Origin of the sequence: Paenibacillus canaveralius (assembly GCF_047238265.1) — a bacterium.
Lineage (GTDB): Bacteria > Bacillota > Bacilli > Paenibacillales > NBRC-103111 > Paenibacillus_F.
In genome coordinates this window covers 1,869,985-1,926,362 of the sequence record NZ_JBDFMM010000001.1, presented here as the reverse complement: position 1 = coordinate 1,926,362, position 56,378 = coordinate 1,869,985, and the positions used below count along the sequence as shown (strand labels likewise).

Genomic DNA, 56,378 nt, shown 5'->3' with positions numbered 1-56,378 from the left:
AACGATCGTCCGGATCGTAATGGCCGAATCCATATTCCCCGAGAAGCCAAGATAGCCGATCGCTCCGGCGTATGTGCCTCTTCTCTCGTTCTCCAGCTCGGCAATGATCTCCATCGCTCTCAGCTTCGGTGCTCCCGATACCGTCCCGGCCGGGAGGCAGGATATGAAGGCATCGAAGAAGTCCTTCTCTTTGTTCATCGTCCCCGATACGTTCGAGACGATATGCATCACGTGCGAGTAGCGCTCGATCTGCATAAAGCTGTCGCAGGCGACCGTGCCGTACTCGGCAACCCGGCCCACATCGTTGCGTACAAGATCCACCAGCATCAGATGCTCCGCGCGTTCTTTCTGATCCGCAAGCAGGTCCTGCTCAAGCTCAAGGTCTTGTTCGGGGGATTTGCCTCTCGGGCGCGTGCCCGCAATCGCCCGGGTATCCACTCTCTCGTCTTCCACGCGCACCAGCATTTCGGGAGAGGTTCCTACTATGACTTCGTCGTCCATTTTCAAATAGTACATGTAAGGAGAAGGATTCAATGTCCGGAGTACCCGGTACACCTGCAGCGGAGAGACATCCGTATCCGTCTCGAAACGCTGGGAAAGCACAACCTGAAAAATATCTCCGGCTTTTATATATTCCTGGGCCGCCTTCACGTTGGAAATGTATTTCTCTTTGCTCAAATTGGAACGGAAGCCGTCCAGATCCGTCGGCGTTTCCACTTCGCTGTGCGTCATCATGCCGGTCGGAAGCGGCTTCTTGAGCTTTTGTATCGTCGCGTCCAGCTTTAGACAGGTTTGCCGGTAAGCTTCCGCTATCGTTTCCTCGCTGGCCCCATCGGGAATGTGGACATTCGCGATCACGTTCATCTGCTGTTTAAAGTGATCGAAAGCGATGACCTGATCGCAAAACATAAACTGGATATCGTCCATCTGAATATCATCGACGCGGTGTTTGGGAAGATTCTCATAGTATTGGAGAAGGTCATATCCGAAAAATCCGACCGCTCCGCCCGTGAATCTGGGCAGTCCCTCAATCGACGGGCTCCGGAATAACGCAAGCTGGCTTTTCAAAGCCCCAAGCGGTTTTTCTTCCGTCGTGATTGTTCTTCCCTGCGTCTCCAGATGAGTCTTGCCGTCGCGTGCCCGGATAATGAGAAACGGGTCTGTGCCGATGAACGAATACCGGGCCCATTTAATGCCGCCCTCTACGCTTTCAAGCAGGAATGCGCGTTTCTCGTCGGCAACATGCTGAAATACTCGGATCGGTGTCTCCGTATCCGCCAGCAGGCAGCGTACAATCGGTATCAGATTGTATTCTTTTCCCAGGCGGATCACTTCTTGAAGCTCGGTATTCATTCTTGTTTTCCCCTTTCTACGGGCAGCATTTGTAAAAATAAAAAAACCTCTACGCATCCGTAGAGGTTTGGTTGAGTTCATTTGATTGGTAAGAGTGCAGAACATTCAAGGCGCATCGTCACTATAGCCAATGGGTTCGGTAAAAAAACCGGCTATAAGCCTAAAGTTCCGCTCCGTAGAATAAAACTACAGAACCCCTCTGATTTACGTAAGGGATGGAACGGCTGTTATCGTCCTTTCGCAACTCATGCGAAATGCTAACGATCGATATGCGCTGTCTTCGCTCAACTCTACTCTTCTCAACTGATCTCGTCTAAGCTCTACTCATCTATAATGACTATACTACCCCGGTTAGGGATTTGTCAATTTCACAATGTCCGGACGCAGCACCTGCGCGCCTTTTAAATAAATGTGCTTCATTTCATCCTGGCGTTTAGGCGTATTAGCCAGCACCATAAGCCGGATACATTTCGGAAGACTGTTGTCCACATCGATTTCGATGGAGCACATAAGCGGTACGAGATCCCAGCCCGGCATCTGGCGAATGGCTCTTGCGGGGAACGTTGCGGTAAGTTCCTTGGTAACCGTAATAAACACCGAGGAAATTTCATCGGGCTTAACGTCGTTCTCCTGGACAATCTTCTCCAAAAGCTCCAGCGTAGCCGCCAGAATCTGTCCTTCTTCGTTGTTTTCCACGGTTGTTGCGCCGCGGATTCCTCTAACGAACATGATTATGCCTCCCGCTTTAGTTGTTCCACGACTTCTTCCACCCATTCCCGGCGGACATCGCTGCGGATTTCCACCTGCCCGACAGCCGTAGGAATAATGAACGTCATGGTGCCTTCCTTGAACTTCTTGTCGTGCATCAGTGCGCTCATAATACGGGCCGTGTCATACTGTTCCGGCAGACGGACAGGCAAGCCGAAGCTTTCCAGGATGCGTTTGGTCACCGTGTAGATGTCTTCGGAGTAACCGAGCTTCATGGCAAGCCGTGCCGAACCGACCATCCCGATAGAGATGGCTTCGCCGTGCAGGAGTTCGTTATAGCCCGCGACCGCCTCCAGAGCGTGGCCGATCGTGTGGCCGAGGTTCAAGATCGCCCGGAGGCCGTTCTCGCGCTCGTCCTGCGACACGACCAGAGCTTTAACTTTGCAGCCCTGATAGAGGCCGTACTGCAGAGCTTCCGGGTCCAGGGACAGCAGTTTCTCCCGGTTGTTTTCCAGCCACGTCACAAAGCCCGCGTCCCAGATCAGGCCGTGCTTGATCATTTCCGAGAATCCCGCGGAAATATCCCGCCGCGGAAGGGTTTGTAAAGTCGTGACGTCGTACAACACCATCTCCGGCTGATGAAAAGCCCCTATGATGTTCTTCGCCAAAGGATGATTGACCGCAACTTTGCCCCCGACACTGCTGTCATGAGCCAGAATAGTGGTTGGCATTTGGACAAAGGCGATGCCCCTCATAAAGCTTGCCGCGGCGAAACCGGCGAGGTCTCCGACGACACCTCCGCCCAGAGCGACAATAGTGGACTTGCGGTCCAGCCCGGCTTCAAGAGCGGCAGTAACGATTTTCTCCAGCATCTGCAGAGATTTCGAGCCCTCACCCGGAGGTACGATAAAAGAAGAAGCCTTATATCCGCCGGCTGTCAGGCTGTCCATGACGGGCTGAAGATGATAGCGCGCGACCGACTCATCCGTCACGACCAGCAGCGGAGCGCGCTTGCTGATGGCATGTTTATCGAAATACGCGGCGCAGTCCTTAAGCAGCCCTTCTCCCAAGTAGATCGGATACGAGCGCTCGCCGAGATCAACTTTCAGCTCCATCATCTTAGTAGGTCTCCACTTGCTTCAAATAATTCTCGTAGTTGCGGCGGATCTCTTCAAGAGAATCACCGCCGAATTTCTCCATGAACGCCTGCGCGACTTCCCAGGCCACCACGTTCTCCATGATGACACCGGCGGCCGGCACGGCACAGGTATCGGAGCGTTCCACTTGAGCCGTGAAAGCTTCTTTCGTATCGATATCAACGCTTTGCAGCGGTTTGTATAGAGTGGAGATCGGCTTCATGACGCCTCTTACGACAATCGGTTCGCCCGTCGTCATTCCGCCTTCGAAACCGCCAGCACGGTTGCTCGCCCGGCGGAAGCCCTTCTCGGGATCATACTGAATCTCGTCATGTACGCTGGAGCCGCGCAGCTTGGCCGCTTCGAATCCGATTCCGATTTCGCAGCCTTTGAACGCCTGGATAGACAGAACCGCCTGAGCGATCCGGCCGTCCAGCTTGCGGTCCCACTGCACGTGGCTGCCCAGTCCGACCGGAGCGCCTTCCACGATGACTTCCACGATGCCGCCAAGCGTATCTCCGTCGGCCTTCGCCGCGTCGATAGCCGCGATCATCGCCGCTTCCGCTTCGGGATCCGTCACCCGCACGGGAGACTGCTCCGTAATCGCGATGAGCTCGTCGATCGGCAGCTTGCGGAGATTTCGCCTCCACTTCGCCGATGCGAACCACGTGGCTCGCCAGCTTGATGCCGAACGCTTCCAGCAGCTGTCTCGCGACGGCGCCGCAAGCGACGCGCATCGTCGTCTCTCTGGCGCTGGAGCGCTCCAGGATGTTGCGGAGGTCGCGCTGGTTGTATTTCAAACCGCCGTTGAGATCCGCATGCCCCGGACGCGGCCGGTTAACCCGGCGCTTTCCTTCGTCCGTATCCGGCTGCTCTTCTATATTCATAATGGAAGTCCAGTGCTTCCAGTCGTTATTCTCGACCACCAGGGCTATCGGCGCACCCGTCGTTCTGCCGTGGCGCACACCGCCGACAATGCTTGCGGTATCTTTCTCGATCTGCATCCGGCGTCCGCGTCCGTGGCCTTTCTGCCTTCTATGTAATTGGAAATTCATCGCTTCAAAATCAATCGTCACATTACTCGGAAATCCTTCAATGATCGCAGTCAGCTGCGGACCATGCGTTTCCCCCGCCGTTAAGTATCTCACTACTCTTGCTCCCTTCTAATCCGTACAACTACGGTACCGACAAACACTTTAGCGCTTTCAAGTGCCTAAGTTTTTCTATCATTATAGTATACCCCTATGCGTTTGACAACCGCGCGCACAAAAAACACGCCCTGCGTACCCGTGGCACCAAAGCGTGTTTTATCCGGTTTCCGCCGCACCCCGATTTCCGATCGTCAGCCTCCGGCGGATTGCTTCTGCCAGGGGCCGGACGGATCGGCCATCTTTGGGTCGTTCATCATCCCGAGAATCTGCACGGAATCTATGCCTAGAATCTGCGCGCACTCCTGCATGGTGATAAAGCCCCGGCGATAAGCGGAAATAACTTTACGTTTATCCATTTGAGTCCTCCTTGAAAGACAGTACTCCAAGTATCGGTTTCAAAAGGAAAAGTTATACATCCTACCCCTTTTTCCGGTAAAAAAAGGTATCCGCTGGTTCGAGGTCGTACTGGGCCGGAGAAAAGATCTGCTCGGTGGAGCCGACGAACAAAATGCCGCCCGGTTTTAACGCTTTTGAAAACTTCTGATACAGCCGGTGCTTCGCTTCTTCCGTAAAATAAATGATCACGTTGCGGCACACAATTAGGTCGAAGCCGCTGTCGAATCGGTCCTCCAGCAAATTCTGCTTCTGGAATTTCACCGCTTTTTTGAGTTCGTCAGAAACGTGAAAACCGAGCTGTTCCTGTTTGAAATACGTTTTCACATAGTGGGGCGGAACGTCTTTAAGCGATCTTTCCACATAAATGCCGCGCCGCGCCTTTTCCAGCGCTCCTTCGTCAATGTCGGTCGCAAGAATGGAGGCGTCGCGCAAAGCGCCCATATGGGACAAAATCATCGCCAGCGTATACGGCTCCTCGCCTGTCGAGCAGGCCGCGCTCCAGACCTTGAGATTCCGGCTTGCGGTTCTGAGCTCCGGCAAAAATTTCTGCTCCATCACTTCCCAGCGGTTCGGGTTGCGCCAAAATTCGGAGACGTTGATGGTCATCCGGTCCAGAAATTCGTAAAACAATTCTTTATCCTTCGACATGGCCTCGAAATAGGCCGAGAAGGTGTTGTAGCCTTTTTTGATCCGCAGCGTAGTAAGGCGCCTTTTCATCTGGGCCTCTTTGTATAATGCGAGATCTATCGATGTGAACTCTTTGATTTTGCGGATAAATAACGGAAAATCGTCGTTTTCCAAGTTGTATCCCACCTCTGATGTATTTGTCCAGGTGTTGATATTCCCTGTCACGGGCAAATTCTCCTGCAAAAAAGAAAAAGATATAGGCAAAAATGCCCATATCTTTTTCCCTAGGTTGTGTCCGATTTACAGCCAGCGGGATACGTCGCGCTTGTAATCCAAAATTTCTTCCGGTTTGAAGAAATGGTTGATCTCACGCTCCGCGCTCTCCGGTGAATCCGAGCCGTGAATCAGGTTTAATCTCGTATGTAAGGCGAAGTCGCCGCGGATCGTTCCGGGAGCCGCTTCCAGCACGTTCGTTTTACCGTTCAAAATGCGGGAAAGCGCAATTACCTGCTCGCCCTGCCATACCATGGCAAATACGGGACCGGAAGTAATAAACTCAACGAGCGGTTCGAAGAAGTCTTTGCCTTTATGTTCGGCATAATGTTCTTCCGCCTGCTCTCTTGTCATCAGCATCAGTTTAGCGGCTACCAGCTGGAAGCCTTTCTGCTCCAGTCTCTTGACGATCTCTCCGATCAGTCCGCGCTGGACGCCGTCCGGTTTTACCATTAGAAAAGTTTTTTCCATGTAATCTGCCTCCAATTGGTAGAAAAGTAATCTCTCTTACTGTACCACCGTTTCAGCAGCACGTACAATGAACAATTGCACACATTCGTGAAACCGGAAAACCGCCGGGCCGATATAAGGTAAATTAGTGCGTCCGATTGCCGATAAAATGGGCGACCTGAATGAGATCCTGCTTGGCCCGGATATTCGGAAGCGTATCCAGAGCCGCAATGGCTTTTGCGATATAGCGGTCGGCAAGAGCGCTGGATTTCTCGATCCCTCCGCTGCCGCGGATCATGTCCAGGACGCGGCTGACGTCCGTCTGCCCGTCCGCTTTCTGGATGCGGTCGATCTCGCTCAGAATCGGAACCCGCAGCTTCTCCTCCTGCAGGGCGAAAATGACGGGCAGTGTAATATTGCCCTGTTTGATATCGCTTCCCGGAGGTTTGCCGATCTCCTTCTCGGTGCCGCACAGATCCAGGATATCGTCCCGGATCTGGAAAGCGAGCCCGACGTTGTAGCCGAATGCATACAGCCGGTTGGATACGTATTCGTCGGCTCCCGCCACCATAGCTCCGAGCTGGCAGGAAATCGCGATAAGCAGAGCCGTCTTCCGTTTGATGCGGAGAAGATAATCGCGAAGCGTCTGCTCCGTGTGGAAGAAGAAACGAATCTGCTCCATTTCGCCGATGGACATTTCAACCAGCGCTTTCGACAGGATCATATGGACACGCGGATCTTCCAGCCTGGCCGCAATCTCAAGCCCCTTGGCAAAAATAAAATCCCCGGTATACATCGCAATCCGGTTGTCCCATCTGGACTTTACGGTATCCTGGCCGCGCCGGGTGTCCGCATCGTCGATCACATCGTCGTGGACGAGCGAAGCCGAGTGGAAAAGCTCCAGCGGCACCGCTATCATTTTCAGCCGTTCAATATCATAGGTTCCGAATTCACCGCCCAGCAGGACAAGAACAGGCCGGATTCTTTTGCCCCCGGCCTTTAGCAGATGCATGGACGTTTCCGTCAATAATGCGTGGTCGGTCTGCAGGTTAGCTTCCAGTTCCCGCTCGATGGCGCCCACGTCTTTTTTCTTGCGCACGTATATGTTAAGAATTTTCATTCCGTCACCCGCACCCTCGTATTATCGGACCAGATCTGGATGGAGACCTCTTCCGGTAAAAAACCAAGCTCCCAAGCATAGCGGTAATACAGTTCCAGACCGCTCCACTGCTCGGGACCGAATTCGTAGCAAAGATTTCTGAAATAATGTTCCCAGTAAGATTCCGAACCGCCGATTTTGAGGACGGCTTCATTAATAACGCCCGTAAGGTCCTCCAGCGACTTGCGTTTGCTTTCCACAAAACCGTCAAAGATGTTTTTAACCAGCTCCGGAGATCGTTCGATGGTATCTTTACGGACGGCCCATACGGCAAATGACATCCAATGGCCGGTCCATTCCTTCCATTCTTGCCCCAGGTCGGTTACCATATACCCGCTGTCCTGCCAGCCGGCTTTGATGGCATGATCGCCGATCAGAAGCGCCGCGTCGTTGTCTTTCATCATGTCTTCCAGCACGGGAGGAGCATAACTGTAAGTCGGATTGCCGCCGTATTTTTTGTTCATGATGATTTTCAGCAGGTTCGTCGTCGTAGCGGACGTGGTCGGAAGCGCAAATTTTCCGTTTTTCAGCTGCTCCAGCGGTTTTTTATGAAATAGCAGCAGTGAATTCACATAGCCGTAAGCGCTGACCGACAAATCGGGAAACAGAACGTAATCCCGGAAGTTTTCTCCGTAAGAAAACGAAGAAATCGCGCTCATATCGATCTCTCCGGCAGCCAGAGCCCGGTTCAAACCGGTTGGAACCTGACTTACGAATTCAACTGAATTTGCCAGCTTCTGCACCGGAAAATGGTAAAACACAGGCCAAGCGTTCGTAAATTCAATTCTCCCGATGCGCAGTTTCTTCTCTGTTGTCGTCATTGCCTTCTCCCCATCTTCTGAACAATTCATGATCCAGATCCATGTTGTCTAGTACCTTCCCCACGAGAAAGGCCACGATGTCTTCCAATGTCTCCGGCTTCTGATAGAAGGCCGGCATGGCCGGAATCAGTTTCACGCCCATTTTGGCAAGGACGAGCATGTTCTCCAAGTGAATGGCATGCAGAGGCGTCTCCCTGGGAACCAGAATGAGCCTGCGTCCCTCTTTCAGCATTACGTCTGCGGCACGCTCCAGAAGATTGTCCGAGGCTCCGCGGGAAATTCCCGCCAAGGTCCCCATCGAACACGGCATAACGACCATGCCCTCTGTCCGGAACGAACCGCTAGCTATGCCGGCTCCGATATCTTGAAGCGGATAATACTCATACGTACCCGGCAAACCGCCGAAGTGAGTTTCCAGTGTTTCTTTTCGCTTGGTAACCACCCAATCCAGTTCCTCATGAAGCACCCGCCAGCCGGCATCCGTAATGACCAGATGGACGGGAACGCCTCTTTTCAGAAGTTCCTTAATGAGCGTCACCCCGTAAATCGCGCCGCTTGCCCCCGTAATTCCGACGACCCAGCCGCGCTTCTTCATCGGAACGTCTCCACCAGTACATCCACCAGCGTGAAGACGAATACAACCGTACTGAGTATCCCGTTCATGGTGAAAAATGCCGTATTCAGCTTAGACAAATCCGTCGGTGAAACAAGACGGTGTTCGTAAAACAAAATGATGTACGCGATAATGATGCCGACAAGGTACCACCAACTGAGGTTCGTCATAAAGAAGAGCGAGATAAGACCTACGGCGGTCAGCGTATGAAGAACGCGCGCCGTAATCAGTGCCGTCGGAATACCGAAGCGGCTCGGATAGGAATGCAAACCTTCTTCCCGGTCAAACTCCACGTCCTGACAGGCGTAAAGCAGATCGAAGCCGGCACTCCACATCGCTACGGTGATGAACAGGATAAGCGCGGCCGGCGTGATTCCTCCGGTAATCGCCACCCATCCGCCGAGCGGGGCGAGGCCAAGGGTAATGCCGAGAACAAAATGACACGCCCACGTAAACCGTTTGGTGTACGAATAAAAGACAAGAAAAAAGACCGCAACCGGTAGCAGGTAAACGGACAGCATGTTCAAGTGGTAAGCTGACCAGAAAAGCAGCAGGAATGAAAGAATAATAAATACCGTCACTTCAGCGACTGAAATCAGGCCCGCCGGGATCGCCCGGTTTGCCGTCCGCGGGTTTTTCTTGTCGTACTTCTTGTCGATGACCCGGTTCAGGGACATCGCGGCCGTGCGGGCGCCGATCATCGCAAGCGTGATCCACATAATCTGCGTCCACGTCGGCAGGTCCCCCGTTTCCACAACGGCTCCAAGAATAGAGCCCATATAAGCGAAAGGAAGAGCGAAAAGGGAATGCTCGAATTTGATCATTTCCAGGAAAATTTTTGTTTTATGAATGAGTTGTCGCATCTGTCTTACTCTCCTGACTCGAATTCCCTTTGACGCCTATGTGAAGCGCCGCAATTCCTCCGGTCAGCGGGTAAGCTTCGACTTCGTGAAGCCCCGTTCCGCGAAAAATTTCGGCAAGCTGTTTATAGTCAGGGAAACTGATTAGCGATTCCGGAAGCCATCTGTACTGCTCGTAAGACTTGGCAATCAATTTGCCGAGCACCGGAAGCACTTTCTGAAAATAAAAATAATACAAAGCTTTAAAAGGCCGCCAAGTCGGCTTGGACAGCTCAAGAGAAACGACGAGTCCGCCCGGTTTTACGACGCGCTGCATTTCACGCAGCACCTGCTCCACGTCCGGCACGTTCCGGAGCGCGAACCCGATGGTGGCATAATCGAAAGTGTTATCGTCGAAAGGGAGGCTCATGGCATTGCCGTGCACGAGGCGGATCCGGTTGTCCAGCCCTTCTTCACGGATCTTGCCCGCACCGTAATCGAGCATGTTCTGGCTGAAATCCAGCCCGACCATTTGTCCGGTGCCGCTTGCCTTCGCCATGGAGATCGTCCAGTCACAGGTGCCGCAGCAAATATCGATCGCGGTCGAGCCCGGCTTTACGTTCATTTTGGCCATCGTAAATTTCCGCCAGGCCTTGTGCCTGCGGAAGCTTAGGATGCTGTTCATTTTATCGTATTTGGGCGCAATACTTTCAAACACGGAATGAACGAATTGTTCTTTCGTTTTGCCTTGCACGGCTTTCCCCACCTTTATCTCTCTTCCAGTAACCTGGTTTTGGAAATGAAACGAAAAAATGGCTCGCCAATGTGAAACAGTTCACTTGCGAGCTTGTCCGAGTCAAGCTGCTTTACTTTCGCTTCCAGCTGCTGAAGCTGGGCCGCAAGCAGGTTGTACAATTGGGACGGCACGTTGTATTTGTGGATCAAAGCTTTAAGTTTAGCCGGATCCTGCTCCTGAGCTTCGAGCAGCTTGCGCTCTTCCTTGGAGCCGTTCTGGATAATGTGCCAGTAGCCCCAGCTCCCGTGGAAATCCTGAAGAGACTCCGAACGGAAAATTTCCTTGAAAATCACTTCGCAGCGTGTAAACGCTTCGAGAATTTCAGGCCAGGCACGGCGGTTTACTTCTTCCATCAGTCCGCCGAACGACTTGAACAGATGAGACTTGATATCTACGGACTGCCTCACGTAGTCCTCCGCCGTGACTTTAAGATGCTTCATCGTCACGTACAGGTTCGTTTTGAGCCGGTTGAGCTCGCAGATGGCCGTGGACAGCCGTTTGATCAGGTCGATTTGACCCGCCTGCGAAAGCAGGTGGTAAAAACGCGAGCTGAAATAATCGCCGGCCAGCACTTTCAGACTGACGGGATCTGGCGGCTTTCTTCTCTTTCACCTCATTAGAAACCGTTACCTCGTCATGCGTATCGAGTCCCATCTGGACAAGCGAAGTGACGAGCGCAAACAATTCGGACGAAGGGTTAAGCCGGGAATCCCTGCTCAAAAAAGCATACAGAAGCTGCGCCCGGAAGTTCGGGAAATCAGGCAGATCCGTATGCTGGCGGATCATGTCATAATCCGTATATTGTTTAGCGATCTCAGGGATCCGATATGGGTTCATACAAAAGCCTCCGTACGTGTGCCAGTTTCATAGATCGTATCTAAGTAATTATAGCATAACCTTTTGAGCGGCGCACAAGCAATTATTCTGGAAAGTGCTGCTGCCATTTCTTTGTAAAGGTGAGAAGAAATCTGCGCTGAAGCTCGGCAGCTACCTTGTCTTCTCCGTCGGTCCCCTTCAGGGAGGACAGCGCCTTCGCCTCCGTGCGGGCGGCTTCCATCGCCATAACGAGCTGCGGGCCTTTATCGGCCGGCTTCGAGCCGTATTCCACAACCCTGACGAGTACCCGGCTAATGTTGGAAGTGCGGAGCAGGGACGACTGCGCGATCCGCAGCAGATCCCCGTAAACCACTCTCTTCTCCGCCGTTCCCGGCATGAGCAAATCCAGCGAAAGAATGGAATGGGTAAGCTCCACCTTGCGCACGCGAAGCTGAAGCGGCAGACCGTTTACGTAATCGGGCAGGTTGGCCTCCGTCAATTCCGGACCGGAGATGGTTCTCCAAGCGTCGGAGCCTCGACCGCCGTTCTTTCTGTCGAGAAACGGGACGAACGCCAAAGCGAGCACAACGGCCGCCGACAGACCGGCTATCGTCAACAGACGGGCAATTTTGTTCATCGTACAAGGGCACCTCCTGTCTATATCCCATTGTACAATGAAAAAAAGCAGGCTATGCCTGCCGACGCAAATTATTGTTCGGTTTCGATGTTGCCGAACTTCGTCATGATCAGCGCCTTGCCGCGGACTTTCACCGCCGAAGTGTGTTCCGTGAACTGGGCGATCATAACCTCGCCTTTGTCCAGCTTTTCGGTATGATGAAAGCGCGTGTCGTGCCCTCTTGTCAGGCCGATCACATGTACGCCGTTTTCCTTCGCCTTAATGATAAAATAATCTCCCTGTGTCTGATCCATAAATCGGTACCCCCTTCTATCCGTACTGCTTGTCCGTCGTATATGGCTTACAATTTATCATGCTTTAAAAAGAAGCCGCCTGTCAACCCTTATTCCGTGCCGGACCGCTTCGGTTTAAGGCGGATGATTTTGTCGTCGTCTCCCGCCGGTTTCCCCCGTCCGTCCCGGTTGCTCGTCAGCAGGTACAGAGAGCCGTCGGGGCCTTCCGTAACCGAGCGGAGCCGTCCGAAGCTGCCGTCGAAAGCGGCCTCCGCCTTGGTCAGCTTGTAGCCGGGCACGGAAGACGCCGCTCCGGAAGCCGTTGCGCGTTCCGGCTCGAGCGTGAACAGCAGCAGCTTCGTTCCTCTCAGCCCCGCGACGGCGAGCCGCCCCTGCCAGGGCCCCTGGCGGATGAACGTCATTCCCGAAGGAGCCCACGTGTCTCTGCCGCTGTGAAGAAGCGGCGGGATCAGCGGGCCGGCCGCCCCGGGCAAGCCCGTTTCGTCCCCTTCGATCAGAGGCCAGCCGTAATTGCCTCCGGGAACGATGACGTTCAGCTCGTCATGAGCCGATTGTCCGTGTTCGGAGCTCAGCAGCGCACCGTTTCGCGGGTCCCATGCCAGGCCCTGTGCGTTGCGGTGGCCCCAGGAGTATACGGGCGAGCCTTGGAACGGATTGTCTTCCGGAACCGAACCGTCCGGCTTTATCCGCAAAATTTTACCGCCGAGGCTGTTTTTGTCCTGGGCAAGAGGCGGATCATATTTCTCGCCCGTCGTGATGTAAAGCATGTTGTCCGGGCCGAACTTGATCCGGCCGCCGTTGTGATTCTCCGCGCCCGGTATCCCGTCGATCAGCACACGGTCTATTTGCGCCTCGTCACCCTGCAGCTTCAGCCGAAGCACCCGGTTCTTCGTTTCGCCTCCGCCGGAATACGTGTGGTACACGTACAGGTAGGAATTGACGGCGAAGCCGGGATCAAGCGCCAGACCGAGAAGGCCCCCTTCCCCGCTGCTGATAAAAGGGTCCCGCAGCTTTAAAAGCGGCTTTTCCTGCAGCTTGCCGTTCCGGATCACCCGAAGCTGGCCGGGCCGCTCCGTGAAGAATTGGCGACCGTCCGGCGCGATAACCATCTCCCATGGCACATTAAGGCCGGAAGCCACGATTTCCTGCGTGTAGTCCGCCGCTTTCTGTTCCGTGAGCTTCGGCACGACGGGAGCATTCCGGGAGCCGCTTTCCTGCGCGCTTCCGGCCTTTGCCGGTCCGGGCGTTTCCGTGCCGGCAGAGCCGACTCCCGCGCCTCCCGTGGAAGCCGGCTTTCCTTCACACCCTGCCGTCATGACGGCTATCGCCGCCCCCGCCGTAAACAGAACGCTATTAACACCTGTTAAACCGATCTGCCGCATGTTCGTTTCCCTCCTGCGGATTTGTTGGATCTATCGTAACACAATTGGGCGCCCCTTCCAAAAAAAGCGCCCGCCGTCATGTAATGCCGTGTACCGCTTGCCGGGAGCTTCTCGCCCCGCCGGAAGGAAAGCATTAAAAAATGCTTCCGTCCGGAATTCATCCCGATCGAAAGCATTTGAGTTATGTATAGGTTTCATGGTCGGAGTAGCGGGATTTGAACCCACGGCCTCACCCACCCCAAGGGTGCGCGCTACCAGACTGCGCCATACCCCGACGCCGTATCCCTATTATACCGAATAATCGCAAGTTGTCAATGCGGAAAAAAGGAGGCAATAAAAACTAAACCGCGCGCCCGAAGGCACACGGTCTACACAAAATCCATATGTAAGAGAAGCGATTATTGAATGCCGTCTCTCAGCGCTTTGCCAGGTTTGAAAGCAGGAATTTTGCTTGCAGGGATTTCGATTTCATCGCCTGTTTGCGGGTTGCGTCCTTTACGTGCGGAGCGCTCGCGAACTTCGAAGTTGCCGAAACCAACAAGCTGAACTTTGTCGCCCTGCTGAAGAGCTTCGGAAATTGCATCGAACACCGCGTCAACCGCTTTCGTCGCATCCTTCTTGGAAAGCTCGGAGGTCTCAGATACTTTAGCAATCAGTTCGGATTTATTCATGCCTTTCACCTCCCTCCCAAAATATCTACTGTTTTACTTTCTGTTTTCACCGTTTCGTTAAAAAATATACATGAACCGGGCAAAAGCCCAAGCCCATCAACGAAAAACGAGTACCGAAGAAAACGAAACAAACTTATAGTAATATACGCTAGAGCTTATTTCAAGTCAAAGTCGCTGATTTTGTGGAAAATGCACAAAAAAACAGGGAAATTCTTGGAGAACGTGAAGTTCTCTGAAGAATTCCCCCATTGATCATGGAAGAAAAGCGAAATGTCAAGCTCGTTATAAAATGATGGCGATGAGTCCGCCCGAGCCTTCGTTGATAATACGTCCGAGCGTTTCCTGCAGCTTATAGCGGGCGTTATCCGGCATCATGGCGAGCTTTCCTTGAATGCCTTCCCGTACGATGGAGTGCAGGGAGCGGCCGAAAATATCGGACTCCCAGATTTTGAGCGGATTGTCCTCGAAGTCCTGCATCAGGTAGCGTACAAGCTCCTCGCTCTGCTTCTCCGTTCCGATAATCGGGGAAAACTCCGACTCCACATCGACACGGATCATATGTATCGAAGGAGCCGTCGCCTTCAGCCTCACACCGAAGCGGGAACCCTGACGGATAAGCTCCGGCTCATCCAGCGCCATTTCCGCCAGCGTAGGCGGCGCGATGCCGTAACCGGTCGTTTTGACCATTTCCAGCGCTTCGGCGAACTGGTCGTATTCCCTCTTCGCGTGAGTGAACTCCTGCATCAGCTGAAGCAGGTGATCTTTACCGCGAATCTCCACGCCGACCACTTCGACCAAAATTTTATCGTACAGTTCATCCGGTGCGTACAGGTCGATTTCGGCCACACCCTGCCCCATGTTCATTCCCGCAAGGGCCGCCCTGTCAATGAACTCGTATTCGGAGAATTGTCCGACAACCCGCTCTACGTCGCGCAGTCGCCGGATGTCCTGGACGGTATCGCGGACGGAATTTTCGAAATGCGTGCGCAGCCAGTGCTTCTCCGGAAGCACCATCACCCAGCTCGGCAGGTTTACGTTCACTTCATGCACCGGAAATTCGTACAGAACTTCACGGAGCACGCCGATCATCTCGTCTTCGCCTGCCGTCGCTACGCTCATCGTCACGACGGGGATGTCGTATTTGCTCTGCAGCTCGCTGCGGAGTTCCTGGGCCGGCTCGCTGTTCGGTTTTTGCGAGTTGATCACAACGATGAACGGCTTGCCGACTTCTTTCAGCTCCGCGATGACTCTTTCTTCCGCCAGCACATAAGACGAACGCGGAATATCTGAAATCGTTCCGTCGGTCGTCACGACGACCCCCAGCGTCGAATGTTCCTGAATGACTTTGCGCGTGCCGATTTCAGCCGCTTCCTGGAAGGGGATCGGCTCGTCAAACCAAGGCGTCGAAATCATCCGGGGACCGTTTTCATCCTCGTAGCCTTTCGCGCCTTCCACCGCATAGCCGACGCAATCGACCAGTCTGACGTTGACGTTAAGCCCTTCCGCTACGGAAATCTGCACGGCGTTATTCGGCACGAACTTCGGTTCGGTCGTCATAATCGTGCGCCCTGCCGCACTCTGCGGGAGCTCATCCGTGGCTCTGATGCGATCGGTTTCACTCTGGATGTTAGGCAGTACAACTGATTCCACGAAGCGTTTGATGAAGGTCGATTTTCCCGTACGGACCGCTCCAACGACCCCCAGGTAAATATCTCCTCCCGTTCGCTCAGCAATGTCTTTAAAGATATCCACTTTCTCCAAGAGAATCCCTCCTACAGGTTGTTAAATGAAGCGAGAGCCACGATACGTTCTTCAGCCGGCCTTCCCTTTGCCATCCGTATGCGACATAACTCGTACATCATTTGGACTTGTAACAAATATATGTGCCGGTCGTCGAAATATGCCTGGCAATAATCTCTGAAAAAATATATGAGCACCGGTACCCGAATATGCGCCGGACGCGAAAAACCCCTTTTCTCCATCGCGGAAAAAAGGGGTTCGGAAATCCGTATACGGTATGTAAAGCCGCCTTGCGGTATCTGCCCGCCGGACTATTTCAAGAAGGGGACAGGTTTGCTTGTCGCGCTGTCCCATTTGTACTCAAAGGACATAACAGGAACGAAATGGGAGTCTTCCACCAGAAGAGGCAGGAGGTCCTGACCGTCCTTCAGCGCGGCTTGAAGCTGCTTGTCCCTGATTTTTTGAGCCAGATCGGGTGCATAATCAATCGCAACTTTGCCGGAGTCATGAACAAGGAAATTAATCAGGCTCTGACGGTTATAGACGCTTTTGATTTCGGGCGTTTTCATGCCGATTTTGCCGAAGTCCACATACTTGAAGCCCGGGGAATAGGTCTCCCCGCCCGGAACGGCGCCGTTGTTTTTGCTGATATAGTCGTTTACTTTCTTCTGAACGTCGTCCGTGGTCCGGTAAGCCACCAGATCGAAAAGCTTTACTTTGGCCTTCGTATCGGGATCTGTGAGCACATAAATAAAATCGCCGCCGCTCTCGTAAGCATTGCCCGGGAGGTTGGACAAATAGCCGCTGTTTTTCAGCTTCTGAAAATCAATCACGTACTTTTCATAAAGCGGTGTGTCCATTTCGCTGTTCTTAATGGGGTAAACGCTTTTTTTGGCATGATACTCGTCGATGCTCTGCTGGACTACGGCAATAAACTCGCCCGGATTCGTCTGATTTTCTTTGCGCATTTCTTTGGGATACATGCAGCCGCCGAGCAATGCCAGCGAAAACAAAGCGGCCATCAGTACCGTAAGACGCCCGGCAAGAGCGCCCTTTACGATCGTCATCATCGGTTCTCCTTTGGTTTTGTTTCTCACGAATTGCTGTGGAATCGGTTCTAAGGCCAGTCATCCTCTTCCCGCTGCTTGGCCAGTTGGGCGCGTACGGCGGCTTTCAGCGGGTCTTCGGGGACGGTCACCGTCACATCGCCCGTGATCCTCGCCTGACAGGACAGACGCAGCCCTTCCTGCAGCTGGCCGCCGAGCTTGAGCCGCTCGTTCTTGTTCGGCTCGGCCAGGCCGCTCTGATCCCCGGCGTGCACTTTGCACATCAGGCAGGCCGCCTGCCCGCTGCACCGGGTGCGGATGTGCACACCGGCCCGCCTCGCGGCATCCAGCAGGGTGGTATTCAAGCGGACGGAGGCGCTGCGGTTGTCCGGCATAAACGTCACCTTCGGGTTGGTCCGGTTCATTTTCGCCCCTCCCTCTGTCTACGAGATTTGCTTACTTCTAAACCGGTTCCTGTTACTGGGCCCAGCCGGGCCTCAGGTCATGAGAAGAAGGCCGAAGCCGCGGAAACCGGTGCATACTTCTATAAGCCCGGAATTAGGCGCCTGACGGTTGACAAAGCGGGCTCTCCCCAGCTGTTTCGGGACAACAGGTCTGTCAGGACGGCTTCATACCGGCCCGGACAGCCGTTGATCGTCTTTGCGATAGCCTCGTACCGGTCGGGACGATCACGCAGGATGTTGAAGAGCAGTTCGTGCGCAAGCGGCATTAGTGCCACCCTCTCATCTGCCAACTGCCGCACCTCCGCGTACTTCTCCCTTAAGTAGGCTGCTTCGACCGTGTACTGCGATCCCGCCGCGCACACTTTAAACCCGCCCACGAGCTCCACCTGAATGCCGCCGATCGCGTAATGACTGAGCAGCGATTCGTAGATGCCCGTGCGGTCCAGCTTCTGCTCATCGACGGCATACGGCTTCAGAATGCGGGCAGCCGCTGCCGCCTGATCCGTATCGACATACAGGTCCAGATCCCGCGGCTGTGCTCCGATTTCCACGCCCTGCAGGGCCAGAGCACAGCTTCCGCCGATCAGCCAGCCGGTACCGGTGCCGTTAAGCAGACGGGCCGCCTGCCGCATGCCCAGAACTAGCGATTCTTCCAAACGGAGATCCCGGGATGTTTCGTGCTCCGTCTGCCGCTCCGTTGATCGTTCGCTTTTCATGGCGACCTCCTAGAAGTAAGGCTTGTGAGTAACGGAAACGTCGCCGGTCTCCTGAATCACAGCCTGACACCCAAGACGATAGCCCAGCTCGATTTCTTCGGGCTCCAAACGGTCAAGTTCCGCTTCCGTCGGCGGCGCGAGCCGTTCCCGGCCTTCTTTGACGAAGCATCTGCAGCGGGCACAGGTTCCCCGTTTACAGGAATGTCCCCACTCGAGTTTATGTTTGAGGGCCAGCTCAAGTACGGTAAGCCCCGTCTCGCTTTCGACGGTCTTGTCCCCTTTTCTCGTACGCAGTGTAATCATGTATGTTTCCCCCTTTGTGTAAGCGATGCTGCTTCATTCCTAGGTTGATTATAGCATTTCGGCGGAAACTTTGTGAATCACGGGCAAAAGGACCGCGGGCTGCCTTCCGGCTTCCCACGGTCCCCTGCGCTGGCGTTACCGCTATTGTTTCATGATGAGATTCATCATCTGCTGCATGTTGTTGCCGTCCAGCTTGCTGCTTTTAACCGCCTGGACGATTTCCCTTACCGTTTCTTCGGGGACGTTGATCCCGACTAGCTGGGAAACCTGCTTAATCAGCTGCCTCAGCTGCGCTTCATCCTGAACGGTTGACGGTTTGACACCGCTGGCCAGTTTCTGGATATCTTTCTCGGTTACGCTCTTACCCGTTTTTTTCTTAACGGCATTAAGAATGTCTTTCGGATTTTTAGGCACACTGCCGCCTCCCAACCATATTGTCCGCTATAAGGAACTGGACTTGAATCTATGGTAGTGTATGAAGGCTCGGCAGGAATGGTGTAGGCTACAGAATCCATTTATCCGTCTGATTGGCGACCTCTTCGATCTCATGCGTACGGCCGCGGCCCATCAGATCTTCAACCGCCGCACGAGGGGTTTTGCCTTCGAACAGAACATGGTGAAGTTCATTCGTAATAGGCATGGTGACGCCGTATTCCTGGGCAAGCGCGTAGGCGGACTTCGTCGTTTTAACGCCCTCGACGACCATGCCCATCTTATCGAGGACCTGGTCCAGCGGTTCCCCCTGCCCCAGTAGATAGCCCGCTTTCCAGTTGCGGCTGTGCGTACTGGTACAGGTGACAACCAGGTCGCCGATTCCCGCAAGGCCCGCAAAGGTCATCGGGTTGGCCCCCATCTCCGCGCCGAGGCGCGCGATTTCGGCGAGTCCCCGGGTTAAGAGGGCCGCCTTCGCGTTGTCGCCGAACTGGAGACCGTCGGAAAGCCCCGCCCCGAGGGCGATGATATTTTTGAGTGCCCCGCCCACTTCGACTCCCGTTACGTCAGGGTTCGTGTAGACGCGGAAATACGAATTGATGAACAGGTCCTGCGCCGCTTCGGCCGCTTCGATCGTCGGGGACGCGACAACGACGGTCGTCGGGCATTCCCGGATCACTTCTTCCGCGTGACTCGGACCCGACAGAACGACGATTCGTCCCGGATCACACTGCGGGAGCTCCTCGGCCAGCACGGTGGTCATCCTTTTGAGCGTGAGCGATTCGAATCCTTTGGTCGCGTGAATCACGAGCGTGTCCGGGCTTAAGAATTCTCTCACTTGAGACGCCACCTCGCGCATTCCGGCTGACGGCACCACGAATACGACGGCGTCCTTGTTCTCAACCGCTTCGCGAATCGATGTAGTCGCACGGATGCGGGGGGACAGCGCGATGTCCTTCAAATAACGGCTGTTGGTATGTAAAGTGTTGATCTCTTCCGCCTGTCCGGCGTTTCTCGTCCAAATCGTTACGTCCAGATCGTTGGCGGCCAGTACGGAGGCAAGAGCCGTTCCCCAGCTTCCCGCTACCAGTACGGATACGTGTTTAGTCATGGCTGTCTCCCTTCTAAGCCGATTCATCGAGCAGGCTACGCCTTTTTGGAGCCGATCTTATTTTCTCGGCCTTGAACCAGTTTACTGATATTTGTACGGTGCCGCCAAAAAGTAAACAGCCCGATTACGATAACGCCCCACAAAATCTCGACCGGTCTTCCCATGCCCCACACGAAAAAAGGTAAGAGTGCCGTAAACAGCAGGGAGCCGAGCGAAACGTAACGGGTAAGAACAATGGAAGCGATCGCGATGAGGCCCGCAAAAAGCGCGGGGAGAAAGCACAGGGTAGCCGTTACACCAATGGCGGTAGCTACGCCTTTACCGCCCCGGAAACCGAAAAATACCGGCCAGTTATGACCGATAATTACGGCAAGCCCGCAAGCGACATGGACCCAGATCAAGTCCGGAGCCATCCACTTGCCGATCCACACAGCCAGGATCGCTTTAACGACATCCAGCGCAAGTACCAGAATGGCCGGTCCTTTGCCCAGCACGCGGAGCGTGTTGGTGGCTCCGGCATTTCCGCTTCCGTGCGCCCGGATGTCAATCCCCTTGACCAATTTCCCAATTATAAAGCTGAAGCTGAGCGAACCCAGCAAATAAGCTGCCACTACGGGAATGATGTAGATCAAACGAACTCTCCCCTATTCGTCGTCGGATTTTCTTCGCGTGAACAAACGGATCGGGGTTCCCTCAAAACCGAAAGCTCCGCGAATTTTGTTTTCGAGATAGCGCTCATATGAGAAGTGCATCATATCCGGCTCGTTTACAAAGAAAACAAAGGTCGGCGGCTTAACGGAAACTTGCGTGGCATAGTTAATACGCAGACGCTTGCCTTTGTCGGTCGGAGGAGGGTTAAACATGACCGCATCGGAGACCACGTCGTTGAGCACGTGAGTCTGAACGCGCATCGTATGCTGCTCCGCCACCTGGTTGACCATGGGCAGAAGCTTCTGGACACGCTGCGTGGTACGGGCGGATACATACAGAACCGGCGCGTACGTCATAAACAGGAAGTGATCGCGGATCTTCTGCGTGAACTGGTGCATGGTCTTGTCGTCCTTCTCCACCACGTCCCACTTGTTGACGACGAAAATAGCCGCTTTGCCCGCTTCGTGCGCGTAGCCGGCGATATGCTTGTCCTGCTCGATGATCCCTTCTTCGCCGTTGATGACCACAAGCACGACGTCGGCGCGCTCAATGGCTTTCATGGCGCGCATTACGCTGTATTTCTCCGTATTCTCATACACTTTACCGCGTTTGCGCATGCCGGCCGTATCGATAATGACATATTTCTGATCGTCAAGCTCGAAAGGCGTATCGATCGCATCCCGGGTCGTACCGGCCTGGTCGCTGACAATGACCCGGTCTTCGCCGAGGATGGCGTTTACAAGCGATGACTTCCCGACGTTCGGTCGTCCGATCAGCGCGACCTTGATGACTTCCTCGCCGTATTCTTCGTCCGCATGATCCGGGAAATGAGCGGATGCGGCTTCCAGCATATCACCGATTCCGATGCCGTGCGCGCCTGAAATCCCGATCGGGTCCCCGAAACCGAGGCTGTAGAATTCGTAAATCTCATCCTGCCGCTGAATGTTGTCCACCTTGTTGACAGCCAGGACAACCGGCTTGCGGGACCGGAAAAGAAGCTGGGCCACTTCCTGGTCCGCCGAGGTAACGCCGGCTTTGGCGTCTACCATGAAAATAATAACGTCCGCTTCTTCAATCGCGAGCTCGGCCTGAACACGGACGGACTTCATAATCTGATCTTCGCCTTCGACTTCGATACCGCCGGTGTCGATGACGCTGAACTCCCGGTCCAGCCATTCGCCGATGCCGTACAATCTGTCTCGGGTCACGCCCGGTTTATCTTCAACGATGGCCAGCCGATCGCCGATTATCCGGTTAAATATCGTCGATTTACCGACGTTCGGACGCCCCACAATCGCTAGAATGGGTCTTGCCATTCGGTTCACTCCTTACTGATGGTCACTCAAATTCTCATTATTGGAAATTTCACATTCTTCATCATAGCAAAAAAGCGCTGGATTGGCTAATGTTTTAGTGAACGTTATCCCTTATGGTCGACTAGAATGAACGTTCCCGGTTTTAAAACGTGAGCGTTGACATCCAGAATTTTCTCCAGATTGAAAGCGAGACTGCTGAAGTTCGGTTTCATCTTTTGCATAAAAAATGGGAGCCCCTCCGTCGACTTTAACGCCTTCCACTACCGCCACGGCTTTAATCGTTGCCATTTGTTACGCCTCCTTGTTGGGTCCGGCCGCAGACTCCGTTGGCATGCGGATGGCGCTTTCCAGAACCGGCACCCGTTTAAGCGCGGCCGCCGCTTTCTGTGCGTCCTTCACTTGAGGAAGGACGAAAATTCCGAGCGTCCCCGAATCCAGATGCAGCTTGGCCATCGGCATCAAGGCTGGTTCTCCGCTATCCCTGTAAACTCCGAGGACGGTGGAAATATCGTGCAGGATAGCCTGGCGCTGGCCCAGATTAGCGAGTGTCACGCGGGCGTCGGGATTTTTCGGAACGGCCAGCAGGCCTACCCCCTGCCTTCCGATGAGCTCCCGGTCGCTCTCCAGGCCGACGTTCATGATATAAATATCGCCGACATACAGATTAGGGCCGTCCAGCCGGACTTCGCTGATCCGGATATCCGCGATATGGGTCATATTTTTTCCCGTCTTGAAATAAATCGATACTCCGACGGCAGCCAGTCCGGCAGCCGCCCCCCAATACCAGGCAAAAACGAGGGTAAACAGAGACGCCATCATAGACGTGAAAATGACGAGGTAATTTCGTCCTTCGAAAACCATGGCGATGCCTTCAATGTAGGAGACGCCGCGAGGCACCAGCTCCATTTGATCCACCTGCATCAAGCTTTGGCGCTCCATATTCCGCACATCGCGGAACTGTTGAGCCGCAACGGTCAAGAACGTGACGGCCGTGTAATTTTTGTCGAGCAGCGCCGGTACCGCAACCGCACCGAGACCGGCCGCAATCACCCCCAGCGAAACATGAATGATTTTGCCGTGGGGATAAGTCGGATATTGACGATAATCCGTTCGTAACAAATACAGACGGGACGCGATGCCGAAAAACAATCCGACAAAGACAGCGACCGTTTCTTTTTGCGACAACATATGCGCTATCATTTCCTCCAACCTCGCTTTCGCCGGATCCAATGACGGGCGGTCGTCCTGCATCCCGAATATATCCATTCAAGGAAGACGGTCAGTATCCGCGCCGTAAAAAAGGAGAGCCACCATTTATCCAGAAACGAGGGTGTACCGAGATGAACCGGCATCAAGCCGTGGTGCATATAGGCAAAAGAAAGGTCTCCCGCAATCATGGATACCGTCAAAGACACGTATTGTTCGGCTGCTCCCCGGTGCATTCCCATTACCAATACCGCAAGGACAAGGGCAATATCCCATTCGGGTTTCAGCACAATCATGACCGGATCCACGCTGTACAGCTCCAGCATCAGCAGATGAACGGCACCGAGCAGCAGACCGGTCGCAAAAAGATGCCCGCCTTCCCAAAGGCTCTTCTTGCGGACCGCGATCAGAAGCGCCGTACAGACGGCCACGGGGACCGTTCCGTTGATGAGTGCCCCTCCCGCTGAAACGGTCATTAGGGCGGCAGGCAGCGCGAACACAAAAAAAAGAAGTATGTCGCGTCCGGATATACTTCTCATAAAAATTTCCCGCCATCCGCTGAGCAGAAATATGACAGAGATGGCGAGGAGTACGGAAGCAAGATAACCTGGATTCATAGTTTGTCACCCTAGTTCGTTTCGTTACTCCTAGTATGACAAAACATCCCGTTTTTACTCCGCTTCCGTTCTGCAGGCATATTCAGTTAAATCGATCCGGCGGGCCCGGCACCATTCCGCGGTCGATCCCGTGATTATCACGGGACGTGCCCACAGCTGTTCGATGCGCGTCGTTCCCAGAGCGGTCATCATCAGAACGATCCCCTGGTGCAGCTCGTCGATGTGATCGATTAAAGCTTGCGTGCCTTCGCTTTGCAGTACTTTAAGCAGGGCTCCGGCCATTCCGGCCGCCGAAGCGCCAAGGGCCAGCACCTTGACGATATCCTCGCTGGTGCGGATGCCTCCCGTGGCCATGACTCTGCCTCGCTCATAGACTTGCAGCGCCTCGATCAGGGTCACGCTCGTTTTCATGCCCCAGTCGTTTAGCCAATCGAGGGGAACTTTTCTCCGCGCATTCTCGATTGCGGCGAAATTGGTGCCTCCGGAGCCGCCGACATCCAGAATTTGTACGCCCGCCGATTTGAGCAGTCTCGCGTTCTCAAGCGGAATGCCGAACCCGACTTCTTTGACGATCACAGGCACTCCTGTGCCTGACGCAATGCGGCTTACGCGCTCCAGCATGCCGTGGAAGCTGCGGTCGCCTTCGGGCATGATAAGCTCCTGCATAACGTTCAAATGGATCTGAAGCGCGTCCGCACGAAGCATGTCCACGGCGCGGGACGCCTGCTCCAGCGTCGCTTCGCTGCCCAAATTCGCAAAGACGAGCCCGTCTGGATTCATTTGACGGACAATCCGGTAGCTCGATTCCTGCAAAGGATCCCGCAAGGCGGACATTTGGGAGCCGACCGCCATGGCGAGTCCCCGTTCCCGGGCCGCTACCGCAAGCTCACGGTTTATTTCTTCGGTTTCACGTGCTCCTCCGGTCATCGCATTTACGACAATCGGCGAACTCAATTTGAGTTCGCCGATTGTCGTAAAGAGAGCGACAGACTCGGTGGAAGCGTCTGGCAGGCAGTTAGGCACCAGCTTGACATCCGTCAACCCCTGGTTGCCGGACTGTCCAGTCTGGAGCGCAAACTGCACGTGATCCATTTTGCGCGATGAGCGCATTCCGCTTCCTCCTGTTCAAGTCGTCCATTATTTTTTAAATTTGGAAAGCTTGTCGCCGAAACGCTCGCCGAGCGTCATGGACAGGCCTTGATTGCTCAGGGAAACATTCTCGTTGCCAGCCAGTTCTTTCTGGTGGTTGGAGGATCTTTCCGGTCTGGAAGAATAGTTGGAAGGTGCGGAAGATGCGGTTTGAGCCGGAGCTTCTTCCGTTTCCTTGATGCTGAGGCTCACGCGCTTCTCAGCCGCGTTTACGTCAAGGACTTTCACTTTAACTTCCTGGCCTTCTTTCAGAACTTCCTGAGGAGTCGCGATGTGACGGTGAGCGATCTGGGAAATATGAACCAGACCTTCAACGCCCGGAGCGATTTCAACAAACGCGCCGAATCCGGCAAGACGTTTTACCGTACCGGTAATGATTTCGCCGGTCGTGAAAGTTTTCTCCGCTTTTTCCCAAGGACCTTCTTGAGTCGCTTTCAGGCTCAGGCTCACTTTGTCTTTCTCCGGATCTACTTTCAGAACCTGTACGCTTACTTTGTCGCCTTCTTTAACGATCTCGGAAGGGTGCTCGACATGGTGCCAAGCCATTTCGGAAATGTGAACCAGGCCGTCGATGCCACCGATATCCACGAATGCGCCGAATTGAGTCAAGCGCTGTACGGTACCTTCGTATACTTTGCCCACTTCGATTTTGCTGATGATGTCTTTCTTCTGCGCTTCATATTCTTCATCCAGAACGTCTTTCTGGGAAAGGATCACTTTGTTCTTCTCGCGGTCGATTTCTTTCACTCTCAGGCGCAGTGTGCGGCCCTTGTAGTCGGAGAAATCTTCAACAAAGCTGCGTTCTACCATGGATGCCGGTACGAAGCCGCGCACGCCTACGTCAACAACGAGGCCGCCTTTAACCACTTCGGCCACGACAGCTTCGATGATAACTTTCTCGTCCAGTTTTTGCTGCAGGGTTTCCCATGCTTTTTCACTGTCAACAGAGCGCTTGGAAAGAACCAGCTTTTCTTTGTTGTCGTCAATCGTTACGATTTTAAGCTCAATTTCCTGGCCCTCTTGAACCGCTTGATCCGCGTTCTCGATTTGGACGGAGGAAAGCTCGCGAAGCGGAATCGTGCCGTCGTACTTGTAACCGATATCTACGATGGCTTGATCCTGCTCGACTTTAATGATTTTGCCTTTAACGATGTCGCCTTTCTTAACGGCTGCGACTTGGCTCATCGCTTCTTGAGCTTCTTGGCTTTCGTTCGTTTGATTTTCGTTTTTGATTTCTTCTGACATGGGATACCCTCCTCGAAAATAAACACACCGACGGTTAATTTTGTATAGGCATCTGCACGGCGCGGATTGCGCGGCAGGATTTCCTTACAACCGGGTTCGTTTTTTAGTTAAGCGACTTCTTTCCGGTGTTCCCGGATCAAAGTCTGAATTTCTTGCATGATGTACTCGGTCACCTGCTCGAGATCGGCCGATCCGGCTTCGCTGAACGGGGTCAAATCAAGCGGTCGCCCGTAAATGACCGTCATTCTGCCGAACACCTTGTAATCTCCGATGATTGCGGTCGGCACAACGGCCGCCCCGGATTTCAGGGCAAACATCGCTGCGCCCTTCTTTCCGACACCGGGATTTTTACGGCTTCCCTCCGGAAAGATGCCAAGTACGTTTCCATCCCGAAGCAAGTTCAGCGTTCCCTTGATCGTTTCTTTGCTGACGCCTCCCCGTTTAACCGGAAAAGCGCCAATTTTACTAATAATTAGACCTAAAACCGGAATTTGAAACAGCTCCGCCTTCGCCATAAAATGAACTTTGCGTTTGAGGCGGATGCCGACAAGCGGAGGATCAAAGTTGCTGATATGATTGGAACAGAGCAGTACGCCGCCGTGCTCGGGGATGTTCTCCTTACCGATCACGCGAATCCGGAACAGCAGGGAGTACACCACATTGCAAACTCCCCGCGCGAAATGGTAAAAGCTCATGCTCTTTCACCGCCTGTTCTCAACCGGCACATCTCCAGGATGCTCTCCACCACTTCGGGAATGGTCAGATCTGTACTGTCCAGCATTACAGCGTCGGCCGCTTGTACAAGGGGAGATACTTCCCTGCCTTCATCCAGCATATCGCGGCGGGCAATGTCCTTTTCCATCTCTTCGAGAGTGGTTGCCATTGCCGTGCCCTGTACTTCTTGAAACCTTCGTTCGGCGCGCTTGCGCACGCTCGCGGTAAGGAAGATTTTCACTTCCGCATCGGGGAGCACGTGAGTGCCGATATCCCGGCCGTCCATCACGATGCCCTTGGAAGCGGCCATCCGCTTCTGCTTGTCTACCAGAAGCTTCCTCACTTCCGCGATGGCGGCGATTTGTGAAACCTGGTCCGTAACGAGCTTGGTACGGATATCGGAAGATACATCCCGGCCGTCTACAAATACAAGCTGTCCTTCCGGCCCCGGCACGAGCTCGATCTCCATACCGGCAGCCGTATCTGAGACGGCCTCCGTGTCCAGAGGGTTAATCCCGTCCTGCAGCACCTTCCAGGTGACCGCCCGATACATCGCTCCCGTGTCCACATAGACAAAACCAAGCTCGCCGGCGACCTTGCGGGCTATGGTGCTCTTGCCTGCACCGGCTGGCCCATCTATCGCGATATTAAATTTAGTCAAAACAAAGGCTCCTCCTAACAAAACCTTACGAACAAAAAAGCAGGCGCAGCCTGCTAACGCTGTAAATTATACCATAGCCGGAAGACAGATGCAAAAGTGTGCGGCCTACCTGAATTTGCCGGAAAACCGTTATTCCTCCGGCTGCCTGACGTACGGCACTCCTTCCAGAGGATCGACCCGCGTGATTTCTTTACGCACGGCCGGAAATTGAAGAAGCAGCTGGCTGATCAGCAAGCCGGCCAACAGTACGCATAAACATCGTACGAGCATCTTCTCGACCCGCTCGGAAAATTCAATGAACAGACGTTCGTAACGTTCATAAGTTAATGGGCGTTGCTGCCCGGACCTCCGGATATTCACTGGCATCCTCCCGCAAACGAGCCTTGTTTGGAATGCAGTGTTTCCCGGACGGGCCGAATTTATGTAAGCTACTTCTTGCGGAAATCGAATTGTTTCTCAAAGCAGTACTGAATCAGCTTCTGACGGTCGCGGTCCGTAATTTCGCTGAACTGCAGCATGACGATTTTGCGTCCCGTCTCCAGCGTTTTCACCCGCACGACCTCCGCTTTGAAAGGCAGATGTTCCAGCGTTCCGTTCTTGTAAGTCACAAGAAGCCAGCAGTTTACCTGGGTGACATGGTCCTGAAATTCACTGCCTTGGCAGGTGAAGGAAACTCCGCCTCCTCCGACGTCCTCCGTCAAGGCTACGATAGGAACCGTATCGCCAGCCTGTACGGAAATTTCCAGCTCGGCCGGAATCCGCAGAAAGCTTCTGCGCTGGACTTTCGTAATCGAGGCCGGATCTGGCATGGCCAGGGCGACCAGACGGATCCCGTCTTCCTTGAAGCCGATGACCGAGGTCTGGAAATAATTTTTAACGCCACCGTCCGTCACGAAAAAGGCGCTTACCTCGTCCCCCGTATAAAGGCGTTTCAACCGGCCCGTCCGCTCGTTGATGGGGGTTTCGATCCACAAACGGTCCGGCAGCACGTCCGAAATTCTCGCTTTGTATTCTTGTTTCGCTTCTTCTTCGTCAATCGTATTGACGTGAAGATGCAGCACCTGGTTAATTTTCATAAGCTGAGCCACGGTAACCTCATCCTTTTTTTCGGCTAAATCCTGCATGTTTCTACTTGATTATAGCACGCCTCCACCATTTAGGAAGACACAAAAAAGCGGCACGGGGTTTCCCCTGAAGCCGCTTTTTCGAAAGGATTCCGTCAAGTGCCCTGCTTAACAGGCTGCTGCTTCGCCTGCTCGGCGTCTTCCCTGCGGATCGTTTCCACTTTTTCTTCCGTGCCGTCTTCTCCATTAACATAAATCCGGTACGTCTGACCGTTCAGACTGCCGATAAATTCGTGGCAGAGCACTTCCTCATTGAGATCGTTGACGATAAGCGCTTTGGTGTGGCGGGCCACTTTCAGACTGAGGGCTCAGGTGGCTTCTCGCCTCTTCTTTCGAAAGCTTCGGCTCCTGGTCGATATTTTTGTGATTGCGGTTGGCAAAGACAAAATCGGTGGCCTGCAGCCCAAGAATCTGCCCGTCATCCAGTGCGACGTTTACGACAAGCTTCTCCGGATAAATGACGGTGTCCTTCTCTTGTCTGGCGAACGTCATATTGCAGATATTCTGATGACGGTCGAAGCTGACCGCAGTCATATTTTTATACCCGTGCCGCTCCAGAAACTGTGCCGCCGCTTCACGCGATTGCTCGACCTGAAGGTTGGATGCCTTCACTTCACGGGGATTCATGAAGTAAATGAGCTGACCGCCTTTTTTCGTGAAGTCCATCGAGATATCGCTGCCGTTATTACCCGGCAGTGAGCATGTGTACGACTCATACTCGACCCCGCCGCTGCCGTTTTTGACCACATTAAAAATAGCCGGGTTGTTGACCCCAAGGAAAGCGGCTGCCCTCTTACGGACTTCCTGTTCGTCAATCTCTGGACCATCCAGCATTTGAGCCGTGTATTTCGACTGGGTAGACAGAGTGAACGGACCTTCTTTCAGGTCATTGTATGCCCCGACTTTTTTGTCCACCGTCTTGAAGCCGTCGATAATGGTATTGTCACTCGGCTCCTTATTGGCACTGAGGGCCAGATCCACATCCATCCAGCGCAGGTTATTCGCGATAACCTTCTCCTGGACTCCGCGCAAGTCCCCCGTAATTTCCTTGGAATGCTGGTACAGGGTGCTCAGCGTTTTTAATTCGCCGTCCGTCAGGGGTTTTTTGGTCAAATCCCGCGTCGATGTCTGGTAGCTGAACTTTGCCACGTTGGACAGAAATTCTTCCGTTTTGTTAAAAGGAAGAAGACCCAGCGGCAGTTGGTTCACTTCGTTTTGCGCCTGGCTCGTCAGCCTCCAGACGTTCACCAGACCCTTGCGGTAGGTGTCATTGGACGTTGAATTAATCGCCAGCGTGTTGCCCAGCTCCGTATGCAGCTTTTCGACATGATAGGACAAATCGTGAAAAGCACGCTGATACTGATTTTCCGCCTTGATGGACACTTCATTTTTCTGCTTTTGCTGGGAATATCCCCAAACCCCCGTACCGACCAATGCCGCAGCGCACACCGGAAATAAAACCATACTCATTTTTCTGTACATGCTTGTAAACTCCTTTCTTAGGCGATATTGCCGTTATTCTCTGCCTTCGAAAGGAAGTTTATACAGCAAAAAAAGCCTGCACGTCACGCGCAGACTTTCTTGCTTTTCTTCCTGTCACCGGAGTTCGGTCAGTCTTCCGTTTCAACCTCTAAATCGTGCTCGTTATCACAAATACAGCGTTTAAAGCCGGTCTCGATTTTGCCTTTGTCCCGGCGCCCTTTCAGGATAAATCGTTCTCCGCACTGTTTGCAGCGGATCGTAACTTTCACCCGGTTCACGGTCATGTGTTCACCTTCCGCGCCATCGCTTGCGCAACAAATAAGTGTTCTCATAACCAGTATGGTCACCTTTAGCCGATTTTAAACTCCTCTTCCCCGCGGATGATTCGCAGCGGAGACCTGTCATTGGCCCGGTCCACCTTCCAGAGTGTACGGATCCAGAGGAGCGTCATAAACGGCAGCATAAACCAGATCCAGTTATTCGCCGCTACCAGCAAAATGTAGTCGAACGCACCGTGCCACAAGATAGGCAGGAACAAAGAAGCGAGCAAATATTTGCGCTCATGGGTGCGCATAAATTTGGCTTTCCCGAGATAGTACCCCATCATAACGCCGAAAAGCGCGTGTCCCGAAACGGGAAGCAGAGCGCGCATAAGCAGCGAGGACATGCTGATGCCGTTCGCGAACGCGTAGAGAATGTTCTCCAGCGTAGCGAATCCCAGGCTGACGGCCACGGCATAAACGATCCCGTCGTACGGCTCGTCGAACGAATCGTGACGGTAAATCAAATGGTACACCACGAACCATTTCAGAAATTCTTCCAGGCCGCCGGAGATGAAGAAAGCGAAAGTAAAACGGTTATCCCCGCCAATTTCCTGCATAAACGAATTCTGAAGCACCATGGCCGGAATAACGAGTAAAACCCCGCATAAAAACAGCTTGCCGACCAGATGAATCGGCTCCGTTTCGTAACGGTCCTTCAAATAAAAATAAGCTAGAAGGGAGATTCCGGGAGCGACCGCCGCCATTAGAACGGAAAACATGTTCATCCCATTTCCCCCTTTCCGATCCGGTGAACGATTCCGTTCTTCTTATACCCAACCACGGAAACGGGCGGCTTCCGCCATTTTGCGAACGCCGGTCATATAGGCCGCCAGACGCATATCGATTCCGCGTGTTTTATGAATAGTATAGACATTTTCGAATCCTTTTTCCATCACTTCTTGAAGTTTGGAATGAACTTCTTCCTCCGTCCAGTAATAACCTTGGTTATTTTGTACCCACTCGAAGTAGGAAACAACCACGCCGCCGGCGCTTGCCAGTACGTCCGGTACGAGCAGCACGCCGCGCTCCGTCAAAATTTTGGTCGCTTCGAGCGTAGTCGGTCCGTTCGCCGCTTCGACTACGATGCCCGCCTTGATGCGATGGGCGTTCTCTTGGGTGATCTGGTTCTCGATCGCGGCCGGTACGAGAATGTCGCAGTCCTGCTCCAAAATTTCCGTGCTCGGCATGACGTTCGGGAACAAGTTCGTCACCGTTCCGAAAGAATCGCGGCGGTCGAGCAAATATTCGATATCAAGGCCGTCCGGATTGTACAAAGCCCCGTTCACATCGGCAATTCCGACCACTTTGGCCCCGGCTTCATGCATAAACTTGGACAAGTAACTTCCCGCGTTGCCGAATCCCTGTACGATTACCCGTGCGCCTTGAAGCGGAATACCGCGTTTCTCCAGCGCTTTGTTGATCATGATCGTGACACCTTTGGCCGTAGCCGTCTCGCGTCCGTGGGAACCTCCCAGCACAATCGGTTTGCCTGTGATGAATCCCGGAGAATCGAACTCGCGGATGCGGCTGTACTCATCCAGCATCCAGGCCATGATCTGGGAGTTCGTCATGACGTCAGGCGCCGGAATGTCCTTGTTCGGACCTACGAGCTGGCTGATCGCCCTTACGTACCCGCGGTCTGAGCACTTCCAGTTCGCGGAACGACATGCTGCGCGGATCACAGATGATGCCGCCCTTGCCGCCGCCGTAAGGCAGATCCACGATGCCGCATTTAAGGCTCATCCAGATGGAGAGAGCCTTCACTTCGTCTTCCGTTACGCCGGGATGAAAGCGGACTCCGCCTTTCGTAGGTCCCACGGCATCGTTATGCTGGGCGCGGTAGCCCGTGAACACCTTGACTTTGCCGTCGTCCATCCGGATCGGAATACGAACCGTCAGCACGCGGAGCGGCTCCTTAAGGAGCTCGTACATCTCGTCGGAATATCCCAGTTTCTTCAAAGCTTCTTCAATAATCGTTTGAGTAGATTCCAGCACGTTTAAGTTTTCGATGTTAGCCATGTTGACCACCTCGTGTATGTATTATAACGCAATGAAAATAAAGCATCCTGCAAAAACAGTTGTTTTTGGAGAATGCTTTATGAAGCAGGTGCCGCCTATATCTTGTCCGGCATGCAGCCACCCGGAGCCGTGCACATTCGGGCAAGGTCGGGAATGGTCCGCGCCGGTAGTTGGAGTGTAAGGCATCATGCGAAATGCCGGCATAATTCCTGGACCGCGTTAGCTTCAATAACAGCTTTTCCATACTCTTCGAGCACGGCCTTCGTCACGTTGGTCGCATCCCCGTACTCGGATAGAACGGCGATGAGCGTCTGAAGCTTGCCTTCCGGCAGATCAGTCGGTTCGAGCTGAAGGATCCACTTGTTTTTATACGTATAAAGCGCTCCACCATCCGTTAGCATCGGATTGACGACTTTTGAAGCACGCAGCAAATCTTCGAAATCGCGGAAGGCGTAAGAAATGATGTCGCTGTGTTCCAGCGTTACTTCCATTTCGTACACTTCTTCGTCATCATGGTCATCCAGCAAATCCGCTTGCAAGGACAAGTCCATGCTGCCCCTGGTCACAATGACGACCATTCCCTGGGCAGGGAGCGCAAAAACTTCTACAGCTAAAGGTCCTGCAGGTTCGAAACCCAATTCGGAATAGGCCTGATCCATCATGTCGCTGAAAAGATCGTGAACTTTGGGGATTTCCCTCCACATGTCATCTTTCTGGATGCCCCGTTCCGTCAAATCATCGAATGTAAGGAAAATCCGTATTTTATCCGGGCTTAAACGTTCGATTTTCATGACAGGATCCTCCTTTCCATGACACCTCTGTTTGAATGGTTATAAACAAAATATGCCGGTTTGAAAACCATGGTGTGTGTGCTTGCGGAAACAAGCACGCTTATGGGTGCCACCTAGTATTAGTATACCATGTTAGAGCCAAAATGTTAGCTATGCGGCAAAAATTTAAAGGCACCTTCTCTGCGGAATGCAGAAGAGGTGCCTTTCGGTCGCTTGTGCTCCCGGCGGTGCGGCCGGCGCGGCTTTACACTCAGTGAGTCGCCGAGGAAGAAGTCGCGTTTTTCACCAGAATCTCATCTACGGCCGCTTTGACCTGTGAATCTTTGGCGATCAGGTTTTCCAGCGATTCCTTACCGTCCGAAGAATGAGACGCGCCGGATGCGTGAGATGCGTGGGAAGAGCCCGAATTGTGATCCGCTTGCTGCTTGGACCCTTCCTTGCCGCCTTTTCCGGACACAAAATTTTTCGTCTGTCCGATCACATCGTTTAAGGAGCTGCCGATTCCGCCGCTTTCCGAGCTGAACATGGCGGATCTCATGTTTCTTATCCGCTTGCCGGCATACAAAGCCAGCGCGGCGCCCGCGACGCTTCCGATTAGGAAAGTGCCTATTCTCATCCCGTATCCCTCCAAGTTGTTAAAATGTATGAGTCTTGATTAGAGTGTGTCCGATCGGCAGGGGCCATGCGTCCCTAAAGTGGGAATAGGAGGGATTGGGTCCCTGTCATTTCGGGTCGTTAAGGGACAAAAAACCTGACGTCCCCCGTGACGAACGGCTTATATGCACCGCGTGTCTTCGGGTTTGTCAGGAATAACCGGGTTGCGGCCGGACTCCGCCTGTCAAGTTCCGGATGTATAACGGATCCCCCACCATCCTAGGCCCATGACGAGCAGAATGAACAAAAAGAGAAGCAGACGGTAAAACCAGCGTGTAACTTTGGCCCGTTCGGACGGATGTACCGAGACTTCTTGGAGGCAGGTAGTGGCTCTCTTCTTCGTTTTCATTCAATAAATCGGTTTCCGCGAGTATCGGCTGTTCGTACTCAATCCCCTGTGTCTTGTTGCCTTCCATGCCGGATTACTCCTCCTTGCCGTAACGTAAGATGCAGCCCGAAATAAAATCAATCATAAAATGGGCGAAAATAGCGGTCCACAGAGACCCGGTATGGATAAAAATCCAGCCGATCCCGTAGGAAATGCAAAAAACAAGCCCCGTCATCAGCCAATGCTGGAGATAACGGATATGGATGGCCGCAAAAACAATGCTCGTCCAGTAGGGGCCCATATAATGCTGAAGGCCCGCGCGGAACAGCAGTTCTTCGCAGATCGAAACCAGCAGGCAGATAACCGCGATATGCCAAAGCGGACGCCTGCCGAAGATGCGTTTGTTCACTCCCCCGTCATCCATGACTTCCTCGGGGACAAATTTGGTAACGATCAGATCCGCCCCCAGCACCGCCAGTGCGATACCGCCTCCCCAGAGGACGATCGACCAGCCGGGCGCCAAGCTGAAAAGGCTCCGCCAGTCCGCCCCTTGAACGAAAAGCATAATAATGCCGATCACCAGCAGAATCGCCTGAGTTCCATATAAGTTAATAAGCAGCATCCGGTCATTGAGGTCATCGATCCGGACGTCCGTCTTAATGCGGATATTTTTCAGCTCTTTCCATTTCCAGTTCCATTTTCTCATGATGGTCCTCTCCAGGGAATTTCCCCTATTCAAGCCGTTTATTTGACCGTGATTCCGCTTCTCCAAACCATCATCTTCATACTATTAACATACCATGAATCTCACATAGAGGAAATCTTGTCCTCTTAATAGAACGGATAAATGCGTTAAAAGTTCCACGGCGGATCATAAAAAAGCGCCATCCGCAGCGGATGGCGCTTTACATTCAGCAGGGTTAGGCGTTTGTTTCTCTCAAAATCTTGACTCGTCTGGCCTCTTAATCGTAGGCAAAACCGCGCAGCATCGCCAAAGCCGCCATGCCGCCCCGGACATTTACCAGCTTGTCCGGATCGAAGCCGTTTCTTTCCAGGTACCCGCACACCATTTCGCTGCGCACACCGTGCGCGCATACGACATACAGGTGGGTGTCAGCATCCAGCTCATCCATTCGCTCCGGGATGGTATTCATGGGGATAAGCTCCGGCTCCTCCAAATGGTAATAGTCCCATTCGTACGGCTCGCGGACATCCACGATTCGGATTTCTTTAAGCATCTCGGGTTTGTCTAAGAGCTCGAGAAATTTTTCGGGCGCAATATGTTTCATGCAGGCATCTCCTTTTTTTACATGCGCTTACATGTGGAAAATTTTCGGTTTAACAGAAGAATAGCGAATATTAACTCCGATTACAAGGGTAATAGTACGGATTTATCTCCCTATTTGGCGTTTCGTTTGTTAAAACGGCGTGAATATTCGGGTAACCCTATTGACACGTTGCCGGGGCCATGTTACATTAAGTGAAACTTAACGACATATACCACGTTAAAGCGTTGACGGAGACCCGTATGGTTGGACAGCCTTTCAGAGAGCCGATGGTTGGTGCAAATCGGCAGGACGCCTTCATACCAAGCACTCCGGAGCATTGAACCGAAGCGAAAGCCGCAGGTTCGATCGGCAGAACCCGTTATCGTTCAGGTCCCGACACGGACCGATAAGGCCTTGCGTGAGAACGCCGGGTGAAGTAGGGTGGCACCGCGAAGATAACTTTCGTCCCTTCATACGGGTTACGTATGAGGTTCGGGAGTTTTTTTATTTTCCAAGAGGAGGCTATATACATGTTTAAAGTACTTGTATCGGATCCGATCAGCGATATGGGGATCCAAATGCTCTACGACGCAAGCGATGTTGAGGTGGACAAAAAACCGGGATTAAGCGAAGACGAGCTGGTTGCAATCATCGGCGAATACGACGCCCTTCTCGTCCGCAGCCAGACCAAGGTTACCCCGCGCATCATGGCGGCCGCTCCCAAGCTGAAAGTAGTCGGCCGCGCCGGTGTCGGCGTCGATAACATCGACCTCGAAGCGGCGACCAAGAACGGCATCGTTGTCATTAACGCGCCGGACGGCAACACGATCGCTACCTGCGAGCATACTTTCGCGATGATGATGTCGGTAGCCCGCTCCATTCCGCAAGCTTACAAAAAGACCGTCAGCGGTGAATGGGACCGCAAATCGTTCGTGGGCGTCGAGCTCCGCAACAAAACGCTGGGTATTATCGGAATGGGCCGCATCGGAAGCGAAGTCGCCAAACGCGCCAAAGTCTTCGGAATGAAAGTGATCGGCTACGATCCGTTCCTGACGGAAGACAGAGCGGAGAAAATCGGCGTTAAGCTCGGCACGGTCAATGATATCGCGGCCGCGGCCGATTTCATTACCGTCCATACCCCGCTGACGAATGAAACGCGCCATATCGTAGGCCCGGCTCAATTCGCCATCATGAAGAAAGGCGTCCGGATCATCAACTGCGCACGCGGCGGAATTATCGACGAGAACGCCCTCGTGGCCGCGATTGAGAACGGCACGGTAGCCGGAGCCGCATTCGACGTATTCGAGCAGGAGCCGCCTCAAGCGAGCCACCCGTTCCTGAACAACCCGAGCATCATCGTCACGCCGCACCTGGGCGCGTCGACCATTGAAGCTCAAGAAAACGTGGCGATCGACGTCTCGGAAGAGCTTCTGCATATTTTGCGCAACGAGCCTTTCAAAAATGCCGTGAACATGCCGCCGGTACCGGCTACCGTGATGAGCAAACTGCAGCCTTACTTCAATCTCGGAGAAAAGCTCGGTCTTATCGCCGGTCAGCTGACCGAAGGACCGGTCAATGAAATCGTCGTCAGCTACTCCGGCGATCTTGCCGATGTCGACACGAATCCGTTGACCCGTTATATCGTCAAAGGCGTTTTCACCCAGCATCTCGAAGGCATCAATCTCGTGAACGCCATGCATATGGCGAAATCCCGCGATATCAACGTCACGACACAACAGTCGTCCACGACGGGAACGTTCACCAATCTCGTGACGATTACCGTAAAATCGAAGCAGGGCGACCGTACGCTGGCAGGTACGCTGCTGGCCGGTTACGGAGAGCGCATCGTGCGCATCGATCAATACCCGGTCGACTTTGCACCGGAAGGCTCGCTTCTTCTCATCTCGCACAACGACAAACCCGGCATCATTGGCCGGGTAGGTACGCTGCTGGGCAGCAATGACGTGAACATCGCGACCATGCAGGTAGGCCGTACGGTAGTCGGCGGATCCGCGATCATGGTTCTGACGATCGATAAAACCGCTCCGAAAGAAGTCATTGCCGAGCTGGAGAAACAGCCGGAAATCGTCAACGTTCGCCAACTGGGCATCTAAGCACTTTTCGGCCGATTTAATCTGATCCGGCGCTTGTAACGTACGTCACGGCGCCGGTTCCTTCCTTATCCGGCCTGCGGAATGTTTCACGAACAACAAGATTTAAATCGTTTTTTCAACAAAAAAGGCGGAAAGCAGCTGAATGACTCAGCAGGCTTTCCGCCTTTTGCGCGTAATCTTGCAGAGCACAGGGCCGAAACCGTGGGGAGCCGCCCCGAGCTTGTACATCCCGTCCGTCCGCCCGGCCGCCCAGCTCCCCATGCCGGCTCTCCCTGTTCCCTCTTCGCTGTTAGGGACGAAAAAGGAGACTGGACGGGCCAGCGTGCCTTAACGCGCTTTTCACGGGAGGAGGATCGTAAACGTCGTCCCCTGCCCGAGCTTGCTGCGCATCGTAATCGTTCCCTGATGGGCGTCCACGATATTCTTGACGATGGCAAGGCCCAGGCCCGTTCCGCCTGTCGCTCCCCGTGTCCGGGCCTTGTCCGCTTTATAGAAGCGCTCGAACACGTAAGGGACATCTTCGGCCGGAATCCCCTGGCCTTCATCCGTCACTTCCAGCTTGCAGCCGGGAGAAGACTTGTACGTGTAAGGCTCCGCCTTAATCGTAATCGTCTTCCCGGCCGGCGTGTGCCGGAACGCGTTGTCGAGCAGGTTGGTGAGCACCTGCTCCAGCCGGTCTTCATCCGCCGTACAGTACAGCTCCCCCTGAGGGAGCTCGATATCCAGGCGGATGTCCTTCTCTCTCGCCAGGACCGTAAATTTGCGGTGCATCCGTTTCACGAGCCCGCCGATATCGGTCCTGTTGAAGTTCATCTCGAGATGTCCCGCCTCCATGCGGGCCAGATCGAGGAGATCCCGGACGAGGCGGCCCATGCGCAAAGCCTCGTCGTAGATCACCTGAGCGAGCTCCTTGCGCTCCTCGGGAGATCCGGCGATGTCGTCCAGCAGCGCCTCGCTGTAGCCCTGCACCATCGACAAAGGCGTGCGCAGCTCGTGCGAGACGTTCGCGACGAAATCTTTGCGCAGCTTGTCGAGCCGGAACTCCTCCGTCACGTCGCGGAGCACGGCGACGGCGCCGCGTACCCCGTCGCGTGAATGAAGCGGCGTCATGGCGACGGACCAGACATCGTTCTCGACATGAAGCTTGTCGGTCTGCTCCCGCGCCTCCGTCACCACCTGGTGGAACATCGGCTGAAGCGGAGCGGGAATATGCCGGTCCAGCGGCAGAGGAAGCGCAGCCGGAACGCCGCCGTTGACGGGCGGCCCGTCCGGATTCCAGGAGAGCTCTTCCCACTCCTGGATGATTTTATCCCCCTGCGGGTTCGTCACGATGACTTTGCCGCCGGCATCGAACGTCATGACCGCATCGGTCATGCTCCTGAGAACGCTGGAGAGGTTTTCTTTTTCATGACGCAGGGCTTTCACGTTCTCCTGAAGCTCTTCACCCATCACGTTGAACGATTTGGCGAGTTCCCCGATCTCATCGGAAGAAAGAATCGGAACCTTCGTGCCGTATTCCCCCCGGGAGATTCTGCCCGCCGCGTCTTTAAGCTGAAGCAGCGGCCGCGTGATCCGGTAGAACAGGAAGAACGCGAACACGGTTGTCATCAGGAAGCCGATAATCGAAACGATCACGAACAGGCGGAAGACGTCCCACTGGGTCGCCTCCAGGGACTTCAGGGATTGATACAGCACGATAGCGCCCTGCGTAGCTTTGGCCCCTCCGTCCGGTGTGTCATAAAGCGGCACGGCCACGGCGATATAATCGTTGCGCTGGTTGATTTTCCCCTGCTTGTTATAGGGGATGCGTTTCTCCAGCATCTGGCCGTTCAAGACCGAATTCAGCTCCGCTTCCGAGAAAAAGTCGGCCGCTTTGAAACGGAGAAGCTCCTGGTTTTTGCCCTCGACCGACGGATTTAATTCTTTCAGGCTTTGATCCAGCGCAATCATTCGCGCATCCTGAAGTTCCAGAAGCTGGTTCGCCATCTTGTAAAACTCTTCGTCCTGGAGATGAAGGGCGGCACCGTTCGAATAATCGCCCGCAAGCTGCTTCAGATTATGAACCTGATCCTCGGACTGGGAAAAATATTGTTCCAGCGACTGCACGAGAAACACGCCGAGCGTGATCAGAATAACCGCCACAAGACCGATAATCGTCAGCCAAAGCTTGCCGACTACGCTTCGCAGGCTGAACACGTTACTTCGGTACCTCCAGCTTGTAGCCTACGCCCCAGACCGTCGTAATCATCGCAGCCGCTTCCGGCGATACTTTGTTGAGCTTCTCGCGCAATCTTTTCACATGGGTATCGACCGTGCGCAAATCCCCGAAAAATTCGTAATTCCAGACATCCTTAAGCAATTCTTCCCGGGAAAACACCTTGTCCGGGGATACGGCCAAATAGTGGAGCAGCTCATACTCTTTGGGGGTAAGAGCGACTTCCTGGCCCCCTGCCGTTACGCGGTGAGCGTCGTGCTCGATGACCAGGTGCGGAAAAACGATATTGTTGCTCGAATTCGCATCTTTGGACAAGAAAGCCGTTGCGGACGAACGCCGCAGAATCGCCTTCACCCGGTAGATCACCTCGCGCGGGCTGAACGGCTTGACGACATAGTCGTCGGCCCCGACTTCGAACCCGTGAACACGGTTCGTTTCTTCGCCTTTCGCGGTCAGCATGATGACCGGAGTGGACTTCACTTGGCGCAGACGCGCGCATACTTCCGTGCCGTCGATTCCCGGCAGCATCAGATCGAGCAGAATCAGATCGAAGTCGCGCTCGGTCGCCAGGGTCAGGGCCGTTTCGCCGTCTTCGGCTTCTTCGATGCCGTAACCCTCTTTCTCCAGGTACATCCGAAGCAGACGTCTGATCCGTTCTTCATCGTCTACAACGAGAATATTCAATCTCTGTTCCATGACGTTCACAATCCCTTCCGTCCGTAAACGATTGTAGTGAATGATTTGCTAAAATTATACACCCGAATAGGAGTGCAGGCCAGCGATGACCAAGTTTACCCCGACCAGCGTAAACATAACCACGATAAAGCCGATTACGGCCAGCCATGCGGAACGTTTGCCCTGCCAGCCGCGGGAAAGGCGGAGATGCAGGAATACCGCGTAGAAGAGCCAGACGATCAAGGCCCATACTTCCTTCGGATCCCAGCCCCAGAAGCGGCCCCAGGCTTTATGAGCCCAGATCATCGCGAAGATGAGGGCACCGAGCGTAAAAATCGGATAGCCGATAGCGATGGAGCGGTACCCGATCTCGTCAAGATCTTCCGGGTCCATGCCTTTCATAATGGGCGAAATCGCCTGACCGATCGGCTTGCGCAGGATCAGTCTGAGCAGGACGTACAGGAGAACCCCGATCAGAACCGTCCAGATGACCGTGTTGAACTTCCGGCCGGCATTTTCTCCGCTCATCCAGGAAGGCGCCGTGAACAGCGGTTTATCCATCCCGAGGAAGGAATCCATCGATTCAAGCGTGGTCTGGTAAGGCGCCACGATAGGCGGAAGCACGTAAGTGACGGTTTGGCTCACTTTTTGCTGGGTGCCGTCCTCATTGCCGAGGATTTGTTCTTTCACGAATTTGGCTTCATAGCCGGCCGCATTAAACGTAAATACGGAAGCGATGAATGCGATAAGCATGAAAATAATGAGCAGGGTGAATTCCACCCCTCTTTGCTCTTTCCGGTCGGCGGCCGTTTTGCCTTGAAAATTGACCATCCGGATCAAGTACATTAATCCGGCGGCAAAACCGACAGCGAAGAATGCCTCGCCTGCGGCCGCGGTCGTAACGTGGATTTTAAGCCAGTAGCTCTGCAGCGCCGGAATCAGCGGCTGGACTTCGTTCGGAAAAACGGCCGCGTACGCAATGATGAGCACGACGACCGGCAGAGCAAATACCCCGAGGACCGGGGTACGATAGATGGCGTAGACGATAATAAAGGCGATCATGATCATCATACCGAGCATCGTCATGAATTCGAACATGTTGCTGGTCGGAATGTGTCCGCCCCCGTACCAGCGGGTGAAGAAATAGAGCAACTGGGACACAAGGCCCAAAACGGACAGGCCGTAAGCGGCTCTGCCCCATTTGCGCGCGTGAACTTCGGGATCCCGGTTGCTCCATGTCTTGCCTGCGATTGAAAGTACAAACACCAGAAAAGCCACACAGTAGATAACAAATGAAACAAGCAGCGCGTTCCCGCTGAAACTTAACCAATTCACGTAGCTTTCCCTCCCTTTTCGAGCGTTTTCTGATCCACCGTAATGCCTGTTTTATTCAGTGCCGCGGCCACTTCCTTGCGGACGCCGAACCAGTTCTTGTTCGTGTGCGCGCCCAGTACGAGCCTGCCGTCGTCGATTCTGAGCCATACTCGGCGGTGCTGCCAGTAGAAGCCCATGATGAGACCGATCATTCCGATACCGGCCCCGATCCAGATGTAAGGAAGCGCACGGTCCGTACGGATATTCAGGAAAGAGGTATAGCTGGAAAACGTAACGTTCTCCATCGATCCGACAGATAAGTCGAATTTGGCGCCTATTGATCCGTTAATTTCGTCCTGGCGGAACTCCTGCTTGTCTATTTGTCTCGGGAAATAGATATACGGCTCGCCACTCGGAGAAAGCCCCGGTCCCGTAATCTGAAAAATAAATGCAGGCGCTTTCGCTTCATTCGACTTCGTAATAGGCTCCCCTTTGTCGTCCAAGCCGAATTCCGGGAAATATCCCTTCAACGCGAGCTTGTAAGGCCCTGCCTGATACGAATCTTGAGGATCCTTCATCGGAAGCTCGAAGCTTCCGTAAGATTCGCCCGTCTGTTTGTTCGTCAGCGTCGGCTTGACTGAAATCAGCAGCGGATCTTCTTTGTAATCGTATTGAAAAGCGAGAAGCCCTTTGTAATCGAGCGGTTCGTTCACGATAATTTTCTGCCGGTGCACTTCCTGCAGATCCGGTTTTTTGCCGGGAATATCGCAGTCCGCCTTACAGGTATAAATCACGGCTTCCGTTTCGTAAATTTTCGCGACGTTCCGTTCTCTTTTTCTGAACTCTTCGGTCATTTCTTCCGGCTTGTAAAAATCGATGGTAAACTTCTCGTTCTTGATGTAGAGCGACGTATCGGGAATTTTCTTGATCTCCCCTTCACGCAGCCCCATATACTCATCCATCTGCCAGCCCGGGAAACTTCGCATCAGTACGGCCAGCAGAAAAATAATAAGGCCGATATGAAGCACGTAAGGCCCCCAGCGGCTGAACCGGTACTTCTCGGCAAGAAGAGCGGCTCCGTCCGTATGGACACGATAGTGCTTTTTGCGGAGCTGGCGGGCCATCTGTTCCGTCCATTCTTCTTCGGAGGCGCCTTCCGGAATACGCCCGTCGTAAGCGACCTTCTGGCGGAGCAGGAAGCTGTGGTGCTTCTGGATCTTCTGCTTGGAAAGAGCCCTGTACAGCGGAAGAACGCGGTCCAGGCTGCAGATGACGAGCGAGGCGCCGATCATCAGAATAAGAAGCTTAAACCACCACGATTCGTACGTGTGGGATAAGCCCAGCAAATAATACACGTGGCCCAGCGTTCCGTATGTATCCTTATAGTAAGTGGAAGGGTCTACCTGAATAAAATTGCTTTCCTGCGGATAAATGGTGCCAAGCGAAGAACCGATCAAGGTCAGGACGATTATCGTCACGGCCACCTTCACCGATGAAAAGAAATTCCAAATCCGGTCCAGCCAGGACGGATTTTCCCGCTGGGACCGCCGGGCGACCCCATCATATTTCATTTCAAGCGGTTCGGTCGAAAACGCTTCTTCGGTCAGCGGCTTGCCGCACGATTCGCAGAGCAGAGTCCCTACATGGTTCTGGTGTCCGCAATCGCACTTCGTGTTTTGAAACACGCCGCATTCCCCCTCTATGCTGTTTAAATTGAAACCTTTACTGGCCGCCGACGGCCGTTAGCTTTTTCAGCGTATCCGCGATAAATGCCTCGTCCATCTCGCCTTTATGAATTTTCATGACCGTCCCGTCGGGTTTGATAAAAAATGTCGTCGGATATTCCACGACCCCGAACTGTTTCCGCACCTTCTCCTCGTTATCGAGCAGGATGGGCAGACTCAGATTGTACTGGTCCACGAAGTTCTGAACCGTTACCCGGCTGTTGTCCAGGTTGACTTCAAGGAACTCCACGTTCTTGTCTTTCCAAATGTCGTACTGCTTCTGCAAAGCGGGCATTTCCTTCTTGCAGGGAGGACAGAAGGTTCCCCAGAAATTGATCAGGACGCCTTTGCCTTTGTAATCGGAAAGCTTGTAGGACTTGTTATCGAGTCCGGTAAGTGTAAAATCCGGCGCTTTCGAGCCCTCGACCGGATATTTTTTATCGTCGGCGGATGTTAGGTTGTTGACGATCGTAAATACACCGATGATAAGAACAATGCCTAAAATGATAATCTGAACCCATTTTTTGTTCTTTTTCATAGCGAGCACCCTCAAAAATTTGACATAACTATACTCATTATAACGAAAAAAAAGGCCAAGCTTAGCGGCCTTTTTGAATTTTATGTGACTGCAAGGCCGCATCGCGCAGGCTGTTAATTTCGTCATTGCGCAGGACTCTGTACTTTGCTCTCGGAAGACCCGCCAGCAATAAAGGTCCGTATTGTACCCGTCTTAATTTGACCACCGGAAAAGATACGGCGTCGAACATTCTTCTCACTTGACGGTTCCGGCCCTCATAAATCGTAATGGAAATTACGCTCTCGTTCTGCTCCGGACGCACATCGACGTATTCGACCTCGGCGGGAGCGGTCATGCCGTCCTCCAGCTCGATGCCGGCTCTCAGACGGTCGAGTACGGAACCGTGCACGACACCCTTGACGGTCGCATGGTACGTCTTGGCCACATGATGCCTCGGATGCATCATCAGGTTGGCGAATTCTCCGTCGTTCGTCAGAATGAGAAGCCCTTCCGTATCGTAATCAAGCCGTCCGACCGGATATACGCGCTCCTTGATCCCCGGCAGGTAATCGGTTACGACTTTGCGCCCTTTGGGGTCCGCAGCGCTCGTAATAACGCCTTTCGGCTTGTTCAGCATCACGTACACTTTCGTCTGCTGCTTAATGGCCCGTCCGTCTACGGTTATGATATCCTCTGCGGGATTCACTTTCACGCCAAGCTGCGTAACGACTTCTTCATTCACGCTCACACGGCCGGCCAGAATCAGCTCCTCGCTTTTCCTGCGGGATGCTACGCCCGCCTCGGCCAGCACTTTCTGCAATCTCTCCATCCTCAACGTTCACCTCAAAGCTAATGATAACCATCCTTGCGTGAAATCACAAGTTCTCTGCCGGCGATTCCGCAAATGTTTTTTCGGGGGATACCGAGCTAAAGTCTCCCTCCCATCATTTATGGAAGGCCGGTGAAAGATGAAACGTCATAGGCAGGCGTGTATATAGGGCGGCCTAATTTTGAAAGGTTCTTCTGCTAATCGTTCCCTTAAGGGGCTGAAAATAATCATTTTTTGCCAAAATGAAAGCCCGACGGGCCCGTTTTTTCCGGGAAAAACAAAGAAACCGCCCGGTCCGGGCGGCATTCAGGTTGCGAACACGAGCAGGCAGATGACGATGGAAGCGACGAAACCGACCACATCGGAAATAAGGCCGACTTTGAGCGCGTATCCGGCTTTCCGGATGCCGATCGCCCCGAAGTACACCGTTATGACATACAGCGTCGTATCCGTGCTTCCCTGGACCGTCGAAGCGATCCGGCCGACCAGTGAATCGGGGCCGAACTGGGCGATCAGGTCGGTCGTGAAGGCAAGGGAGCCCGCGCCCGTTATCGGGCGCAGGATCGCCAGCGGGAGCACCTCGGACGGTACACCGAGAGCCTGGAACAGCGGCTTCAGCCAGCCCAGGGTCAGCTCCAGCGCACCCGATGCCCGGAACACGCTGATCGCAACCATCATGCCGACGAGATGAGGGATGATTTTGACCGCCGTGTCGAAGCCGTCCTTGGCACCGTCGGTGAACGATTCGTACACGGGCACTTTCCGGTAGGCGGCGTACAGCGGGATGAAAACGATAAGGACCGGGATGGCCCACGCCGAGAGCACGTTCACCCATTCGTACATCGGCGGCTCATCCTTTCACTACGGGGTTCGCCGGGAGCTTGCGCCTGTACCAGCGGTCGACGATGATCGCGGCGGCGGTGGATACGACTGTAGCCAGCAGAGTCGTGCCGACGATTTCCGACGGATTGATGGAGTTGTAATTCATCCGGATGGCAATCAAGGTCGTCGGAATGAGCGTGATGCTGGCCGTATTCAGCGCCAGGAGCGTGCACATGGCGGGGCTGGCCGTATCCTTGTGGGGATTCAGCTTTTGCAGCTCCTGCATCGCCTTAATTCCCATCGGAGTAGCGGCATTGCCGAGCCCGAGGATGTTCGCGCTCATGTTGGACATGATGTACCCCAGCGCGGGATGATCCTTCGGGATGCTGGGAAACAGGAAGCGGACGACGGGACGAAGCAGAACGGCCAGCTTGGACAGCAGGCCGGCGTCTTCGGCGATTCTCATCATGCCGAGCCAGAAAACCAGCACGCTGATAAGACCGAAGCAGACCGTCACACCGCTCTTGGCGCCGTCGAAGGCAGCCTGCGTTACGGCTTCGACGTTGCCCTGGACTGCGGCAACCCCAAAGCCGGTTACGATGAAAAACAACCAGATCCAATTCACCATCGTTCTTTCCTCCTTTCCTGTACTTGCCTACATGCCGGGTGACAGCACCGCCCGGACAACTTTGCGCAGGGATACACTCCATGCGTTCCAGACGCCGGCGTCCGCTTCGGTGGCCTGAAAGCCGAATGCCGCCTTGTCGGCCGCTTTCAGGCGCGGACTTGCCGGGTCTACCAGCGGAACGGTGCCGAGCAGGCGCTCGTCGAGCTTTAACAGGAGACGGCCTTTCTCGCCGAGCCGCGCATCCAGAGACTCCGGCGGATACGACTCCGGTTCGGAGGTGACGCGGTCTTTTTCCGCAGAGAGAAGCGGGTACGAGAACTCTCTCTCCGCAACATAAGGCGTCCCTTCTACCGCCTGGCCCTTTTTCAGCAGAGGAACAAGCGGAAAATGTTCAAACCCCCACTGAAGCAGACGGGTATGATCCGCCCAGTCGTCGCCGTCGTTTAAAGTCACGACGACCAGTCGCTGTCCGTTCCGCGTGGCGGAAGACACCAGACACCGTTTGGCCAGCTTCGTGTAGCCCGTTTTAACCCCGTCGGCCCCGTCGAAAAGGCCCAGCATTTTGTTTTTGTTAAACCAGGTGTACTCCCACGATTCGTTCGGGTTGGGCACTTTGATCATTTTCGTCTGGACAATTTCCTGGAACGTCGGATTTTTCAGGCTGTAAGCCGCCAGTTTCGCCAAATCTTCGGCACTGGAATAATGATCGGCACTCTCGTCCAGCCCCGACGGGTTCGTGAAATTCGAATGGCCGAGCCCGATCTGTTCGGCTTTCCGGTTCATCATCACGGCAAACCCTTCCACGCTGCCGCCTACATGCTCGGCTATGGCCGTCGCCGCATCGTTGCCGGAACGAAGCATCAGCCCGTAGAGCATGTGCTTCAGGCTCATTTCCTGTCCCGCCTTCAAATAAAGGGACGAGCCTTCTTTTCCGGCCGCGCGAGTGCTAACTTTGACAATGTCCGTCAGTTTGCTCTCCTCGATGGCCACGATCGCCGTCATGATTTTGGTCAGGCTCGCTATTCTCATCGGCCTGTCTCCCCGCTTCGAGTAAAGAACTCTGCCCGATTTCACGTCGACGAGGGCCGCGCCCTCCGCGTTCGTTCCTATCGCCGGGGGTTCCGCCGCCAAGGCCGCTGCGCCAAACACGTTCAGCATGCACAAAAACGCCAGCATACCGGATATCCACATCCGTTTGCTCATATGCCCTTCCTCCCATTGCCCCTCGCATCCGGGTCAAGACTTGTCTTCCCTCCAGGGAACTTTGTACAAGTATATGCTTGACCCGCCCGCTTATGACCGCTCCTCTGACAGGAGGCGGTTCTTTACAAATTCCCGGTTCTCCGGTATACTTCTTTAGGATTGTTTAAGAAACGGCCCGAAACACCAAGCAACTGCATATGGAGATCACCGGAGGAGCCTGTCATCACAGGCTCTTTTTTGCTCTTTTTGCCTCCTGATCCATTTAACGGGCGGCCGTGCAGCAACCTGAATCCGTCTGAACGTGGAAATGCTAACAACGCTTGATAGCCGCTAACTAAAGGAGAGATCGTGTCATGACGCAAGTCTGGATCGCACTTATCGTTTTTCTGGCAACCTATGCCGTCATTATCTCGGAAAAGAAAAACCGCGCCGTCGTCGCCCTGCTGGGAGCCGCCGTCATGGTCATCTTCGGTATCGTCGATATACATAAGGTGTACACGGAATATATTGAATGGGGAACCATCGCTCTGCTGGTGGGCATGATGATTCTTGTCGGCATCACCAACAAAACCGGCGTGTTCCAATATGTAGCGGTACGCGCGGCAAAATTGGCCAAGGGAGATCCGATGCGCATTCTCATCTTCTTACCCCTTCTGACCGCGGTCGGGTCGGCCATGCTCGATAACGTAACGACCGTACTGCTGGTCGTACCGGTCACCCTGTCGATAACCCGGATGCTCAACATTAACCCGGTTCCATTTCTCATTTCCGAAATCATCGCATCCAATATCGGAGGAACCGCTACCCTGATCGGAGATCCGCCCAACATTATGATCGGGTCGGCAAACCCTCATCTCACGTTTAACGTTTTCTTGAGCAATCTCGCGCCCGTAACCGCCATTATTTTCGCCGCAACGCTGTTGATGCTGCGCATCATTTATAGAAAGCAGCTTAAAACCAGTCCCGAGCATAAAGAAAAATTGATGAAACTGGACGAAAAATCCTATATCCAGGATCCCGTTCTCATGAAAAAATCACTCGTTATTCTCGGAATTACCATTCTCGGATTCGTGCTGCATTCGGTCATTCATGTGGAAGCCGCCGTTGTGGCCATCACGGGCGCCGTGCTTCTGATGCTTTTCGGATTAAAGGAAAAAGAGGTCGAAGAAGCTTTCGATTCCGTCGAATGGGTCACTATTTTCTTCTTCGCAGGTTTGTTTGCCTTGGTAGGAGCTCTGCAGGAAGTCGGTATCATCAAAAGTCTGGCCCAGCAGGTGCTCAACATAACCGGGGGAGACGTGCGGCTCGCGGCTCCGCTCATATTGTGGGGCTCGGGGATTGCGTCCGCCACCATCGATAACATTCCTTTCGTCGCGACTATGATTCCCCTCATTAAAGATATGGCCGTGAGCATGCAGCTTCCCGCCGACTCGATGGAAATTAATACGCTCTGGTGGTCCCTCGCCCTGGGAGCGTGCCTCGGGGGCAACGGAACTCTCATCGGCGCTTCGGCCAATGTCATCGTGGCGGGAATTGCCTCTAAAGAAGGCAAAGGATTCAGCTATTGGGAATTTCTCAAAATTGGAGCGCCGATCACCCTCGTTTCGCTCCTTATTTCCCACCTGTACCTTTATTTCCGTTATATGATTTTTTTACCGTAACAGGGGCACTTCGTATAACTGCAGAAAAGAGACAAAAGCCCGGAATCGGTTCAAACCGATTCCGGGCTTTTGTGCTGCGGGAAAAGAGTTACAACTTGATGGTGTCCGCCTCGATATTAATGTTCGAAGTCCCTGTTCCAGCACCGCCAAGACCAGAAGCGTTTCCGCCCTGCTTGAACATAGTCTGGACACGGTCCACGATTTGCGGAGCGGAGTCGATCAGTCGTTCGATCAGATGAGTCTGGTTGTCGAGCGGCACGATCTTCACGCCATGTATGCCTACGACCAGAAACGCGATCGGTGTAATGGATACGCCGCCGCCGCTTCCGCCGCCGAACGGCATTTCCACGGCCGCTTTCTCAAGACCGCCGCGGCCCACGTCCGGAAGAGTTTCCGTCGTGAATTCACTGCCGCCTGCCGCGAAACCAAACCCGACTTTACTGATCGGCATAATGACGCTGCCGTCCGGTGTTTCTACCGGATCGCCGACGATGGTGTTCACATCCACCATTTGCTTGATGTTTTCCATGGCTGTTTTCATCAGCCCTTGAATCGGATGATCGGTCAATGAAGTCTCCTCCTTTGGGTCCCTTCAAAGCTTAAGTTCCTTGCTTGAAGGAATGTTAGGTCTGCATCCGATAGGTTACCCCGCGAATGAACTTCGTATGTAAACCGTCCGGGACCTTGCCGGTTTTTACGTCGCGGCCGGCTCCGGCCTTTTTGACCGTTCTTCATCTCCCTGAATCACCTGACGCAGCAGACGGAACCAGGCACGTATTCCTCCGGGCGTTCTGAAGATCCTGTAGATCAGTCTGCATCCGGAAAGACCCAGGGCTGCCGCCTTGGCCTGAACCACACATACAAACTGAATTTGAAAAGATGTACGGTTATACTGCGGATTTACAGCCAGTTTCGGAACGGCGGACAGCGGTACGTATTTCGTCAACAGACCGACAGCCGCCGATTTTATAGTCCAGAACGTTCCGGCCAGAACAGCCGTCTGCACCGCGTCGCCCGCACCTATGCCCGTGCTCCATTTTAATTGCGTACAGCGGAACAGACCGAGAGTACGCTTCAACCAAGCATTGAAGCCTTCCGTATGCCGCAAGAGATCTTTACCTTCGCGGTAAATGGCCCGAATGCGTTCTTTATCGACTTTGCCTTTGCTCTTATTGGCTATATTCATCGTATTTTCATTGGTTTGATCGACTTTAAACGTCAACCCGTCGATCAGATTGTGAAACTGAATGGCCGGCACGTTCACCCGGTATTTAATCCAGCCGTACAGAGCCCGGACTTGAACATACATTTCGTCATTTTCCCCGACCCGGTTCCAATAAAGCGTAAGCTGAACGGAGCTGAGCATGACCAGTACGACTGCCAGGATCAAAACAAGCAGAACGGCGGTTATGATTCCCACGATTAACACAAGCACCCTCCTCCGGCAAACCGACCTTCCTAGTATCACCCGCTCCATCCAGATCATGCATACTTTTTGAGTGAGGATACCCCGCTTCGTTTCCATATAAAAAGCGCCCCGCTTGCACTCGGCAAGCCAGGACGCTTCTTCTGCTTATTCTTTATCGGACGTATCCGAATCTTTACCGATACCGTCGGGCAGCTCCCAATCCTCCTGCCCCGGGGAATCGAAGCGGAACGGTTCCGTTTCCGAAACAGGATTATGCTCTTCCCCTTCAAAAAGCGGCAAGTCCCGCCCGTCTTCCGGCCGCAAAGCAGCCTCCCCGGCAGCCGTTCCGTCCAGCAGCTCGCGACCCAGATCTTCGAATGTAAGCTGGTCGGTACCGTCCCCGTTTAATTTATCAAACAGGAGTTTGGTTTCTTCCTCAAGATCGAAATCGCCGACAAAAGCCGGCGACTCGGGAAGATCGTCGATTGAACTCAAACCGAAATATTCGAGAAACGGCTTCGAAGTTCCGTACAAAATCGGCCGTCCGATCGCTTCGGCGCGGCCCGTTTCCACAATGAGCTCCTTCGCCATAAGGGTATGAAGAGCACGCTCGGATTTGACTCCGCGGATTTCCTCGATCTCCACCCGGGTGATCGGCTGTTTGTAGGCAATGATGGACAGCGTTTCAAGCGCCGCCTGCGACAAAGACGAACGGGAAGGAGAATAAGCCAGCCGTTCGAAATAAGGCGCATGTTCGGGAATCGTCGTCATCTGGTAGGCGCCGGCGACCCTCGTAATCTGAATCCCCCTGCCTCCGCGGCGCAAGTCGTCCTGAAGCTCTTCCACAAGCTCGGTCACGATGTGCGCGTCCGTCTCCAAAATATCGGCAAGCTGTTTCTTATCCAGCCCCTCGTCTCCCGCCACGAAAAGCAGTCCTTCAATAATCGATTTCATCTGTTGAAAGTCCATCCGTCAACTCTCCCTCTTTGGCCTGAATGACGATGTCTTCAAACAGCCGGTGCTGAAAGCATTGAATCTTTTTCATCTTCATCAGTTCCAATATCGCCAAAAACGTGACCACGATTTCCTCGCGGCTGCACTGCTTTTCGAAAAGTTTCGAGAACAGGAGCCGCCCGCCCTTATTCCGCAAAAGATCCACGAGATCCACGATCCGGTCCTTGACGGATATTTCGTCCCGCCGGATTTTCGTGACCTGGTTCCGGTGGACCATCTTGCGCAGCGTACGCTGAAAGGCCAGCATCAAATCGTTGACGTCCAGCCCTTTCACGGGGTTCTCCTGCACCTGGGGAACATAGGGCGCCAAATCCTCAGGCTCGCGCGTGAACACGAGGCTCCGCTCCACTTCCTTGTCGCGCAGCAGATCGGCAATCGCTTTGTATTTACGGTACTCGATCAGCTTCTGCACGAGTTCGGCCCGCGGATCGAAATCGTCCTCTTCGTAATAATCGAAGTCAAGATCGAGTACGGGAGGCTTCGGCAGCAGCATCTTGCTCTTGATCGCCAGCAGCGTGGCGGCCATGACCAGAAATTCGCTCGTCACTTCCAGCTCCAGCTCGTGCATAGCCTGGACATATTCCATATACTGCTCCGTGATGTCCTTGATCGGGATATTGTAAATGTCGACCTCGGACTTATCGATCAAGTGAAGCAGCAGGTCGAGCGGCCCTTCGAACGCTTCAAGTTTGTACAGCATTTTCATGAATCTGCTCTCCCAAAAAAAGATCCCCGTCCTAAGTGGCCGGGGTTCCGAATCGCTTGCCAAGCGCTGTAGGGAGTGCGCGATCTGAAAACCGCGGTCAGCCCTGCAGACTGCTTCGTAAGATTAGCCATTTCTATCGCGGTAACGGCGGCATCCCAGCCTTTGTTGCCCGCTTTCGTGCCGGCCCGTTCGACCGCCTGTTCAATCGAATCGGTCGTCAGGACTCCGAAAATAACCGGAACACCTGTTTTTAATGAAATGGCGGAAACGCCTTTGGCCACTTCGTTGCAAACATAATCAAAGTGAGGCGTGGAGCCGCGGATTACGGTTCCCAGCGTAATGACGGCGTCATATTTGCCGGTTTCCGCCAGTTTTTGTGCAATCAGAGGAATTTCGAAAGCGCCGGGTACCCAGGCGACTTCGACTTCGGTATCTTCCACACCGTGGCGCTTCAGCGCGTCGAGCGCTCCGCCCAGCAGCTTGGACGTAATAAATTCATTAAACCGGCCCACAACGATGCCGTATCTCTGTCCTTGGGAAATCAGATGACCTTCATAATTTTTTACCACAATAACCGACTCCTTCTAGTATACAAATTGATGACGCAGATAAAAAGAGATTTTTAGAAAAAAGCATCAGTTTGGATCAAATTGGAGCAAATGGCCGAGCTTTTCCCGCTTGGTATGCAGATATCTGGCATTATCTTCATTATGCGGCATTTGGATCGCGACTCTCTCGACAACTTCCAGCCCATAACCTTCCAGCCCTTTGATCTTCCGCGGATTGTTCGTAAGCAGGCGGATTTGCCGGATTCCGAGATCTTTTAAGATCTGGGCTCCTACTCCATAATCGCGCAAATCGGGAGCGAATCCCAGCTTGACGTTCGCTTCGACCGTATCGAGTCCTTCTTCCTGAAGCACATAAGCCTTCAGCTTGTTGATCAGCCCGATGCCGCGCCCTTCCTGGCGCATATAGAGCAGCACGCCCGCCCCCGCATCGTTAATCTGCTGCAGGGCGGCAGCGAGCTGGGGACCGCAGTCGCAGCGGTGGGAGTGGAACACATCTCCCGTCAGGCACTCGGAGTGTACGCGCACCAGCGTCGGGACCGAACCGTCAATATTCCCTTTGACAAGCGCGACATGTTCCTTCTGGTCCAGCTGGTTTGTATACGCGATAGCCTGAAACGTCCCGAAATCCGTCGGCAGCTTCGCCTCCACTTCCCGCTTGACCAGATTTTCCTTCTCGCTGCGGTAGTGGATGAGGTCTTTGATCGTAATGATCTTCAGCCCGTGAATGCGGGCCACCTCCATCAAATCGGGAACCCGGGCCATCGTCCCGTCTTCTTTGATCACCTCGCAGATAACTGCCGCGGGATACGAACCGCTCATACGGGCCAGGTCGACGGCCGCCTCCGTATGACCCGCGCGGCGCAGGACGCCGCCTTTTTTCGCAATGAGAGGAAAAATGTGCCCCGGCCTGCGGAAATGAAGCGGCTTCGCTTCCGGATCAATCAGGGCCTGGATCGTACGGGAGCGCTCGTGGGCGGATATCCCCGTCGTCGTCTCCGCATGATCCACGGACACCGTAAAAGCCGTGCCGTGATAATCCGTATTGCGGCTTACCATGGGAGGCAGATCCAGTTCCTGCGCCCGTTCTTCCGTGATCGGAGCGCAGACGAGTCCGCGGCCTTCCTTGATCATGAAATTGATGACCTCGGGCGTCGTTTTATCGGCCAAGGCTATGAAATCGCCTTCGTTCTCTCGGTCCTCATCGTCCACGACGATAATGACCTTCCCTGCGGCCAGATCGCCGACCGCTTCTTCGATGGAATGAAACGAGTACGTGTCTCTCTCTGTCATTTTGTTCCCTCCTTCAAAAAAATATCGGTGAACTTACCTTCACAAAAATCCGTTCTCCGCCAAAAATTTCTCGGTCAGTCCGTCCTGTCCGGCGCGGGAATGTATCCCCCCGCCCGTACCCGTGCGGAGCAGCTTTTCAATATATTTCCCAAGCACGTCACATTCGATGTTCACGCCGTCCCCGGGCTGTTTATCCTGAAGAACCGTTTGGGCCAGCGTATGCGGAATGATCGATACCGCAAACGTGCTGTCCGTCACATCCGTAAGCGTAAGCGAGATGCCGTCGATCGTAATGGAGCCGCCCGCGATCATGTAGCGCAGGATAGCGGGATCATCCGGCTCCAGCCTGTAGACGACCGCATTCTCCTCCGGCGTTCTGGCCCGGATCCGGGCCGTGCCGTCCACGTGTCCCTGCACGATATGGCCGCCGAAACGGCCGTTCGCCGGCATCGCCCGTTCCAGATTGACGCGTGCTCCCGTCTGGAGCGCGGCCAGGTTCGTTTTGCGGTACGTCTCCGGCATGACGTCGACGGAAAAGGTTTCCTTGTCATAAGCGACGACGGTCAGACAGACGCCGTTGACGGCTATGCTGTCGCCGAGGTTCACATCTTCCAGCACTAGGCGCGCGCCGAGGGTCAGGACCATCGCCTGCCCCTGCTTGTGTATCCGGCGCATGACGCCGATTTCTTCGATTAATCCGGTAAACATGATGAAGCCTCCTCCTCGGCGTACTGCGGGTAACCCGTGAGACAGACGTCTTCGCCGACGGTGTCGACGGTCATCCGCGCGAGCCGGATCGCCTCGCTCATGCGGCCGAATCCGGCGAAAGACGCGTTGTCCGGCGCCTCCGGCCCGCCGCCGATCCATTTCGGGGCGAAAAACAGCACCGCCTTGTCCACCAGGCGGTTTTCCAGCATCGCCCCGCTGAGCCGTCCTCCGCCTTCCAGGAGGACGGAGGGCACCTCCCGCTCGCCAAGCAGCTGCATCGCGAGCGGGAGATCGACGTGCGGGCCGCCGCACGCCAGCACTTCGGCGCCGAGCGCCTCAAGCGCTTCGCGCTTGGCCGGATCGGCGCCGGCTGTGGTCAGGATGAGCGTCGGCCGCTCATCCTGACGCCGCAGCACCCGCGCGGACAGCGGCGTCCTGAGCTGCGAATCGACCACGATTCGCAGCGGGTGGAGCGCCGGCACGCTCAGCCGGGTGGTCAGCTCGGGATCGTCGGCAAGCACCGTGCCGATCCCGACCATGATCGCGGCGTGGCGGTGCCGCATCGCGTGAACAAGCTCGCGGGCTGGCGCCCCGGTGATCCACTTGCTGTCGCCGGTTTTGGCGGCGATCTTGCCGTCGAGCGTGCTCGCGGATTTCATCGTGACGAAAGGCAGCCTCGTCACGATGAACTTGTTGAACGCCTCATTCAAGGCGTTCGCCTCGTCCGCGAGCAGCCCGGCCTCGACAGCGATGCCCCGGCTCCGCAGTCTCGCGATTCCCGATCCCGCCACCAGCGGGTTCGGGTCTACGGCAGCGACGACGACGCGGCGGATGCCGCTTTCGATGAGCCGGTCGCTGCACGGAGGCGTCTTGCCATAGTGGCTGCACGGCTCCAGCGTGACGTAAGCCGTGGCGCCTTCGGCTTCGACGCCGGCCATCTGCAGCGCGTGCACTTCGGCGTGGCCTTCGCCCCGCTTCAGATGGGCGCCCATGCCGACAATGCGGCCGTCTTTAACGACGACGCAGCCGACGACGGGATTGATGCCCGTCTGGCCGAGCGCAGCCTGGGCCATTTGCAGCGCCACGCGCATATAAGTTTCGTCCTGCAGAGGTTGAAGCATGATCGTTCTCCTTTCTTGCCGGGAAAGGCCCGGGACAGGCTCTTCCTTGCCCTATTCGTCAAGCTTGCCGGCTTGCCGCCTGCGTTTAGTCTTAGTTTCTCCCGCTTGATCCAAAATGTTGAACCTGAAAAAGCCCCTGTCCGTTTCGGACAAGGGCGTTGGTTGGAATAGCAAGAACGTGCGTGAAGCCAGTCTGCGGGCACAAAAAAGTACCTCCGGGCCCTGGGGGACCGGTTACGAAAATTCTCCGGCAGGTATGCCAAAGAAGCGTGCTTCTGCCTGACATTCGTGTTATGCGGAAAAATGCCATCGGCATCAACGGCAGTGGAAAAAAGCGCAAGCCAAGGCCCTGCGGACCCGCTGTCTTTTATGCCGCTGC

The 56,378-nt window shown here is 54.1% G+C and carries 57 protein-coding genes, 1 tRNA gene, 5 pseudogenes and 1 other annotated feature (1 of these 64 running past the window's edge); of the genes and pseudogenes, 2 read left to right on the top strand and 61 right to left on the bottom strand.

Annotated features, from left to right (window positions below; genetic code table 11):
* From trpE to ABC395_RS08860, 44 genes and pseudogenes are all read right to left on the bottom strand, one after another.
* Positions 1-1,353, bottom strand: partial view of an anthranilate synthase component I gene (gene trpE, locus ABC395_RS09075; protein WP_413002384.1) — the 5' portion only. It extends 192 nt beyond the left edge of the window; only the first 1,353 of its 1,545 coding nucleotides appear in the window; the start codon lies at positions 1,351-1,353; the stop codon falls past the left edge of the window.
* A gap of 351 nt (positions 1,354-1,704) precedes the next feature.
* Complete coding sequence (gene aroH, locus ABC395_RS09070) at positions 1,705-2,082, bottom strand: chorismate mutase (RefSeq protein WP_413002382.1); 378 nt, start codon at positions 2,080-2,082, stop codon at positions 1,705-1,707.
* Between the two features lie 2 nt (positions 2,083-2,084).
* The gene (gene aroB / locus ABC395_RS09065; protein ID WP_413002380.1) at positions 2,085-3,179 is read right to left on the bottom strand and encodes a 3-dehydroquinate synthase; all 1,095 of its coding nucleotides are present in this window, start codon (positions 3,177-3,179) and stop codon (positions 2,085-2,087) included.
* Position 3,180: 1 nt separating this feature from the next.
* A pseudogene (gene aroC / locus ABC395_RS09060) lies at positions 3,181-4,345 on the bottom strand (chorismate synthase).
* A 194-nt stretch (positions 4,346-4,539) separates the two neighbouring features.
* Entirely contained in the window at positions 4,540-4,704 is a 165-nt protein-coding gene (locus ABC395_RS09055) for a hypothetical protein (RefSeq protein ID WP_181024370.1), read from the bottom strand.
* A gap of 61 nt (positions 4,705-4,765) precedes the next feature.
* A complete protein-coding gene (locus ABC395_RS09050) occupies positions 4,766-5,545 on the bottom strand; it encodes a CheR family methyltransferase (protein WP_413002378.1) in 780 nt (259 codons plus the stop codon).
* A 126-nt stretch (positions 5,546-5,671) separates the two neighbouring features.
* A complete protein-coding gene (gene ndk / locus ABC395_RS09045; RefSeq protein WP_009671982.1) occupies positions 5,672-6,115 on the bottom strand; it encodes a nucleoside-diphosphate kinase in 444 nt (147 codons plus the stop codon).
* 124 nt (positions 6,116-6,239) lie between these two features.
* Entirely contained in the window at positions 6,240-7,214 is a 975-nt protein-coding gene (locus ABC395_RS09040) for a polyprenyl synthetase family protein (protein WP_413002375.1), read from the bottom strand.
* On the bottom strand, positions 7,211-8,074 hold the full coding sequence (locus ABC395_RS09035) for a menaquinone biosynthesis protein (protein WP_413002373.1): 864 nt from the start codon (positions 8,072-8,074) through the stop codon (positions 7,211-7,213). Before ABC395_RS09035 ends, ABC395_RS09040 begins: the two co-directional genes overlap by 4 nt.
* On the bottom strand, positions 8,034-8,669 hold the full coding sequence (locus ABC395_RS09030) for a UbiX family flavin prenyltransferase (RefSeq protein WP_413002371.1): 636 nt from the start codon (positions 8,667-8,669) through the stop codon (positions 8,034-8,036). Before ABC395_RS09030 ends, ABC395_RS09035 begins: the two co-directional genes overlap by 41 nt.
* Complete coding sequence (locus ABC395_RS09025; protein WP_413002370.1) at positions 8,666-9,550, bottom strand: UbiA-like polyprenyltransferase; 885 nt, start codon at positions 9,548-9,550, stop codon at positions 8,666-8,668. Before ABC395_RS09025 ends, ABC395_RS09030 begins: the two co-directional genes overlap by 4 nt.
* Positions 9,531-10,280 (bottom strand): demethylmenaquinone methyltransferase, encoded by a 750-nt coding sequence (locus ABC395_RS09020; protein WP_413006712.1) that lies wholly within the window; start codon positions 10,278-10,280, stop codon positions 9,531-9,533. Before ABC395_RS09020 ends, ABC395_RS09025 begins: the two co-directional genes overlap by 20 nt.
* A gap of 14 nt (positions 10,281-10,294) precedes the next feature.
* Positions 10,295-10,894, bottom strand: a complete 600-nt coding sequence (locus ABC395_RS09015) for a heptaprenyl diphosphate synthase component 1 (protein ID WP_413002368.1) — start codon at positions 10,892-10,894, stop codon at positions 10,295-10,297.
* 347 nt (positions 10,895-11,241) lie between these two features.
* Complete coding sequence (locus tag ABC395_RS09010; protein WP_413002366.1) at positions 11,242-11,775, bottom strand: hypothetical protein; 534 nt, start codon at positions 11,773-11,775, stop codon at positions 11,242-11,244.
* Positions 11,776-11,846: 71 nt separating this feature from the next.
* On the bottom strand, positions 11,847-12,068 hold the full coding sequence (mtrB, locus tag ABC395_RS09005) for a trp RNA-binding attenuation protein MtrB (protein ID WP_009672001.1): 222 nt from the start codon (positions 12,066-12,068) through the stop codon (positions 11,847-11,849).
* Between the two features lie 89 nt (positions 12,069-12,157).
* Complete coding sequence (locus tag ABC395_RS09000) at positions 12,158-13,450, bottom strand: PQQ-dependent sugar dehydrogenase (RefSeq protein WP_413002363.1); 1,293 nt, start codon at positions 13,448-13,450, stop codon at positions 12,158-12,160.
* A gap of 197 nt (positions 13,451-13,647) precedes the next feature.
* Positions 13,648-13,724, bottom strand: a tRNA-Pro gene (locus ABC395_RS08995).
* Between the two features lie 124 nt (positions 13,725-13,848).
* On the bottom strand, positions 13,849-14,121 hold the full coding sequence (locus ABC395_RS08990) for an HU family DNA-binding protein (protein WP_009671985.1): 273 nt from the start codon (positions 14,119-14,121) through the stop codon (positions 13,849-13,851).
* A gap of 282 nt (positions 14,122-14,403) precedes the next feature.
* Positions 14,404-15,882, bottom strand: coding sequence for a stage IV sporulation protein A (spoIVA, locus tag ABC395_RS08985; protein WP_009672005.1), 1,479 nt, complete (start codon positions 15,880-15,882; stop codon positions 14,404-14,406).
* Positions 15,883-16,172: 290 nt separating this feature from the next.
* Entirely contained in the window at positions 16,173-16,931 is a 759-nt protein-coding gene (locus ABC395_RS08980) for a hypothetical protein (protein ID WP_413002361.1), read from the bottom strand.
* Positions 16,932-16,978: 47 nt separating this feature from the next.
* Positions 16,979-17,332 (bottom strand): 2Fe-2S iron-sulfur cluster-binding protein, encoded by a 354-nt coding sequence (locus ABC395_RS08975; RefSeq protein WP_413002360.1) that lies wholly within the window; start codon positions 17,330-17,332, stop codon positions 16,979-16,981.
* Between the two features lie 119 nt (positions 17,333-17,451).
* Entirely contained in the window at positions 17,452-18,087 is a 636-nt protein-coding gene (locus ABC395_RS08970) for a nucleotidyltransferase family protein (protein ID WP_413002358.1), read from the bottom strand.
* A gap of 9 nt (positions 18,088-18,096) precedes the next feature.
* Positions 18,097-18,390: a 2Fe-2S iron-sulfur cluster-binding protein gene (locus tag ABC395_RS08965; protein WP_042228465.1), complete on the bottom strand. Its 294-nt coding sequence runs from the start codon at positions 18,388-18,390 to the stop codon at positions 18,097-18,099.
* 141 nt (positions 18,391-18,531) lie between these two features.
* Entirely contained in the window at positions 18,532-18,804 is a 273-nt protein-coding gene (locus ABC395_RS08960) for a stage VI sporulation protein F (RefSeq protein ID WP_103995125.1), read from the bottom strand.
* 88 nt (positions 18,805-18,892) lie between these two features.
* Positions 18,893-19,933, bottom strand: coding sequence for an NAD(P)H-dependent glycerol-3-phosphate dehydrogenase (locus tag ABC395_RS08955; protein WP_413002355.1), 1,041 nt, complete (start codon positions 19,931-19,933; stop codon positions 18,893-18,895).
* Positions 19,934-19,968: 35 nt separating this feature from the next.
* Entirely contained in the window at positions 19,969-20,565 is a 597-nt protein-coding gene (gene plsY / locus ABC395_RS08950) for a glycerol-3-phosphate 1-O-acyltransferase PlsY (protein ID WP_413002353.1), read from the bottom strand.
* 12 nt (positions 20,566-20,577) lie between these two features.
* Positions 20,578-21,900 (bottom strand): ribosome biogenesis GTPase Der, encoded by a 1,323-nt coding sequence (gene der / locus ABC395_RS08945; RefSeq protein WP_103995128.1) that lies wholly within the window; start codon positions 21,898-21,900, stop codon positions 20,578-20,580.
* Between the two features lie 104 nt (positions 21,901-22,004).
* Positions 22,005-22,112 carry a capping complex subunit for YIEGIA gene (locus tag ABC395_RS08940; protein ID WP_413006711.1) on the bottom strand — a complete coding sequence of 36 codons (108 nt, stop codon included), beginning with the start codon at positions 22,110-22,112 and terminating at the stop codon, positions 22,005-22,007.
* Between the two features lie 79 nt (positions 22,113-22,191).
* Positions 22,192-23,100, bottom strand: coding sequence for a YIEGIA family protein (locus ABC395_RS08935; protein WP_103995129.1), 909 nt, complete (start codon positions 23,098-23,100; stop codon positions 22,192-22,194).
* Positions 23,097-23,723 (bottom strand): YphA family membrane protein, encoded by a 627-nt coding sequence (locus tag ABC395_RS08930; protein WP_413002351.1) that lies wholly within the window; start codon positions 23,721-23,723, stop codon positions 23,097-23,099. The genes ABC395_RS08935 and ABC395_RS08930 overlap by 4 nt, the downstream gene beginning before the upstream one ends.
* 54 nt (positions 23,724-23,777) lie before the next feature.
* Positions 23,778-24,833, bottom strand: a complete 1,056-nt coding sequence (gene fni / locus ABC395_RS08925; protein ID WP_413002349.1) for a type 2 isopentenyl-diphosphate Delta-isomerase — start codon at positions 24,831-24,833, stop codon at positions 23,778-23,780.
* Positions 24,834-24,860: 27 nt separating this feature from the next.
* Positions 24,861-26,117, bottom strand: coding sequence for a 30S ribosomal protein S1 (gene rpsA, locus ABC395_RS08920; protein ID WP_009674424.1), 1,257 nt, complete (start codon positions 26,115-26,117; stop codon positions 24,861-24,863).
* A gap of 107 nt (positions 26,118-26,224) precedes the next feature.
* Positions 26,225-26,812, bottom strand: a complete 588-nt coding sequence (locus ABC395_RS08915) for a lysophospholipid acyltransferase family protein (protein WP_413002348.1) — start codon at positions 26,810-26,812, stop codon at positions 26,225-26,227.
* Positions 26,809-27,492 carry a (d)CMP kinase gene (cmk, locus tag ABC395_RS08910; RefSeq protein WP_413002346.1) on the bottom strand — a complete coding sequence of 228 codons (684 nt, stop codon included), beginning with the start codon at positions 27,490-27,492 and terminating at the stop codon, positions 26,809-26,811. The genes ABC395_RS08915 and cmk overlap by 4 nt, the downstream gene beginning before the upstream one ends.
* Positions 27,493-27,621: 129 nt before the next feature.
* On the bottom strand, positions 27,622-27,858 hold the full coding sequence (locus ABC395_RS08905) for a hypothetical protein (protein ID WP_413002344.1): 237 nt from the start codon (positions 27,856-27,858) through the stop codon (positions 27,622-27,624).
* Between the two features lie 62 nt (positions 27,859-27,920).
* Positions 27,921-28,580, bottom strand: coding sequence for a flagellar brake protein (locus ABC395_RS08900; RefSeq protein ID WP_413002343.1), 660 nt, complete (start codon positions 28,578-28,580; stop codon positions 27,921-27,923).
* A gap of 131 nt (positions 28,581-28,711) precedes the next feature.
* Positions 28,712-30,098, bottom strand: a pseudogene (gene ypeB / locus ABC395_RS08895) (germination protein YpeB).
* Positions 30,099-30,226: 128 nt separating this feature from the next.
* Positions 30,227-30,382 (bottom strand): hypothetical protein, encoded by a 156-nt coding sequence (locus ABC395_RS08890; protein WP_181024371.1) that lies wholly within the window; start codon positions 30,380-30,382, stop codon positions 30,227-30,229.
* 65 nt (positions 30,383-30,447) lie between these two features.
* Positions 30,448-31,146, bottom strand: a complete 699-nt coding sequence (prsW, locus tag ABC395_RS08885) for a glutamic-type intramembrane protease PrsW (RefSeq protein ID WP_103995138.1) — start codon at positions 31,144-31,146, stop codon at positions 30,448-30,450.
* A 42-nt stretch (positions 31,147-31,188) separates the two neighbouring features.
* Positions 31,189-32,440, bottom strand: a pseudogene (locus ABC395_RS08880) (Glu/Leu/Phe/Val family dehydrogenase).
* Positions 32,441-32,625: 185 nt separating this feature from the next.
* Entirely contained in the window at positions 32,626-33,231 is a 606-nt protein-coding gene (locus ABC395_RS08875; protein ID WP_103995140.1) for a genetic competence negative regulator, read from the bottom strand.
* A gap of 250 nt (positions 33,232-33,481) precedes the next feature.
* Positions 33,482-33,847 carry a hypothetical protein gene (locus ABC395_RS08870; protein WP_413002341.1) on the bottom strand — a complete coding sequence of 122 codons (366 nt, stop codon included), beginning with the start codon at positions 33,845-33,847 and terminating at the stop codon, positions 33,482-33,484.
* A 460-nt stretch (positions 33,848-34,307) separates the two neighbouring features.
* A complete protein-coding gene (locus tag ABC395_RS08865) occupies positions 34,308-34,919 on the bottom strand; it encodes a CPBP family intramembrane glutamic endopeptidase (protein WP_413002339.1) in 612 nt (203 codons plus the stop codon).
* Between the two features lie 256 nt (positions 34,920-35,175).
* Entirely contained in the window at positions 35,176-35,502 is a 327-nt protein-coding gene (locus ABC395_RS08860) for a rhodanese-like domain-containing protein (protein WP_413002337.1), read from the bottom strand.
* Between the two features lie 215 nt (positions 35,503-35,717).
* Positions 35,718-35,954, top strand: a binding site (T-box leader).
* Positions 35,955-36,011: 57 nt separating this feature from the next.
* Here ABC395_RS08860 and serA point away from each other — a divergent pair.
* Entirely contained in the window at positions 36,012-37,595 is a 1,584-nt protein-coding gene (gene serA / locus ABC395_RS08855; RefSeq protein ID WP_413002335.1) for a phosphoglycerate dehydrogenase, read from the top strand.
* Positions 37,596-37,934: 339 nt separating this feature from the next.
* Here serA and ABC395_RS08850 read toward each other — a convergent pair whose 3' ends face one another.
* The 9 genes from ABC395_RS08850 to ABC395_RS08810 form a co-directional block, all read right to left on the bottom strand.
* Positions 37,935-39,791, bottom strand: coding sequence for a sensor histidine kinase (locus ABC395_RS08850; RefSeq protein ID WP_413002333.1), 1,857 nt, complete (start codon positions 39,789-39,791; stop codon positions 37,935-37,937).
* A 1-nt stretch (position 39,792) separates the two neighbouring features.
* Complete coding sequence (locus tag ABC395_RS08845; RefSeq protein ID WP_016423993.1) at positions 39,793-40,506, bottom strand: response regulator transcription factor; 714 nt, start codon at positions 40,504-40,506, stop codon at positions 39,793-39,795.
* 54 nt (positions 40,507-40,560) lie between these two features.
* Entirely contained in the window at positions 40,561-41,820 is a 1,260-nt protein-coding gene (ccsA, locus tag ABC395_RS08840) for a cytochrome c biogenesis protein CcsA (RefSeq protein WP_413002330.1), read from the bottom strand.
* Positions 41,817-43,484 carry a cytochrome c biogenesis protein ResB gene (resB, locus tag ABC395_RS08835; RefSeq protein ID WP_413002329.1) on the bottom strand — a complete coding sequence of 556 codons (1,668 nt, stop codon included), beginning with the start codon at positions 43,482-43,484 and terminating at the stop codon, positions 41,817-41,819. Before resB ends, ccsA begins: the two co-directional genes overlap by 4 nt.
* A gap of 37 nt (positions 43,485-43,521) precedes the next feature.
* Entirely contained in the window at positions 43,522-44,061 is a 540-nt protein-coding gene (resA, locus tag ABC395_RS08830; protein ID WP_413002327.1) for a thiol-disulfide oxidoreductase ResA, read from the bottom strand.
* Positions 44,062-44,122: 61 nt separating this feature from the next.
* Positions 44,123-44,869 carry a pseudouridine synthase gene (locus tag ABC395_RS08825; RefSeq protein WP_413002325.1) on the bottom strand — a complete coding sequence of 249 codons (747 nt, stop codon included), beginning with the start codon at positions 44,867-44,869 and terminating at the stop codon, positions 44,123-44,125.
* 306 nt (positions 44,870-45,175) lie between these two features.
* Positions 45,176-45,712 (bottom strand): spore maturation protein, encoded by a 537-nt coding sequence (locus ABC395_RS08820; protein WP_413002323.1) that lies wholly within the window; start codon positions 45,710-45,712, stop codon positions 45,176-45,178.
* A gap of 7 nt (positions 45,713-45,719) precedes the next feature.
* Positions 45,720-46,319, bottom strand: a complete 600-nt coding sequence (locus ABC395_RS08815; RefSeq protein ID WP_103995152.1) for a nucleoside recognition domain-containing protein — start codon at positions 46,317-46,319, stop codon at positions 45,720-45,722.
* Between the two features lie 27 nt (positions 46,320-46,346).
* Entirely contained in the window at positions 46,347-47,522 is a 1,176-nt protein-coding gene (locus tag ABC395_RS08810) for a D-alanyl-D-alanine carboxypeptidase family protein (protein WP_413002321.1), read from the bottom strand.
* A gap of 353 nt (positions 47,523-47,875) precedes the next feature.
* Here ABC395_RS08810 and ABC395_RS08805 point away from each other — a divergent pair, with 353 nt between their 5' ends.
* Positions 47,876-49,183, top strand: a complete 1,308-nt coding sequence (locus ABC395_RS08805; RefSeq protein ID WP_413002319.1) for an ArsB/NhaD family transporter — start codon at positions 47,876-47,878, stop codon at positions 49,181-49,183.
* 88 nt (positions 49,184-49,271) lie between these two features.
* Here the strand turns inward: ABC395_RS08805 and ytfJ are convergent, their stop codons facing one another.
* The 8 genes and pseudogenes from ytfJ to ribD form a co-directional block, all read right to left on the bottom strand.
* Complete coding sequence (gene ytfJ / locus ABC395_RS08800) at positions 49,272-49,751, bottom strand: GerW family sporulation protein (protein ID WP_413002317.1); 480 nt, start codon at positions 49,749-49,751, stop codon at positions 49,272-49,274.
* 126 nt (positions 49,752-49,877) lie between these two features.
* Positions 49,878-50,612 carry a DUF2953 domain-containing protein gene (locus ABC395_RS08795; protein ID WP_413002315.1) on the bottom strand — a complete coding sequence of 245 codons (735 nt, stop codon included), beginning with the start codon at positions 50,610-50,612 and terminating at the stop codon, positions 49,878-49,880.
* Between the two features lie 345 nt (positions 50,613-50,957).
* Positions 50,958-51,560, bottom strand: a pseudogene (gene scpB / locus ABC395_RS08790) (SMC-Scp complex subunit ScpB); the annotation flags it as partial.
* On the bottom strand, positions 51,529-52,311 hold the full coding sequence (locus ABC395_RS08785; protein ID WP_413002314.1) for a segregation and condensation protein A: 783 nt from the start codon (positions 52,309-52,311) through the stop codon (positions 51,529-51,531). The gene ABC395_RS08785 and the pseudogene scpB, both read right to left, overlap by 32 nt.
* A 110-nt stretch (positions 52,312-52,421) precedes the next feature.
* Positions 52,422-52,880, bottom strand: a pseudogene (gene ribH, locus ABC395_RS08780) (6,7-dimethyl-8-ribityllumazine synthase); the annotation flags it as partial.
* 66 nt (positions 52,881-52,946) lie between these two features.
* Positions 52,947-54,170, bottom strand: coding sequence for a bifunctional 3,4-dihydroxy-2-butanone-4-phosphate synthase/GTP cyclohydrolase II (locus tag ABC395_RS08775; RefSeq protein WP_413002313.1), 1,224 nt, complete (start codon positions 54,168-54,170; stop codon positions 52,947-52,949).
* Between the two features lie 39 nt (positions 54,171-54,209).
* Complete coding sequence (gene ribE / locus ABC395_RS08770; protein WP_413002311.1) at positions 54,210-54,878, bottom strand: riboflavin synthase; 669 nt, start codon at positions 54,876-54,878, stop codon at positions 54,210-54,212.
* The gene (ribD, locus tag ABC395_RS08765) at positions 54,863-55,999 is read right to left on the bottom strand and encodes a bifunctional diaminohydroxyphosphoribosylaminopyrimidine deaminase/5-amino-6-(5-phosphoribosylamino)uracil reductase RibD (protein WP_413002309.1); all 1,137 of its coding nucleotides are present in this window, start codon (positions 55,997-55,999) and stop codon (positions 54,863-54,865) included. The genes ribE and ribD overlap by 16 nt, the downstream gene beginning before the upstream one ends.
* Positions 56,000-56,378: the final 379 nt, after the last annotated feature.

What these genes read in the sequence shown, in the direction of transcription:
- aroH (WP_413002382.1), bottom strand. Translation starts at nt 2,082, where the DNA reads ATGTTCGTTAGAGGAATCCGCGGCGCAACAACCGTGGAAAACAACGAA.
- aroB (WP_413002380.1), bottom strand. Translation starts at nt 3,179, where the DNA reads ATGATGGAGCTGAAAGTTGATCTCGGCGAGCGCTCGTATCCGATCTAC.
- ABC395_RS09055 (WP_181024370.1), bottom strand. Translation starts at nt 4,704, where the DNA reads ATGGATAAACGTAAAGTTATTTCCGCTTATCGCCGGGGCTTTATCACC.
- ndk (WP_009671982.1), bottom strand. Translation starts at nt 6,115, where the DNA reads ATGGAAAAAACTTTTCTAATGGTAAAACCGGACGGCGTCCAGCGCGGA.
- ABC395_RS09040 (WP_413002375.1), bottom strand. Translation starts at nt 7,214, where the DNA reads ATGAAAATTCTTAACATATACGTGCGCAAGAAAAAAGACGTGGGCGCC.
- ABC395_RS09035 (WP_413002373.1), bottom strand. Translation starts at nt 8,074, where the DNA reads ATGACGACAACAGAGAAGAAACTGCGCATCGGGAGAATTGAATTTACG.
- ABC395_RS09030 (WP_413002371.1), bottom strand. Translation starts at nt 8,669, where the DNA reads ATGAAGAAGCGCGGCTGGGTCGTCGGAATTACGGGGGCAAGCGGCGCG.
- ABC395_RS09025 (WP_413002370.1), bottom strand. Translation starts at nt 9,550, where the DNA reads ATGCGACAACTCATTCATAAAACAAAAATTTTCCTGGAAATGATCAAA.
- ABC395_RS09010 (WP_413002366.1), bottom strand. Translation starts at nt 11,775, where the DNA reads ATGAACAAAATTGCCCGTCTGTTGACGATAGCCGGTCTGTCGGCGGCC.
- mtrB (WP_009672001.1), bottom strand. Translation starts at nt 12,068, where the DNA reads ATGGATCAGACACAGGGAGATTATTTTATCATTAAGGCGAAGGAAAAC.
- ABC395_RS09000 (WP_413002363.1), bottom strand. Translation starts at nt 13,450, where the DNA reads ATGCGGCAGATCGGTTTAACAGGTGTTAATAGCGTTCTGTTTACGGCG.
- ABC395_RS08990 (WP_009671985.1), bottom strand. Translation starts at nt 14,121, where the DNA reads ATGAATAAATCCGAACTGATTGCTAAAGTATCTGAGACCTCCGAGCTT.
- ABC395_RS08980 (WP_413002361.1), bottom strand. Translation starts at nt 16,931, where the DNA reads ATGATGACGATCGTAAAGGGCGCTCTTGCCGGGCGTCTTACGGTACTG.
- ABC395_RS08975 (WP_413002360.1), bottom strand. Translation starts at nt 17,332, where the DNA reads ATGAACCGGACCAACCCGAAGGTGACGTTTATGCCGGACAACCGCAGC.
- ABC395_RS08970 (WP_413002358.1), bottom strand. Translation starts at nt 18,087, where the DNA reads ATGAAAAGCGAACGATCAACGGAGCGGCAGACGGAGCACGAAACATCC.
- ABC395_RS08965 (WP_042228465.1), bottom strand. Translation starts at nt 18,390, where the DNA reads ATGATTACACTGCGTACGAGAAAAGGGGACAAGACCGTCGAAAGCGAG.
- ABC395_RS08955 (WP_413002355.1), bottom strand. Translation starts at nt 19,933, where the DNA reads ATGACTAAACACGTATCCGTACTGGTAGCGGGAAGCTGGGGAACGGCT.
- der (WP_103995128.1), bottom strand. Translation starts at nt 21,900, where the DNA reads ATGGCAAGACCCATTCTAGCGATTGTGGGGCGTCCGAACGTCGGTAAA.
- ABC395_RS08940 (WP_413006711.1), bottom strand. Translation starts at nt 22,112, where the DNA reads ATGAAACCGAACTTCAGCAGTCTCGCTTTCAATCTGGAGAAAATTCTG.
- ABC395_RS08935 (WP_103995129.1), bottom strand. Translation starts at nt 23,100, where the DNA reads ATGATAGCGCATATGTTGTCGCAAAAAGAAACGGTCGCTGTCTTTGTC.
- ABC395_RS08930 (WP_413002351.1), bottom strand. Translation starts at nt 23,723, where the DNA reads ATGAATCCAGGTTATCTTGCTTCCGTACTCCTCGCCATCTCTGTCATA.
- fni (WP_413002349.1), bottom strand. Translation starts at nt 24,833, where the DNA reads ATGCGCTCATCGCGCAAAATGGATCACGTGCAGTTTGCGCTCCAGACT.
- rpsA (WP_009674424.1), bottom strand. Translation starts at nt 26,117, where the DNA reads ATGTCAGAAGAAATCAAAAACGAAAATCAAACGAACGAAAGCCAAGAA.
- ABC395_RS08915 (WP_413002348.1), bottom strand. Translation starts at nt 26,812, where the DNA reads ATGAGCTTTTACCATTTCGCGCGGGGAGTTTGCAATGTGGTGTACTCC.
- ABC395_RS08905 (WP_413002344.1), bottom strand. Translation starts at nt 27,858, where the DNA reads ATGCCAGTGAATATCCGGAGGTCCGGGCAGCAACGCCCATTAACTTAT.
- ABC395_RS08890 (WP_181024371.1), bottom strand. Translation starts at nt 30,382, where the DNA reads ATGACCGTGAACCGGGTGAAAGTTACGATCCGCTGCAAACAGTGCGGA.
- prsW (WP_103995138.1), bottom strand. Translation starts at nt 31,146, where the DNA reads ATGAACATGTTTTCCGTTCTAATGGCGGCGGTCGCTCCCGGAATCTCC.
- ABC395_RS08875 (WP_103995140.1), bottom strand. Translation starts at nt 33,231, where the DNA reads ATGAAAATCGAACGTTTAAGCCCGGATAAAATACGGATTTTCCTTACA.
- ABC395_RS08870 (WP_413002341.1), bottom strand. Translation starts at nt 33,847, where the DNA reads ATGAGAATAGGCACTTTCCTAATCGGAAGCGTCGCGGGCGCCGCGCTG.
- ABC395_RS08865 (WP_413002339.1), bottom strand. Translation starts at nt 34,919, where the DNA reads ATGAGAAAATGGAACTGGAAATGGAAAGAGCTGAAAAATATCCGCATT.
- ABC395_RS08860 (WP_413002337.1), bottom strand. Translation starts at nt 35,502, where the DNA reads ATGAAACATATTGCGCCCGAAAAATTTCTCGAGCTCTTAGACAAACCC.
- serA (WP_413002335.1), top strand. Translation starts at nt 36,012, where the DNA reads ATGTTTAAAGTACTTGTATCGGATCCGATCAGCGATATGGGGATCCAA.
- ABC395_RS08845 (WP_016423993.1), bottom strand. Translation starts at nt 40,506, where the DNA reads ATGGAACAGAGATTGAATATTCTCGTTGTAGACGATGAAGAACGGATC.
- resA (WP_413002327.1), bottom strand. Translation starts at nt 44,061, where the DNA reads ATGAAAAAGAACAAAAAATGGGTTCAGATTATCATTTTAGGCATTGTT.
- ABC395_RS08825 (WP_413002325.1), bottom strand. Translation starts at nt 44,869, where the DNA reads ATGGAGAGATTGCAGAAAGTGCTGGCCGAGGCGGGCGTAGCATCCCGC.
- ABC395_RS08820 (WP_413002323.1), bottom strand. Translation starts at nt 45,712, where the DNA reads ATGTACGAATGGGTGAACGTGCTCTCGGCGTGGGCCATCCCGGTCCTT.
- ABC395_RS08815 (WP_103995152.1), bottom strand. Translation starts at nt 46,319, where the DNA reads ATGGTGAATTGGATCTGGTTGTTTTTCATCGTAACCGGCTTTGGGGTT.
- ABC395_RS08810 (WP_413002321.1), bottom strand. Translation starts at nt 47,522, where the DNA reads ATGAGCAAACGGATGTGGATATCCGGTATGCTGGCGTTTTTGTGCATG.
- ABC395_RS08805 (WP_413002319.1), top strand. Translation starts at nt 47,876, where the DNA reads ATGACGCAAGTCTGGATCGCACTTATCGTTTTTCTGGCAACCTATGCC.
- ABC395_RS08785 (WP_413002314.1), bottom strand. Translation starts at nt 52,311, where the DNA reads ATGAAAATGCTGTACAAACTTGAAGCGTTCGAAGGGCCGCTCGACCTG.
- ABC395_RS08775 (WP_413002313.1), bottom strand. Translation starts at nt 54,170, where the DNA reads ATGACAGAGAGAGACACGTACTCGTTTCATTCCATCGAAGAAGCGGTC.
- ribE (WP_413002311.1), bottom strand. Translation starts at nt 54,878, where the DNA reads ATGTTTACCGGATTAATCGAAGAAATCGGCGTCATGCGCCGGATACAC.
- ribD (WP_413002309.1), bottom strand. Translation starts at nt 55,999, where the DNA reads ATGCTTCAACCTCTGCAGGACGAAACTTATATGCGCGTGGCGCTGCAA.